We start from the raw sequence: 57,245 nt of genomic DNA, 5'->3' as shown, positions 1-57,245 counted from the left end.
AAGGTCGCCGTCTTGCTTACAACGATCGCGTCTATCGCGGGAACAACGGCAATTATTATTGCAAGCGCGATGACGGCACCACCGGCCTGATCATCGGCGCCGCGGGCGGTGCGCTGCTCGGCCGGATGCTCGATAGCAATGGCGATCGCATGCTCGGTACGTTGCTGGGCGGCGGTGCGGGCGCTTTGCTCGGCCGCGAGATCGACCGCGGCGACGTGCGCTGCCGTTAAGGGGAGGGGGCTTCGGCCCCCTTTTCAATTCCTCCCATCCCGTTTGTGTCGAGCGAAGTCGAGACACGGCCCCAGGCAAACCCTTGCGGCAAGCATGTCTCGACTACGCTCGACACCAACCGATTGGCGGCGGGAAGCACCGGGCAGCCGGTCTACATATCCTCCCCGTCCGCCCCGAATTCCACCAGTTTCCACCCCGTCGCGGTCTTCCCGAAATAATAGCCATATGGCCCACAGAATACGGTGAAGCGGTTCTCCTCCTTCGCTGGCCTGGCGCTCGCCAGGCACGGCCGCTGCATCACTGAAAAGATGCTCATCCACAGGCTGTCGAACTCGTCGGCGCCCAGATCATGCCCACCGAACTGGAAGGGGAACTGGGTCAGCGCCTTCACTGTCGCCTGATCTTCCTTGGCGATCGCATCGGCAAAGGCGATCCAGAATGCCGCGAAATCGGGCGGCAGCCCATCCACCTTGGGCGGCCCGGCGGGTGCTGCGGCCAGCATCATCCCACCGGGGGCACCCGGCCGCGGCGGCCCCAGTTCCAGCCGGGTGATGCGCCGTTCGCTGTCATACCAGTCGTCGATGAAATAGCTCGCCTTCGCCCACATCCCGTCTTTGATCTCCACCGGCGGATCGACCGCGTTGGTGAAGCTTGCCTGGCTCGGATAAGCGCCGGCGATGAAGGTGAAGGGCGTCTGCCCCACATAGAAATATTCGTAGGTGGTCGTGTCATAGCGGTCATAACTGCCGACACCCGCGCCGCGCGACGACCCCACCCATCGTCTCTCGGTCCAGCGCTTGTGGCCGCTGATGGGTCCCTCGACGGTGGTGACGTCACCGCTAAGCGCGCGGGCCTGCACACGGTTGTGGTCGGCGATCGGCAGCGCGACCATCAGTAGCGCCAGGAACACCGCCAGCCCCGCCGCGAGCTTCCAGTAGAGCCGCCGCTTGCTTGTCTTCCACAGCCACAATGTCAACGCGACGGCCGCCAGCGGGAACAGCAGGAACAGCCACTGGTCGAACGCAATCGCCGTCGCATCATGCACCACCCGCATCGCCGTCTCCGCCCGATCGTTGCCGCTGCGCAACTATCGCCCATGTGCGGGCGACGGGGAAGGGGGGCTTCTGCCTTGCCCTTCCCCCAAAATTAACGTCATCCCAGCGCCGGCTGGGATCTCCTTGTTCTAGGGGAGGCGCTAGAAGGCTAGAGATTCCAGCCTGCGCTGGAATGACGTGTCAGGGAATTTAAGGCGTTTCAGCAGGCCTCATATTTCCAGTTGCGCTTCTTGCCCTCGGCGATCCATTCCACCGCCTGCGCCAGTCGCTTCGCCCGCGTCTCCGGCCGTTTTGCCTCGACGATCCATTCCACATATTCGCGGCGCTGGCCGGGCGCGAAGCCGTCGAACACCGTCTGCGCCGCGGGGTTGGCGGCAAGTGCTGCCACCAGATCCTCCGGCGGCTCGACGGGCGGTTTGGGATGCTTGAGCACGCGCGGCGATTTCGTGCCCGTGTCGATCAGCGCCATCGCCTTGCCGATCAGCTCGGCCAGCGTGGCATCGTCGGGCAGGTCGGCGAGGCTGGCGATCTTGCCGAACTGGCCCATCGCGCTCTTTTCTTCGGGCGTTCCCGTCACTTCGGCCCCGCGCCAGAAGCCGAAGGCGGCATGTTCCTTGAACGCGGCCATGCTGCACAGGATCTGGCCCTTGTACATGAAGGCCGGGCTCGACCATTTGATCGCTTCCTCCGCCTCCGGGCAGGCTGCGTGAACACGGTTGCGCAGATGGGCCATGATCGGCCGGGCGAACGCGGCCTTCCGCTCGATATAGGCATCCACCCGCGGATCGCGTGTCATCGGCCCAGCCCCTTCCTCACCTGCGGCAGGATGCCCCGGACGATCACGTCCACACCACGGGCATTGGGATGCATCCCGTCCTTCAGCAGCAAAGCGCGGTTGGTCGCCACGCCCGCCAGGAAGAAGGGATATAGCGGAACAGCGTGCTTGCGGGCCAGCGCGGGATAGATGGCGTTGAACTCCCGCGTATAGGCCGCGCCCATATTTGGCGACGCTTGCATCCCCGCCAGCAGGATCGGGATCTTCCGCCGTTTGAGCTCGGTCAGGATCGCGTCGAGATTGGTCCGCGTCTGCGCATTGGGCAGGCCGCGCAGCATGTCGTTGGCGCCGAGTTCGACGATCACCAGGTCCGGCTTCGCCTTCAGCGCATTCAGCACCCAGCCGAGCCGCGCCTTGCCCTGCGCCGTGGTGTCGCCAGAAACGCCGGCATTGTGGACGCGCGCGGGCACGCCGCTCTTGCGCAGCGCCGCCTCCAGCTTCGGCGCGAACCCCTCGCTGGGTTTCAACTGATACCCCGCCATCAGGCTGTCGCCGAACGCCACGACCAGCTTGTCGGCAGCATAAGCGGGCAGGGTAACGAACAATGTCAGCAAGGCGGCGGCATGGACAATCAGCCGGCGCACGCCATATGCGGAACGATCTGGCCTCAAAGGGAAACCTTTCACCACTATGTCAGCCGACAATATTGCGATCCAGGCCCGGAATGTCACGCTGGCGCTGGGCAAGGGGGAAGGGCGTGTCGAAATCCTGCGCGGGATCGACCTCGATATCGCCAGTGGAGAGACCGTAGCGCTGCTCGGCCCCTCGGGATCGGGCAAATCCTCGCTGATGGCGGTGCTCTCCGGGCTGGAGCGCGCGGATGGCGGCGAAATCCATGTCGCCGGCGCCGATTTCGGTATGATGGATGAAGATGCGCTGGCCAAGGCGCGGCGCGGCCGGATCGGCATCATCCTCCAGGCTTTCCATCTGCTGCCGACGATGACGGCGCTTGAAAATGTCGCCGTGCCGCTGGAATTGGCGGGGGACGGTGACGCCTTCGTCCGCGCCCGCACCGAACTGGAAGCGGTCGGCCTCGGCCACCGCACCGGCCATTATCCCGCCCAGCTTTCGGGCGGCGAGCAGCAGCGCGTCGCCATCGCCCGCGCCGTGGCGCCGTCGCCCGCGATCCTCTTCGCCGACGAGCCGACCGGCAATCTCGACGCGAAGACGGGGGCGTCGATCATGGACCTCTTGTTCGATCGCCAGCGTGCCAGCGGCGAGACCTTGCTCGTCATCACCCACGATCCCGCGCTCGCCGCCCGCTGCGGCCGGGTGATCGAGATGCTCGACGGGCGGATCGTGCGGGATAGCCGGGGGTGATGATGACCCCAAAAACCCCCGTCATTCCCGCGAAGGCGGGAATCCATAAACGCAACCTCGCGGCTGGAAGCGCGACGTCCGAGAATATGGATCCCCGCCTGCGCGGGGATGACGGAGAAGGCGAGGCATGAAGCTCGCCTGGACGCTGGCGCTGCGCGATCTGCGCGGCGGCTTCGCGGGCCTCCGGTTGCTCGCCGTCTGCCTGTTCCTCGGTGTCGCCGCGCTCGCCGGCGTCGGCAGCCTGTCCTCCGCCATCACCTCTGAGCTCGCGCTGCAGGGCCAGTCTATCCTAGGCGGCGATGTCGAGATGGAGATCGTCCAGCGCACCGCCGACGATAAGGAACGCGCCGCCTTCGCCGCAGCCGGCCGTGTCTCCGAAACCATCCGCATGCGCGCCATGGCGTCCAGCGTGGATGGCGCGCAATCGCTGCTCGCCGAACTGAAGGGCGTCGATGCGCCTTACCCGCTCTACGGCCAGTTCCGCCTCGCCCCCGGCGCTTTGTCGCCCCGGCCGAAAGGCCGCGAGGTCGCGGTCGCGCCCGCGCTCGCCGAACGGCTGGGCGTAAAACCCGGCGACGCCATCCGCATGGGCGATGCCGAACTCCGCGTCATCGGCCTGATCGCCGAGGAGCCTGATCGGGTAGGGGAGGGCTTCACCCTCGGCCCCGTGGCAATGGTCGATATGGATGGCCTCGCCGCCACCGGCCTTGTCCAGCCGGGCAGCCTCTACACCACCCGCTATCGCATCCGGCTGCCGCAAGGGCAGGATGCCGGCGAAGCCGCCAAGCGTCTTGCCGATCTCTTCCCCAGCGCCGGCTGGGAGGTGCAGGACCGCACCAATGCCGCGCCCGGCACGCGCCGCTTTATCGGCCGGCTCGGCCAGTTCCTGATGCTCGTCGGCCTGACGGCGCTGGCAGTGGCCGGCATCGGCGTCGGTAATGGCGTGACCTCCTATCTCGACGGCAAGCGCGGCGCGATCGCGACCCTGAAGGCGCTTGGCGCGTCGTCGCGCACCATCTTCCTCTCCTATCTGATCCAGATCGGTCTGGTCGCCGGGATTGGCATTGTCGCGGGTCTGGCGGTGGGAAGCCTCGTGCCGCTCGTCGTCGTCACGCTCGCGGGTGATGCTCTCCCGGTGCAGCCGCATTTCGCCCTCCATCCCGCGCCGCTGGCATTGGCAGCGCTCTACGGTCTGCTGATCGCCTTGCTGTTCGTCCTCGCCCCACTCGCCCGCGCCCGCGCGGTCACCGCCGCCTCGCTGTTCCGCGGCGGCGTCGAAACACCGGCGCGGCCCACCAAGGGCGTCCTTGCCGCGATCATCCTCACCCTCGCCGCGATCGTCGCACTGGCGATCGGCACCGCGCGCGATCCGGGTTTCGCCGCCATGTTCGTCGGCGCCGTCGCCGGCCTGATGCTGTTGCTGACCGTGCTCGGATGGGCCGTCCGCACCGGCGCGTCGCGCCTGCCGCGCTCGCGTCGTCCGCTGCTCCGCCTCGCTATCGCCAATCTGCACCGGCCCGGCGCGCAGACCAGCCGGCTTGTGGTTGCCCTCGGCCTCGGCCTCACCTTGTTCGCGACGCTCGCGGTGATCGAAACCAACCTGTCGGGCCAGATCGACAGCAGCGTCCCCGCCAAGGCGCCCAGCTTCTTCGCGCTCGACATTCCGGTCGAGGATATCGACCGCTTCCGCACCCTCGTCACCACCCGCGTCCCCGGTGCCGAACTGCGCACCGTGCCGTCGCTGCGCGGCCCGGTCGTCTCCTTCGGCGGCAAGCGCGTTGCCGATCTCAAGGAACTGCCCGAGGGCGCCTGGATCCTGCGCGGCGATCGCGGCCTCACTTATGCCGCCACCCCGCCCGAAGGCAGCCGCGTCGTCGAAGGCAAATGGTGGCCGGCCGATTACAAAGGCCCGCCGCTCGTCTCGCTCGATGTCGAGGCGGCCCGCATCCTCGGCCTGAAAATCGGTGACGAAATCACCGTCTCGGTCCTCGGCGTTGAAGTGCCCGCCACCATCGCCTCGCTGCGCGAGATCAAGTGGGACACGATGGGGTTCAACTTCGTCCTGGTCTATTCGCCCGGCGTGCTGGAAGGCGCGCCGCACAGTTACATGGCGACGATCGCCATGCCCGCAGAGGGCGAAGTCGCGCTCAATCGGGAGATTGCCCGGCAGTTCCCATCGGTGTCGCTGATCCGGGTGAAGGAAGTGATCGGTCAGGTCGCTGGCGTACTGGGCCAGCTTTCGACGGCGGTCCGCTCCGCCGCCTCGGTCGCGCTCGCAGCCGGGATCGCGGTGCTGGTCGGTGCCATTGCCGCCTCGCGGCGCGCACGCATCTATGATTCGGTGCTGCTCAAGCTGCTCGGCGCGACGCGGGGCCAGGTGCTGGCGGCACAGGCGATCGAATATGCGGCGCTGGCGCTGATCCTCTCGCTGCTGGCGGCTCTGCTCGGCGCGGGGGCCGGCTGGTATGTCGTCACCCGCGTGTTCGAGCTCGACTGGGCGACCGACTGGTGGGTGGTCGGTGCTACCCTGGCGATCGGCGGCTTCGGCACGCTCGCGCTCGGCCTGCTCGGCTCGCTCCCCGCGCTGGCGGCAAGGCCGGCGCGGGCGCTGCGCGAACTATAGACCGATCAGCGAGATCTGCCGGCCATAGCCCGGCTCGCCGCGATGCGTGGCACGGCGGAAGCTGTAGAAGCGGTCCTCGTTGGCATAGGTGTCGAGCCCCAGCGCCTCGACCCGCGCGACGCCCGCCGCCGCGATCCGCGCGGTAACATAGGCTTCGATGTCGAACTGATGATGCCCCGCGCGCACGCCATCCGTGAAGAAACGCTCATTCTCCGGGGCCGCCTCGGCAAATCTCCGGAAGAACCCCTCGTCGACCTCATAGGAGGCGCGGGCGATGCACGGTCCGATGGCAGCCGTGATCCGCTCGCGCTGTGCCCCCAATTTCTCCATCGCCGCAATCGTCGCGTCGGTGACGCCGTGGATTGCGCCCTTCCACCCGGCATGGGCCGCGCCAACGACGCCGGCCGCTTTGTCCGCAAACAACACCGGCACGCAATCGGCAGTGAGAATGCCGAGCAGCAGCCGCGGCCGGTCGGTGACGAGCGCGTCGGCATGGGGCCGCGCATCATCGGGGAAAGGCGCCGTCACCGCCACCGCATCGGGCGAATGGACCTGATGCAGCGTCACGAGCGCCGCGCCCGGTGCCACTGCCGTCACCGCCCGCCGGCGATTCTCGCGGATCGCCTCGCGATCATCATCCGATCCCAATCCGACATTCAGCCCGGCATGGATACCGGTCGAAACGCCACCCTGGCGCCCGAGAAAGCCGTGGATGGTATCGCCCAGAGCGGCGGAGCGGATCGGTGTGATCGTGTCGGTCATGCCGGTTCCTTACACGACCCCATCTATCTCCCAACAGCCATCCGTTCGTGTCGAGCGAAGTCGAGACACGTTGGCGTACCGCCTGCGGCACGTCCCTCGACTGCGCTCGGGACGAACGGTTTGAGGTGAGGGTGGCTGCTTACCCGTCGAACCCCGCCGGCTCCGGCCATTCGGGGGCGGTGAGGGCCATCACCTTGAACAGGTCGCCCATCTCCTCGACATGGGTCAGCCGGCGCCGTGCCGCCTCGATCTCGTCGGCCCGTGCGGGCGCGCCCTGGGTGAGCGCCGCCGCCCGCGCGCCGATGCCCAGCAGCTCTAGCCATTCGCCCTGCGTCACCGGGCCGTGGACATGCAGCCCTTCGGCCCGCGCCGCATGGTCGAGCGCTGTGAAGTCGACATGCGCGGTCAGATCCCGCGTGCCCGGCCGCGCGAAGGGATCGGCATAGGCATGGGCGTGGACGGCCTGCAGCGTGTCCCCCGCCGCATAGCCGGCATAGCCATAATCGACGATGAGCGCCGCGCCGCCCTGATCGGCGATCCGCCCGGCGAGATCGCGCGCGATCGCCGCCGAAGCCGGTGAGCTTTCGATGATGCTGCCCGGTGGTGCATCATGCAGCCGCGGCGGCACCAGCGCGTCCACCGGCACGTCGCCCGCCACGGGGGCGAAACCGTCGGGGCCGAACGCGATCATCCGCTCGCGCCAGCCATTCACCGCGCGGATCAACTGGCGGATCGGCAGCGCGTCAAAAAACTCATTGGCGACCACCAGCAGCGGCTTGTTGGTCGGCAAGGTCGAAAGATCGTCATGCCACGCCGCATTGGGGAAGCGTTCCGCCTGGATGGCGCGCAGCGCGGGGCTCGTCTCGACGAAGTGGATCGCCGGCGTCAGGCCCACGGCGCGCATCGCGCGGGTCGCGTCCTCGGCCAAGGTGCCGCGTCCCGGCCCCAGTTCGACATAGGCGACCGGCTCGCGCTCGCTTTGCTGCCACAGATCGGCCAGCCACAGGCCGATCAGTTCGCCGAACATCTGGCTGATCTCGGGGGCAGTTATGAAGTCTCCCGTCGCGCCCAGCGGGTCTTTCGCTGCGTAATAGGCGGCGTTCGCCTCGGCCATGAATTGCGAAATCGGAATAGGGCCCATCGCCTCTATAAGGCGGCTCAGGCGATCTTCGCAGGAAGACGGGGCGATCATATCCACCCCGTCTCCCGCTTTTTGTTCAAATAGGCAAGATCAAGCGTGCGACATCTTGGTCACGTTAAGCTTGTTCCTGCGTCGCAATGATCCACCGACCAGGCCGAAGCCCGCAATCATCTGCGCCCAGGTGGCCGGCTCGGGCACGAAGAAGCCCAGCGCGCCCGCTTCTGCCTGCGACAGCTTGAAGCTGTAGATATAGGTCGGAATCAGCGATGTTCCCGCGCCGCAGGCGGTGCCGAGGGTCTGAAGCACGCCCGGCGTGCCCTGACCGGCGCTGCAATATTCATATTGCACCGCGCTGCCTTCGAGCTGCGTCACCGAAAAATCATTGTCGCTGATGACGAACACTGTCCGGCCGCCGTCGGCCAGCAATTCGCTGAAGGTCAGGCCCTCCATCTTCTCGACGATCGGAATGCCCGCCGCCGCCAGATGTGCCTGGATGTCGATGAACAGCGACTTGGAAACCGGCGTCACGCCGGCGGGCAGGGTGGCGAGCCCTTCGAGCGAGATGTCGCTGACGTCGGTCGCGCCGGCAAGGTCGATCACATAAGCGCGCTTGGAGCCGACGGGCAGGGTGTTGACCGTGTCGTCCACGCCCCAGCCGCGATTGTCGCGCTCGATCACGACGAAGCGGCCGTCGGGAAGCTGGGTGATCGAAGACACGCCGATCGATCGGCCCTGCTGCGTCGCCGAGAAATCATTATCGCCGCCGCCCGGCGTGCGGTTGTTGATGTCGGCACGGTCCTCCAACTGGTACAGGAACTGGCCGCTCGCCTCGCCGGTCGCCACGTCAAACTCGACGATGCGCAGGTTGCGTCCGCGCCGGCCCTGCGCCTCGCCGCCATTGACGGGGCCTTCGTCGACCAGCGGGTCCTGCAGGATCGCATAGGCCTTGGTGCCGTCGTTGGAGAGCGTCAGCCCCTCGAAGCCGCGATTGTCCTGGCGGCCATCGACGATGGTCGGGCGGCCGTCGACATAATTGGGGGTGCCGTCGGCCTGCTTGGGGATCAGGTTGGCGGGCGTCTCGAACTTGCGGAGCAGCGATCCGGCCGACGAGAATTCATAGACGGACGGGCCATATTCGTCGGCGACCAGGAAGTTGCCGTTCGGCATGATCGTCAGCCCCTCGGGGTCGAACGACACGCCCAGATTGCTCTTGTCGCCGGTCAGCAGGCCGGGATTCTGGCCGTTGAAGGTGGTGACGCCGTCCGCCAGCGTGAACTTGCGCGTATCGACCAGCTGGAAATTGGAAGCCGCGCCCGTTGCGGTGATGTCGAGCGAAAAGACCTGCAGCCGCGGCGCATAGCTCAGCAGGCCGCCGCCGGGGCCGCGATCCGTCATCCCGTAATAGAGACCGTCCTTGGCGTTGTAGACGAGGTCGGACCCGAAGCCGCCGAAGCGCTGGTCGTCGGTCGACGAGATATGGTCGTTGGCAACGGTCAGCGCGCCGACGAACTGGACGGCATGGGCCGGTGCGGCGAGGCAGGTCGCGGCAAGCGCCGCGGCTAGGTATTTGCGCATGAAAGGACTCCCCTGGTTGAGGGGGCTTCACCTTTCAGTGCGCTGTTACCGATGCGTGACGATTCCGTTTCCGGCCGGGGACTCTTTGGGGCTGTCCCGTTATGCGACGCTCTGGTCGCCCGCGATCGGCTCCACCCGCTGGCGGCGGCCCTTCGCGGTCGCGATCAGATAGAGGCCGCCCAGGATCATCGGCACGGTCAGCCACTGGCCCATGCTGAGATGGGTGCGGTAGGCGAATTCCATCAACTGCGAATCCGGCTCGCGGAAATATTCGACCGTGAAACGGCTGAGGCCGTAACCGAGCAGGAAGGTGCCGACCAGCTTGCCCGGCTGGTAGCGCGCGTCGGTCTTCCAGAACAGGAACCACAGCACGGCGAACAGCAGCACGCCTTCCAGCCCCGCCTCGTAGAGCTGGCTCGGGTGGCGCACCACATCGCCGCCGCGCGGGAAGATCATGCCCCATGGCACGTCGGTCGCGCGGCCCCACAGCTCGCCATTCACGAAATTGGCGATCCGGCCGAAGAACAGGCCGAACGGCACACAGCAGGCGACATAATCGTGGATGCGCAGCCATTGCAGCTTGTTCTTCCACGCGAGGTAAATGATCCCCAGCGAAACGCCGATCACCCCGCCATGGAAGGACATGCCGCCTTCCCACAGCTTCAGCACGTCGACCGGGTTCTGCCAGATGTCCGGCTGGTAGAAGGTGACGTAAGCGAGCCTGCCGCCGAGCAGAATGCCGAGCGTCGCGTAGAAGACCATATCGTCGGCATGGCGCCGCGCCATCGGTGCGCCGGGCTGGGCGAGCAGCTTTAAGAGATACCACCAGCCGATCAGGATGCCGGCGATATAGGCCAGCGAATACCAGCGGAGCTGGAAGAAGCCGAGGTCGAGCGCGACAGGCGACAGGCCGAGGCTTTCGAACCGCAAGGCTGCCGTAGCGTCAGCGAGAAAGGTCAGGATCAAGGCTTTTCCCCGAGGATTTTGGCCCTCATAAAGGGGGTAACAAGATAACGCAAAGCACTGGAGAGAGCGGTCGATGCCCAGTGAGCAGGACAACCGCATGAAGGCGGTCATGGACGTCATCACCGGGCCGGATGGCCTGATCGAGGTGACGGCCGACGCACAAGGTCGCGCGGTCGCCGCGAAGCTGCCGGGCACGCTGGGCGGACTGTTCCGCCACTGCGCCACCGAGTATGGCGATGCGATCGCGGTCGTCGCCGGCGACGAGCGGTTGACCTATACGGATCTGGAAGACTGGTCGGATCGGCTGGCGCGGGCGCTGGCGGGTGGCCATGGCATCCGCAAGGGCGATCGCGTCGCCATCGCCATGCGCAACGCGCCGACCTGGATGATCGCTTATATCGCGGTGGTGAAGGCGGGCGGCATCGCCACCCTCATCAATGGCTGGTGGACGCCGGACGAGCTGGCTTACGGCTTGAACCTTGCCGAACCGGCGTTGGTGATCGCTGACGTTCAGCGCGCCCGCCGCATCGCCGAGACCGGCTTTGCCGGCCCGGTCGCCGCATTGGCGATCGAACGCCCGATCGCCGAGGCGCTGGCCCCGCTGATTGACGGCGTGGTGGAAGGCGAACTGCCCGAAGTGCTGCCCGAAGATGATGCGACGCTCCTCTTCACCTCGGGCTCGACCGGTAATTGCAAGGGCGCGGTTTCCACCCATCACGCGGTCGTCACCGCCACCTATTGCTTCGTCGCGCTCACCGCGATGCTGCTCGGCGCCTTCCATGGCGGCGATCGCAAGAATCTCGCTTTCCCGCCATCCGCGCTCGTCACCGTGCCGCTATTCCATGTCACCGGCGAGATCCCGGTGTTCATCGCCAGCATGGTCATCGCCCGCAAACTGGTGCTGATGCCGAAATGGGATGTGGCGGAAGCGATGCGGCTGATCGAGGCGGAGCGCGTCACCTATTTCGTCGGCGTGCCGACGATGAGCCTCGAACTGATGCAGCATCCCGATCGCGACAGGTTCGATCTGTCGAGCCTGCTCGATATCGCCGCGGGCGGCGCGCCGCGCCCGGCCGCGCATGTCGCGCGCCTGCATTCCACCTTCGCCGGCGGCCATCCGATGTTGGGCTATGGCCTCACCGAAACCAATGCGGTCGGCTGCACCAACTGCCGCGAAAATTATCTCGCCAAGCCCGCCTCGACCGGCCCGGCGCAGAAGCCGTTCGTCGACGTCGCGATCTATGACGATGACGGCGCCCTGCTGCCGCAGGGGGAAATCGGCAATATCGGCATCGCCAGCGCCGCCAACATCCGCGGCTATTGGCGCAACCCGGAAGCGACCGCCGCCGCCTTCACCGCCGACGGCCATTTCCTGACCGGCGATCTCGGCTATCTGGACGAGGACGGCTATCTCTTCATCGTCGATCGCGCCAAGGACATCATCATCCGCGGCGGCGAGAATATCTCCTGCATCGAGGTGGAAGCCGCGCTCTACGCCCACCCCGACGTGGCGGAAGCCAGCGTGTTCGGCCTGCCGGACGAGCGGCTGGGCGAAGTCGTCGGCGCGGTCGTCCACCTGCGCGAAGGGGGCGCGGTCGATGGCACTGCGCTCACCGATTTCCTTGCCGCGCGGCTCGCCCGTTTCAAGCTGCCCGCCCGGTTATGGTTCAACGCCGATCCGCTGCCGCGCCTGGGCACCGGCAAAATCGACAAGGTCTCGCTCCGCAAGGGCTTCCGCGCGCAGGTGGCAGGGGAAACGCAGGCGGCTTGAGGTCGGGCAGGACGCGAACCATGACCTCCACCGTCACCCTGAACTTGTTTCAGGGTCCATCTCTCCACGGGCGATGCGGTTCTTGTGGCGCGGTGGATGCTGAAACAAGTTCAGCATGACGGGTAGTTGGGCTGGCGTTCCCATGCTCCCCTCCCTATTCACCATCGCAATGACCGGACACGCTACCCGCTTATGAACCTCAACCGCCGCACCCTTCTCGTCGGCGGCGGTGCCGGCGTCGGCCTGTTGCTTGCCTGGGGGCTTTGGCCGCGCAGCTACCGCCCCAATCTCGTCGCCAATCCGGGCGAGACGATCTTCAACGCCTTCCTCAAGATCGCCGAGGACGGCCATGTCACCGTCGTCGTGCCGCAGGCGGAAATGGGGCAGGGGGTGTGGACATCGCTGCCCCAGGCGCTCGCCGACGAGCTTGGCGCCGACTGGCGCACCATCGGGGTCGAGCCCGCGCCGATCAGCCCGCTCTACGCCAATGATTTCCTGATCGGCGAAGCGGCGGAAGGAATGATGCCCGATCTGCTGAAGGGCGTCGGCGGCTGGGCCGCGCGTCAGTTCGCCATCCGATCGGCCTTGATGGTGACAGGCGGGTCCAGCTCGATCCGCGGCTTCGAACAGCGCTTCCGCGAAGCCGGCGCCATCGCCCGCGCGTTGCTCTGCTCCGCTGCCGGCGAACGCTGGGGCGCGGACTGGACGGCGTGCGACACCGCCGCCGGCTTCGTCACCCGTGGCGACGATCGCCTCCGCTTCGGCGAACTGGCGGCGGAGGCCGCGAAGCTTGATGCGCCCAGTGGCGTCACGCTGCGCGCGGTCGGTGCCGGTGGCCTTTCGGGCAAGTCGGTGCCGCGCATCGATCTGCCGGCCAAGGTCGATGGCTCGGCCATGTATGCCGCCGACGTGCGCCTGCCCGACATGGTTCACGCCGCCGTCCGCCATGGCCCGCATGGCGACACGCAGTTGGTCGGCGTCGACAAGGCCGCAGCCGAAAAGGTCGCGGGCGTCCTCGCCGTCGTCGAAAATCCCGGTTGGGTGGCGGCGGTTGCGGTCAATGGCTGGGCGGCGGAACGCGCGCTCGATGCGATGCGACCGCGCTTCCGCACCAATGGTCCCTTTCCCGACAGCGCCTCGATCGACGCCGCGTTGAAAGCCGCGCTCGATGGCGATGATGCCACCCGCTTCGTCGAGATCGGCGATGTCGACGCCGCCTTCGAAGGCAAGAAAAGCCTCAAGGTCGATTATGCCGTGCCGCTCGCGCTCCATGCCGCGATCGAGCCTTTGGTCGCGACCGCGCGGATCACCGGGGACAGGCTGGAAGTGTGGATGCCCACCCAGGCGCCCGGCCTCGCGCGCAGTGCCGTCGCACGCGCGATGGGCATAAGTGAGGGGCAGGTGACGATCTACCCGATGCTCGTCGGCGGCGGTTTCGGCCGCAAGATAGAGAATGACGCCGCCGTCCAGGCTGCGATCATCGCGCGGGAGGTCAAGCGTCCCGTCCAGCTCACCTGGTCCCGCCGTGACGATATCCAGCAGGATCGGCCTCGCCCGCCGGCGCGTGCGCGCATGTCCGCGGCGCTGGGCGCGCGCGGCGAACTGCTTGGCTGGCAGGCGCGGATCGCGGCGCCTGCGGCGATGGCGTCGATGGGTGCGCGGCTGATGGGCGGCGCGGACGAAACCAAGGCGGAGGCGGCGGCGATCGAAGGCGCCAATCCACCTTATGCCATCCCCGCCGTCGCAATCGATCATCTCCCCGCCGACATCGGCATTCCCACCGGCATCTGGCGATCGGTGGCGCACAGCTACACCGCTTTCTTCACCGAAAGCTTCGTCGACGAACTCGCCCGCACCGCAGGCATCGAGCCCTTGTCCTTCCGCATGCAGATGCTCGGTAGCAATACCCGCCTGGCGCATTGCCTGACGACGGTGACGGCGATGGGCGGTTGGGACGGCGGCGTCGCCGGCGGCAATCAGGGGCTGGCCGCGCATTCCAGCTTCGGCAGCCATGTCGCCTTGCTGGTTGAGGCGCAGATCGATGCCTCCCAGCAGATCCGCGTCGACCGCGTGTTCGCCGCGGTCGATTGCGGGCGGATCGTTCACCCCGATATCGTCCTCCAGCAGATCGAAGGCGGCATCATCTGGGGCATCGCCGCGGCACTGGGCGCGACCACCGGCTTCACCCGCGGCATGGCGGACGCGCATAATTTCGACGCGCTCAACCTGCCGACCCTGGCGACAACGCCCGACATTCGCATCGAACTGATCCCCAGCAAGGAAGCGCCCGGCGGCGTCGGCGAGATCGCGGTGCCGCCCGTCGCGCCCGCCATCGCCAACGCCATCTTCGCCGCCACCGGCCAGCGCCTGCGCGGCCTGCCGCTTAAGGTCGGTGGATGAACCGTCCGCCCGATCATCCGCCGGTGCAGCCGCCGCGGATCGGCGTGCTGCTGATCAATCTCGGCACGCCTGACGCGCCCGATGCGCCTTCGGTGCGGCGCTACCTCAAGCAATTCCTGTCCGATCGTCGCGTCGTCGAAATCCCGTCGATCGCCTGGCAGCCGATCCTGCGTGGCCTGGTGCTGACGACCCGCCCGAAGAAATCGGCCCATGCCTATGCCCAGGTCTGGCGCGAAGACGGCTCGCCGCTTGCGGCACTCACACGCGCTCAAACAACCGCGCTGCAAGGCGCCTTCGGCCCGGATGTCATCGTCGATCATGCCATGCGCTATGGCCGTCCGGCGATCGCCGATCGCATCCGCGCGCTCAAGGAGCAGGGGTGTGATCGCGTCCTGCTGGCGCCGCTCTACCCGCAATATTGCGCAGCGACGACGGCCACCGCCAATGACGATGCCTTTGCCGCGCTGGCGGCGATGCGCTGGCAGCCGGCGGTGCGCACCTTGCCGCCTTATCATGACGATCCCGCCTATATCGCCGCGCTCGAAACAAGCGTCACCGCCGAACTCGCCGCGCTGGATTTCGAGCCGCAGGCGATCCTTGCCAGCTTCCATGGCATGCCGCAGCGGACCCTCGATCTCGGCGATCCCTATCATTGCCAGTGCGTCAAGACTGCGCGGCTGCTGGGCGATGCGCTTGGCCGCGATCTCATCCTGTCCTTCCAGTCGCGATTCGGCCGCGCCAAATGGCTGGAGCCCTCGACGGAGGCGACGCTCGCCGCGCTCCCCGGTCGCGGCATCACCCGCGTCGCCGTCGTCGCGCCCGGTTTCTCGGTCGACTGCCTTGAAACATTGGAGGAAATCGCAATACGCGGCCGCGATACATTCCTGCGGGCAGGGGGATCCCACTTCGCCTATCTGCCCTGCTTGAATGACAGTATTGCGGGCGTTGAAATGCTGAAAAAACTCTTGGGCCGCGAACTTGAAGGGTGGCTGCCATCACTCTAGTCTTTGCGGCGAACTTCCGTGGGAGACTGATGTGGCCAGAGTTGCGATCGTAACCGGGGGAACGCGCGGCATCGGGGAGGCGATCAGCCTCGCCTTGAAGGCGAAGGGGATCACCGTCGCCGCCAATTATGCTGGCAATGTCGAACGCGCCAAGGAATTCTCCGACCGCACCGGCATAACCGCCTACCAATGGGACGTCGCCGATCATGAAGCGTGTCTCGCCGGCGTGAAGCAGGTGGAAGCCGAACTTGGCCCCGTCGACATCCTCGTCAACAATGCCGGCATCACGCGCGATGGCACGCTGCTCAAGATGGATTGGCAGGCGTGGAAGGACGTGATCGACACAAACCTGGGCGGCTGCTTCAACATGGCGAAGGCCACGTTCCCCGGTATGCGCGAACGGGGCTGGGGTCGCATCGTCAATATCGGCTCGATCAACGGCCAGGCCGGCCAGTACGGCCAGGTCAACTATGCCGCCGCCAAGTCCGGCATCCATGGCTTCACCAAGGCGCTGGCGCAGGAAGGCGCCAAGTTCGGCGTCACCGTGAACGCGATCGCGCCGGGTTATATCGACACCGACATGGTGGCCGCGGTGCCGCAGGACGTGCTCGCCAAGATCGTCGCCAAGGTGCCGGTCGGCCGCCTGGGCCATGCCGAGGAAATCGCCCGCGGCGTCACCTTCCTCACCGGTGAGGAGGCGGGCTTCGTCACCGGATCGACCCTGTCGATCAACGGCGGCCAGCACATGTATTGAGCCAACGCCCCTCCCGCTCGCGGGAGGGGTTGGGGGTGGGCCCTTCTAGCCCTCTCCCGTCTGCACGGGAGAGGGTTGAGTGAGGGTCTTCTTCATTCTCGGCTGCACGCTTTTTGAGGGCGTGGCGTGCCCTCACCCCATCCCTCTCCCACAAGTGGGAGAGGGGGCAAGGTAATGCCCGGCCCCGTCAAACGCTCGGTGATGATCGCCGGCCATTCCACCTCGATCAGCCTGGAACCCATTTTCTGGGATGCGCTTGGTGCGGCCGCGCGGGAAGAAGCCGTGCCATTGAATGCACTTGTGGCCCGCATCGATGCGGAGCGCGTTGCCGATCCCGATCCGCCCAACCTCGCCAGCGCGATCCGCGTATGGCTTTTTGAACGTGCAAATCGATCTCAGTGATCGACGGTTGACAATATTGAGAATGACTAGCAATAGCCTCCCCGCATTCCGGGGCCGTAGCGACACGGCCGTATCGAAGGGGGAGCCATCGTGGCCAATTCCGATTTTCGTAGTTCCGCAAGCCTGCCCGCGTTTCTCGCGCTCGGCTGCGTCGGTTTCATCGCCTCCGCGCCGGCGATGGCGCAGTCCGAAACGCAGGGCGGCAAGCTCGGTGGCGTGACGGTCGAGGCGAGCGCGATCGAGGACGAGATCAAGGTCGAACGCGTCGAATCCCCCAAGGCGACCGCGCCGCTGCTCGATACGCCGCAGACGATCACCGTCATCAGCAACCAGACGCTGCAGAAGCAGAACCTGCTCACCTTGCGTGACGCGCTGTCCACGATTCCCGGCATCACCTTTGGTGCGGGCGAAGGCGGCGGCGGTTTCGGCGACAGCATCAACCTGCGCGGCTATTCGGCGAACAACGACATCACTCAGGATGGCGTTCGCGATAGCGCGCAATATAGCCGCTCGGAAACCTTCAACCTGCAGCAGATCGAAGTCTATAACGGCGCCAACACCGTGTTCAGCGGTTCCGGTTCGGTCGGCGGCACGATCAATCTCGTCAGCAAGACTCCGCAAGCGGAAGATCTGACGGTGGTTTCGGCCGGCATCGGCACCGACAATTATTATCGCGCCACCGTCGACAGCAATGTCCGGGCGAGCGATCTCGTGGCGTTCCGCCTGAATGGCGTGTTCCACCGCAATGACGTGCCCGGCCGCGACGTTGAGAAGAACAAGCGCTGGGGCATCGCCCCGTCGGTGACGATCGGCATCGACGGCCCGACCCGGTTCACTTTGTCCTACCTCCACCAGGAGGACAACAATGTGCCCATCTACGGCGTACCTTACTATCAGACGCTGGTGAATGACGGTCCGCTGCCGGGCGTCAGCGACAGCGATTATTTCGGCATCGCCAACCTCGACGATCAGGATATCAAGGTCAATCAGGCCACGGCCCGCTTCGACCATGATTTCAGCGACAATGTCTCGATCCGCAACCTCACCCGCTATCAGCGCGTGACGCAGGACAGCGTTACCAGCGCGCCGCAGGGCACCTATTGCCTGCCTAGCTCGACCAGCGCCACCGGCGTCACCCCCGCCGGCGTGCCGTGTGCGGCGGCGATCGGCGGCTTCGCTGGCGCGCCGGGCTTCTATTATCCCAGCGGCCCGCGCGGTTCGGTTCGCAACCAGACCAATAATCTGTTCTACAATCAGACCGATCTCAAGGCGACGTTCAACACCGGCGGTCTCGAACATAACTTCGTGATCGGTGCATCCTTGTCGTGGGAGGATTACGCGCTGGTCAGCGGCAACCTGCTGCGTAATGCCGACGGTTCCACCGTCGCGCAGCCGCCGATCGATTTCACCGACCCTGATACCACCTACACCGGCCCGGTGAACTTCATCCTCAGCGGCAAATCCTACGGCAACAACAGCTCCAAGGCGATCTACGCGTTCGATACGATCAAGATCATCGAACAGCTCGAATTCAATGCCGGCGTCCGGTACGAGGATTATCACGCCAAATTCCGCGCTGACACCTTCTCCACCACGGTCGGCCCTAACCTCGGCGCCTATACCCGCGGCAGCGAACAGGTCAGCAACGAGAATCTGTTCTCCTATCGTGTCGGTCTGAACTACAAGCCGGTCGAAAACGTCAGCATTTATGCGGCCTACGCCAATTCCCGCACGCCGGGTTCGGCGACGGTGCGGCTGGGCTGCGGTTCGTTGATTACGGCGCCGGGCGGCGTTCAGGATCCCTGCGATGTCGGCCCGGAAAAGGCCGAGAATTTCGAATTCGGCGTGAAGGCGGATTTGTTCGAACGCCGTTTGCAGCTTACCGCTGCGGCCTTCCGCAACGATCGCACCAACTATCGCGTCGCCACCAACGATCCGATCGTCACCACCCTGCCGGTTCTCGATGGCCGCGCCCGCGTTGACGGTATCGCGCTCGGTGCTTCGGGCAATGTCACCGATGCCTGGGCGATCTTCGCCAACTATACCTACCTCGACAGCAAGGTCCGCCAGTCGGTTTCGGATTACTGCCTTGCCAATCCGGGGCCGATCGCCGGCACCCCTGTGACTAACCCCTGCGGCAACAACAGCCTCGTGCTCGATCCGCAGGCGGGTCAGGATCTGACGCAGACGCCGAAGCATTCCGGCAGCCTGTTCACCACCTACACGCTGCCGTTCGGCCTGCAGATCGGTTACGGCTTCACCTATCAGGGCAGCTTTGCGCTCAACAACAGCGCGTTGGTGACCCCGCTGGCGACCACACCGAGTGCCGCGCTGACGCCGATCTTCAAGTCCAAGGACTATCTTACCCACCGTGCGTTCGTGTCCTATGAGGTGATGGAAGGGCTGACCGCGCAGCTCAACATCCAGAACTTCACCAACGAGCGCTACTTCACCGGCATCCGCAACAATGGCTGGGCCACCCCCGGCGAGGATCGTTCGGCCCGGTTGAGCCTCTACTACAGCTTCTGAGGCCCGGATGGATCGTAGCCGGCGGGAGCATCGCTCCTGCCGGTTACGATCCAGACCAACAAAAACTCAATCCAGCATCGCGGCGAGGGCGGGGGAGAAGGCTTCCCCGCCCTCGTTCGTTATGAAGCGCGCGGCGACGCCCTGTTCGGTCGCCAGCGTCATGCCCGCTTCCATGCCGAGCACGGCCAGCGCGGTGGCCCACGCATCGGCGTCCATGCAGCGGCGGTAGACCACCGATACCGCCGCCACGCCATTTTCCACTGGCTGTCCGGTGCGTGGGTCGATGCTGTGGGCGTAACGCCGTCCGGCATGATCGAAGAAACGGCGATAATCCCCGGTTGTCGCTACCGCGAGGCCATGGAGCGCGATCCGCGCCGGCGCCACGCGCAGGCCCGGCGGCGCCTCCAGGTCGACCCACCAGGGCTGGCCGTCGGGCAGAATGCCGTCCCCAACCAGCTCCCCGCCCACTTCGACCAGAAAGTGCCGATGGCCCCGCTCACGCAGGAAATCCGCCAGCAGGTCGACCGCATAGCCCTTGGCGATGCCTGATAGGTCCAGCGAGACGCCGCCCGGCTGGCGCGCCCGCCTCGCATGTACGTCCAACTCGATCCGCCGATATCCCGTCGCCGCCAGCGCGGTCGCGATCTCCGCATCCGCCGGCGGTTCCAGCCGCGCCGGTGCAGGGCCGAAACCCCACATATCGACCAGCGCACCCGCTGTCGGATCGAAGGCGCCGTGGCTTGCGGCGGCGATCTCCAGCCCCCGGCGCAGCACTGTGAAAAAGTCCGGCGGCAACGTCTGCCACTGCCCGGCTGCCAGCCGGTTGAAGCGGCTGACGTTGCTCGCCGCCTCCCAATTGCTCATCTCGTCAACGACCCGGTCGAGCAGCGCCTGCAACGCCGCCTCGACGCCCGGCAATTCGCCCTTCGCGACGATCTTCGCCGACCATGTCGTCCCCATCGTCCGCCCGCCGATCGCCACGATCCGCCCGTCCGCAAGGCGGCTCGCAATGGCGTTCGGCGACAGGTTCTGCGGGATCAGGATGCGGGGTTCGGCGGGATCGCTAGGCATGTCCTTCCCGTAGCTGCGCCGCGCTTTCGGGCAACCGATAAAAAGCTCCCTTCGCCCCTAAACATCCGCGCTTTCGCGCCGTTCTTCCCGATGTGAGCGAAGGGGATTGCTGGTGACGTCGATTGCAGCGAGTTTGGGTATCGGATCGGGCATCGACACCTCGTCGTTGATCGATCAGCTCGCGGCCGCCTCCAAGACGCCGAAGGACAATGCCCTCAAGGCGCGCGAGGAAACCAACACCGCCAAGATTTCCGCGCTCGGCGGCATCGTCGGCGGCATCGACGGCTTCGCCACCGCGCTCGGTTCGCTGATCTCCGGCGGCACCCTCTTCACCCAGGCCACCTCTTCGGACAGCAGCATCGTCGCCACCACTGCGATCGCCGGCGCCCGCATCGGCAGCCTGTCCGCCTCGCTCGAAGTGAAGCAGCTCGCCGCCGCCCAGTCGCTGGTCTCGGCCAATGTCTCGGGCACCAACAGCCCGATCGGCCAGGGCAAGATCACGCTCACCACCGCGAACGGCAGCTTCGACATCACCATCAATTCCGCCAATGACTCGCTGCTGGGCCTTGCCCGCGCGATCAACGCGGCGCAGTCGGGCGTCACCGCCTCGATCCTCGAAGACACCAACGGTTCGCGCATCGTGCTCAAGGGCGCGACCGGAGAGGCCCAGTCGTTCAAGCTGGTGGTCGATCCAGCGGCCGATGTCGGCCTGCAGAAATTCGCCTTCGATCCCGCGACCTACGATCCCGCCAACGTCACCGGCATGACGCTGGCCCAGAAGGCGCAGGATGCGATCGTCAAGCTCGACGGTGTCGAGGTCCGCCGCGTCTCCAACACCTTCTCCGATCTCATCCCCGGCGTGAAGGTGGAGCTGAAGAAGGAAGCGGTCGGCACCACCGTCGCGATCGGTTCGGCCCGTCAGACGGACGCGATCTCCCAGGCGGTCAGCGATTTCGTCGCCGCCTATAACGAGCTCAAGAGCATGCTCGATGAAGCGACCGCGCCCACCACCGGCGTGCTGCGCGGCGATGTCGGCATCCGCGAGATGCAGCGCCAGCTTTCGCGTCTTACCTCGACCGTGCTGTCCAGCGCCGGCGGCCCCTCCACCCTCGCCGAAATCGGTGTCCGCACCGAACGCAACGGCACGCTCAGCGTCGACAGCGAGCGGCTGGCCAAGGTTCTGGCCGAAGATCCGGACGGCGTCGAAGCCATGTTCAACCCCGGCCAGACGGCATCGTCGCCGCTGATCAAGATCGTCAGCGGCTATGGCCGCGCCAAGCCCGGCACCTACACCGTCACCGATCTCGTCGCCGGCGATCTCACCAACCCCGCCTCGGGCAAGATCGGCGGCGTCGCCGCGATCGCGGCCGGTGGCCAGCTCATCTCGTCCATCTCGGCCTCGTCCAAGGGCCTGATCATCGAACCGCTCGGCAACCTCGCCTCGGGCACGGTCACCGTCGATCTCGGCGTCGGCGGCGCGTTGCAGGCGATCCGCGATGCGCTGCGCGCCGCCGGTGGCCCGCTCGCCAGCTCACAGAACCGGCTGACCACCGAAACCAAGACGATCACCACCGATCGCGAGAAGATGGAAACCCGCGAGGCCAGCTATCGCGATCGCCTCGTCAAGCAGTTCACGACGATGGACAGCCGCGTCTCCGCCTACAAGGCGACGCAGTCCTATCTCGATCAGCAGATCAAGATGTGGACCAACGACGACGGCTGATCGACTTAGCCAATCCGTTCCCGATTGCAGATTTTACGCGGCCGTCGCTGTCGCCACAGGAGAGTTTTGATGTTCGGTTCCGCCGCCCGCCGTTATGCCCCCGCCGGCGCCCGCTATCACAGCGTCGACGTGACGACGCGGATCGAAGGTGCCTCGCCGCACCGGCTGGTGGCGATCCTCTATGAAGAACTGCTGACGCGGCTGACGATGCTGAAGACCGCGGTCGCCGGCAATGATGCGCCCAAGCGCACCGATAGCCAGACCCGCGTCCTCGCGATCATCGCCGCACTCGACGCCGGGCTCGATCACGAAAAGGGCGGGGACGTCGCCCCGCTGCTCGCCACGATCTTCGCCGAGGCCAACCGCCTCGTTTCGATTGGTGTGCGCGACCATGATGTCGCGGCGCTGGATAGCTGCCGCAGCATGATCGCCGATATTGCGACCGCCTGGGACCAGATCCGCTAATCTATATGCCTGGTCATGCTGAACTTGTTTCAGCATCCATATGGGCGCTAGCGTCTGTTCGAACGGCTCGTATGGACCCTGAAACAAGTTCAGGGTGACGGTGATGAACGCATCCCACGTCCCTTCCGCCAAACCCGGCCCGATCGCGATTCTGGCCGTTCTCCCCGCGATCCGCTAACCCGCTCCCCGACCCGAAAGATCAAGACGAGGAGCCGGCACCCATGCGTTTCCACCACGCCGAATCGATGACGCCGTTCGAAAATCTGGTGCCGTTGGCGATCGATGCCGAAGCGCATGGCTATGCGGGCTATATGATCCCAGACAGCCTGATCTATCCGCAGGAAACCGACAGCAAATATACCTACACCGCCGATGGCGGGCGTGAGTTTCTGGAAAACAAGCCCTTCATCGAAAGCTTCATCCTCGCCACCGCGATGGGCGCGTCGACAACGAAGCTCGAACTCACCACCAACGTCGTGAAGCTGCCCGTCCGCCCGCCGCTTTATTCGGCCAAGCTTGCCGCCTCGGTTGCGGCGATCACCAACAACCGCTTCAACTTCGGCGTCGGTCTTTCGGTGTGGGAAGAAGACTATGCCGTTATGGGGGTCGATTTCGCCAAGCGCGGCAAGCGCTTCGACGAATGCCTCGAAATCGTCCGCGGCCTCACCAATGGCGGCTATTACGGCTTCAAGGGCGAGTTCTACGATATCGCCCCGGTCAAGCTGAACCCGGTGCCCACCAAGCCGCTGCCGATCCTGATCGGCGGCCATTCGGATGCGGCGCTGAAGCGCGCGGCCCGCTTCGACGGCTGGCTCTGCGCCGGCGGCAGCTATGAACAGACCAAACCGCTGCTCGACACGCTCGCCGCCTATCGCGCCGAACTCGGCACCGCGGACAAGCCCTATCGCATCTTCACCACGGCGCACGGTTCGATGGTCACGCTCGACGAAGTGAAGCGCCTGCGCGACGCCGGCGTCACCGACATCGCCGTTGCCTTCCGCAACCTCTACGCGGTCGAGGCGGATGCCCAGCCGCTCGACGAGAAGAAAGCCGACCTCCGCCGCTTCGCCGACGAGGTGATCGCGAAGGCGGGTTGAACCGCGTTTAGCCCTCTCCCGTTTACGGGAGAGGGTTGGGTGAGGGTCTTCTTCTTCCTTCGGCTGCCCGCTTGTGCCTTCGGCGTCAGCCGTCGGCCTTCCACCCATAGCGCTTGTCCAGCTTGGTAAGCTGGCTGGTGAAGCCCTCGATCTGCATCTGCGTGAATTCGGGGCTGTGCATCCCGGTTAGCGTCACGACCATCCGCACCTGCCCGTCAGCGGCAGGAAAGAACTGCACGACGATCCTGTTCTCATACGGCTCCACGCCGGGCAGGAAATCGATGATGTGGGTCAGGACCAGCCGCTTACAGGGTTCGAACTCGGTGAAGGTGCCGCGCGTCTCGTGCGATACGGCCTCGCCCATATCCTGCATCGCCTTGATCGCCGCCGGCGTATCCGCAACCATGTCATAGTGCAGCGCGCCGCCCAACCGCCCCTCGAGCATGTGGACATCGGCACGAAATTCCTGCGGTCCCCACCAGGAAGCGAAGCCCTCCTTGGTCGTCCACAGATCCCACAATTCCTCGACCGACGCCTTGTAGGTCCGTTCGACGACCAGGCTCGCCTCGATCATGTCGCTCATCCTTCACGCTCCTCTTTACTGTTCTTGAGATTCTGGCGGGCCTCCAGCGCGGCGCCGAAGCGGTCGAGCCGCGCTTCCCAGAGCTGGCGATATTTGGCCAGCCAGTCGTCCAGCTCGCGGAACGGCTCGGGCTTCAGCGAATAGAGCCGTCGCTGGCCATCCGGCCGCACGGTAACGAAGCCGGCCTCGTGCAGGATACGCAGATGGCGGGATACGCCCGATTGATGGATGCCCACTTCGTCGACGATGTCGTTCACCTGTCGCTCGCCCCGGCACAATGCGTCCATCACGCGGCGCCGGGTCGGGTCGGCCAATGTCTGGAATCGATCAATATGCATAATGGTATATATGCAATTATGCGCATATAAAGTCAACGCCCCCTCGACTTCGCCCTGCGCCCCCGGCAAACAGGCGATACAACCGGGGGGAGGGGCCGCAATTCCATGATCGTCGCTGATGAACCGATCGTTGGGGAGCCGCCGCGCCGCCGCCGTCTCTGGACGCAGCTTTATTTCCAGGTGCTCGTCGCGATCGCGGCCGGCATCACGATCGGCCATTTCTGGCCTGAATTCGGCGCCTCGCTGAAGCCGCTTGGCGATGCCTTCATCAAGCTGGTGAAGATGGTCATCGCGCCCGTCATCTTCCTCACCATCGTCACCGGCATTGCCGGCATGAAGGAATTGGGCACGGTCGGCCGCGTCGCGCTCAAGGCCTTCGCTTATTTCCTCACCTTCTCCACGCTCGCTTTGATCGTCGGGCTGATCGTCGCAAATGTCGTCCAGCCGGGCGCGGGCATGAACATCGATCCGGCGACGCTCGAAGCCGGCAAGGTCGCCGAATATGCGCAGAAGGCACATGAACAGTCGCTCGTCGGCTTCCTCATGCACATCATCCCGAACACCTTCCTGAGTGCGCTGGCGGAAGGCGAGATCCTGCAGGTGCTGTTCGTCGCGATCCTGTTCGGCATCTCGCTCACCATGCTTGGCGGCCGGGCCCAGCCGGTCGTCGATCTCCTCGAAACCGTGGCGCATGCCGTGTTCAAGATGGTCGGCATCCTGATGCGCGCAGCCCCCATCGGCGCGTTCGGGGCGATGGCCTTCACCATCGGCAAATATGGGCTGGCGAGCCTCGTCAATCTCGTCGCTTTGGTCGCGACCTTCTACCTCACCTCTTTGATCTTCGTGCTCGGCGTGCTGGGGGCGGTCGCCTGGTATAACGGCTTCTCGATCCTGCGGTTGATCGCTTACCTCAAGGCGGAACTGTTGCTGGTGCTCGGCACCTCCTCCTCCGAAAGCGCGCTCCCTGCATTGATCCAGAAGATGGAGATTGCCGGCTGCCCCAAGGCGGTCGTCGGCCTTGTCGTTCCCACCGGCTATTCGTTCAATCTGGACGGCACCAACATCTATATGACGCTGGCGGCGCTGTTCATCGCGCAGGCGACCGGCATCCATCTGTCATTGGAGGAACAGGTGTTGCTGCTCCTCGTCGCGATGCTTTCGTCCAAGGGCGCGGCAGGCGTCACCGGATCGGGCTTCATCACGCTGGCTGCGACGCTCTCGGTGGTGCCTTCGGTGCCGGTCGCCGGCATGGCGCTGATCCTTGGCGTCGACCGTTTCATGAGCGAGTGCCGCAGCCTTACCAACTTCATCGGCAATGCCGTCGCCACCGTCGTCGTCTCGCGCTGGGAAGGCGGGTTGGACAAGGCCGCGCTCGATGCCGCACTCCACGGCCATCCGCGTCAGGATTGAAGACGAGTTTTCAACCTCATTCGGGAACCAGAAAGCGTCTGAAGCGCTGTCCTAACTGCATGGCGGCCGGTTGCGTATTTCGTCGCTAGGCCAAAGGGTGTCCGTCGGCAGGTTCCAGGCCTGTTGGCGGGCATCTATAGGCATATTTTTTAATATTTTAACGCGAAAATAAGGACTTAAGGTGGAACAACGATGCCGTGCCATCGTTCAACGTGCACGCTCGATTACGATTGCGACTCGTACATCGGGCAAAACTTAAGCGCCGGCGGACCCTTTGATTCCCCCCTGTCCGCCGGCGATTTTTTCAATTCTACCGCGCCCATTCCGCCACCGCTAGGTCGCGCTCCGCCTGCGCCAGGTGCAGCCGCTCGACCATCTTGCCATCGACCCGGATCGCGCCCTTGGCGGCATTTTCGGGCGCTGCAAACGCCGCGACGATCGTCCGCGCCCATTCCACGGCGGCTGCATCGGGGGTGAAGGCGGCGTTGCACGTGGCGATTTGCTTGGGATGGATCAAAGTCTTGCCATCGAAGCCGAATTCCATGCCCTGCGCGCATTGCTCGGCAAGTCCCGCTTCATCGTCGATCGCATTATACACTCCGTCCAGGATCGCATGGCCATTGGCCCGCGCCGCCGCCACCGCGAGCCCCAGCATCCCCTGGAACGGCGCGCGCAACACGCCGGGCCGCGCGCCCATTTCCTTGGCGAGGTCGTTGGTTCCAAGCACGAAGGCACCGCTGCCGGCCTTGGCCAGTGCCGCGCCGATCTCGTCGAGCCGGAACACCGATCGCGTCGTTTCGATCATCAGCCACAGCGGCACCCCGCCGGTCGCCGCGGCGTAGCGGCCGACATCCGCACCATCATCCACCTTGGGCACCAGGATCGCATCGGGCCGCGCCGCGGCGGCCGCCGCCAGATCGTCCGCGCCCCATGGCGTGTCGATCCCGTTAGTGCGGATCACCAGCTCGCGCCGGCCGAAGCCGCCGTCGCGCACCGCCGCCACCGCCGCCGCGCGCGCCTCCGCCTTCAGCTCGGGCGCGACCGCATCTTCAAGGTCGAGGATCACCACATCGCAGTCGAGCATCCGCGCCTTCTCGATCGCCTTGGCGTTGGATGCGGGCATATAGAGCGCGCTGCGGCGCGGGCGGATCGTCATCGGGGCCTCCTCATTATCGCTGCCGCTCCTAATCCTTTCCCGCAGGCCCGTCATCCTCCGCCCCAACTGCCGGTAAATCTTACATTAACCATATCGTGCAAAGCATGGGGTGTAACGAATCCGGCCGGGAATGCGGGGTGTGGGATGTTGGCATCGCACTTGCTAACCGGCAGGCAAGTCGCTCGCAGGGGGCGGCGATCGAGGAGTTTTCATGCGTAATATCGGCTTTATTGTTGCTGCTGCCTCGGCGCTGGTTGCGGCCCCCGCTTCGGCTGCCGTCACCTTCAATCTCGGTGGCGCCGCGCAAAAGACTCAGACGAGCTACACCTACACGGTCGGCGGCACCACGCTCGTCACCAGTGGTTACAGCTATGCCGATTCCGCTTATTCGCCTGCGGCCTTCACCGCGCTCGCCAATGGCAGCAATGTCGCAACCATCCAGCCGCTCCTGACTACCGCGATCATCGGCCGCGACAGCTTTGGCCTGGGCGTCTGCCCCGGCGGCACCGAAACTGCCGGCGAATGCAACCAGATCGACACCAACGGCCTGAACGAACTGCTGTCGGTCAAGGTTACGCCGGGCGATCATGCGCTGGCCTCCGCCATCTTCTCGCAGATCGACAGCGATGACACGCTCAACCTGTTCGGCATCAAGTCCGACGGTCAGATCGTTCGCATCGGCTTTTCGGGCAAGTTCGATGGTCCGGGCAGCGGCACCGGCTTTGGCGGCGGCGCCACCGGCACGGGTTCGGGCAGCACCTACACCGTCAACTTCAACACAGGCGGTTTTTCGGAATTCTGGTTCGCTACCAACAACGCCTCCAACGATGGCTTCCGCCTCAATTCGGTAACGGTCGCGGCCGTGCCGGAACCGGCTGCCTGGGCGATGATGATAACGGGCTTCGGCCTCGTCGGCGGCGCGATGCGCCAGCGCCGGACGAAGATCGTCTTCGCCTGACGACCGCTCCATCGCTTTCGGGGGGAAGCGATGGAAACGGGCGTGTGGGACGCCGTCGCATCGGGGGGTGCGGCGGCGTCTTTTCATATGCTCGTGGATCGGCCACGATAGTGGGGCAGGGGGAGTGCGCCGATGATCCATCCCAATCGCCCGCAGGCCGCGGCCGACGTTGCCGATCATTATGACGAACTCGATCCCGTCTATCGCGCCTTGTGGGGCGAACATGTCCATCACGGCTATTGGATGCGCGGCGACGAAAGCCCAGTCCAGGCGGTGGAGGCGCTGTCCGATCTCGTCGCCGCCTGCCTCGTCCTGGTACCCGGACAGCGGGCGGTGGATATCGGCTGTGGTTACGGCGCCACCGCCCGCCGCTTCGCCGCGCGCCACGGTGTCCATGTCACCGGCTTCACCCTTTCGGCCGAGCAGGCGGCCCACGCCCCGCCGGCGGACGGTGTGGATCTGCGCGTCGCCGACTGGCTGAACAATGATCTTCCCGACGCCGCCTTCGACCGCGCTTATGCGATCGAAAGTTCGGAGCATATGGAAGACAAGGCCCGCTTCTTCGCCGAGGCGTTCCGCGTGCTCAAGCCCGGTGGCCGCCTCACCGTCTGCGCCTGGCTGGCGGAGGAGCAGCCGTCGCGCTGGCGCGTCCGCCACCTGCTCGAACCGATCTGCCGCGAAGGTCGCCTGCCGTCGATGGGCAGCCGCAGCGATTATCAGGCGCTCGCTGCCGAAGCCGGCTTCAGCCAACTCTTCTACCGCGACATCAGCCGCGACGTCGCCCGCACCTGGACCATCTGCGCCCGGCGTTTCGCCCGCAGCCTCGTCAGCGATCCGGCGACGCTGCGCCTCGCGCTCGGCGGCCGCAACCGCCTGTTCGCGCTCAGCCTGCCGCGCCTGATCCTCGCCTACCGCACCGGCGCGATGCGCTACGGCATATTCACCTGGGAACGGCCGGCCGGCTGACCGCGCCGCCGGCTCAAGGCAGGTCGAGCGCCCGCTTCACGTCAGCCCAGCTCACCAGCTTGAAATTCTGCGCCTTGGGGGCGTTGATGCCGTCCTGCGCGACCATCAGCCCCGCCGGGTAATCCGCCCCGAAATCGCCCGCCACGATGTCGATGCCGTCGGTTTCCTCGGTCGCGCCGATCGCGCCTTGGGCGATGCGGAAGCGGCCGACATAGCCCTCATCCGCCAGCCGATAGACCGCATAGGCATTGTCGCCCTGGCTGGAAACGACCAGATAGCCGCCCGCGTCGCCCTCCGGAGCGATCGCCACGCCTTCGGCATCGGCGACGATCTGCTGCCCGTCCGCCGCGGCGATCTTCACCGGTGCGGTGGCGCCATCGGCCGCCGCGTCGAACCGCCACAGGCCGACATCTTCCTCCGCGACATAGAGCCGCCCCGTCCGGTCATCGACCGCGCACCCTTCGGATTGGGTGCCGAGCTTCATGCTGCGCACGATCCGTCCGCTGAACGCGGCGCCGCCCAGGTCGATCGCGATCTGATTGATGGTGCCGTCCTTCAGCACCATGAAGGCGTGAAGCGCATCCCCCGCCTGGTAGAGGCAGACGCCATAGGCTTCGCCCGCGCCCGATGCGATCATCCCCCGCGGCGTCAGCCTGGCGGTCGCGGGGTCGAGTGTGAACAGGGCCAGCTTGGAATTCGCCCGGTCGTTGCGGTCGCTCGCGACCACCACGATTCCCTTCGCCCCCATGTCGCGCAGGTCGACATTGTTCACCTGGCCCGCGTCGATGAAGGATCGGTCCACGCCCTTCAAATCATAGACGTGCAGGCCGGCTTTCTTGTCGGTGCCGACGATCAGGCTGGCGGCCGGGTCGGCGACATTGCGCCAGATCGCGGGGTCGTCCGCCGCGTCGGCATTGGCGGTGGCGACCGCCGCCGTCTCGCCGCGCGCCGTCACCTGCGCGGTGGGCAGCGGGCTCGGCAGTGGAGCGCGCTCCACTTTGGCGGTCGCGCATCCGGCCAGCATCGCAAAGGCCAGGCAAGTTGTCATGGAAATGAAACAATATTGGCGCGAAGATGTCACATCAAGTTCCTGACAAAATGTTCGATCGGCGCCATACACGATCATCTTTTGTCGTCAATATTCTTCATATCCCTGAAAGATATAGTTCGATCGATCCATTTGCCGTCGAATATTGTGGGCGCAGATCGCGGAGCCGCGCGTCTGTCAGCCGATCAGCTCGGCCAGCCGCTCCACCTCGTCATAATGGGCGGTCGCCGGGCAGATCAGCAGTTCGTCCGCCCCCGCCGCGCGGACATTCTCGATGGCTTCGCGGATCGCTTGCGGAGTGAAGCGCGTCGCCGCGGCCGCCATGCCGCGCCCCACATCCTCGCCGATATATTTCATATAATCATAGATATAGGTGCGCAGATCCTGCTCCGCATCGGGCGAAAGCGAGCACCAGAAGCTGCCGATCAGATAGGGCTTGTCCGCGCGGCCGCGCTCCTTCCACGCGGCCTTCGCCATGTCATAGATCGCCTGATGCCCCGCGCGGTCGCCCAGCATCGACGTGCCATAGACGCCGTCCGCCCAGGCGGATGCCCGCGCGATCGCCTTCGGCCCCATCGCCCCGGCATAGATCGGGATGTTCGGCCCCTGCGGCGGATTGGGGCCGATCTCGTCCATGCCCTCATGCAATATCTCGCCACGCCATACCCGCTTCATCTCGGCGACCTGATCGTCGAGGCGCTGGTGGCGGTGGCTGAACGGCGCGCCGACCGCCTGATAATCCTTCTCGCGCCCGCCGACGCCGACGGTGATGCCCACGCGCCCGCCCGAAATCGCGTCGAGCGTCGCCACCTCCTTCGCCGTCATCACGGCAGACCGCATCGGCAGCACATAGAGCGAAGGCATGATCCGCACCCGCTCCGTCACCGCGGCGGCCGCGCACAGGATCGAATGCATTTCGTAGGAATAGCCCGTGATCCGCTCCCCGCAGGAAAGGCTGTCGAACGGCCCCTCATCGATCTGCCGCGCCCAGCCAAGGATACGATCGCGATCATAATCGCGGGCCATATAGGGCATGCAGACGCCGATCTTCATTTCCGCCTCGCGCGTAGGATGAGGTGCCGAGCTAAGGGGCGGGGGCGGGCGGCGTCAAATGTCAGTCGGGCTTGCCGTCATTGGCCTGGCAATGTGAGGCCCGATCCAACAAGTCCGGCCTTTGCAGCAAAGAGGCCTCACGCCACCTTGCGCAATCGATATCCGTCACCTTCGGCGCTGACATGGCCCAGCCGCACCAGCGCCTCCAGCGTCGCGGTGATCCGCCCCTCCACCTTGCGGCCCTGGGTGTAGCGGCGGGCGATCGCTTCGGCCGTCAGCACGCCGCCGCGGCGCAGATCGGCCAGCACTGCCGCCGTCTGGCCAATGGCCTCGCGCGGGAAGGCCGGCTTTTTCGCCGCGGTTTCGGGTAGCGCGGCTTCGATCTGCTGGCCCTTCGGCGCGGTTGGCAGCACGGTGATGCCGGCTTTGGGGATCTGGTAATCGGGCCGCAGCCAGCGGACCTTGCCGGCCTTCTCCTCGGCATGGCGCTCGGCATTGAGCGCGACCAGCCGGGCGACGATCTCCTCGTCGGAAAGATCCGCCGGCCAGCCATAGGCGTCGGCGACGGCGGCATCGATCCGGTCATGCAGTTCGGCGATGATATCCACCCGACCGCGCCGGCGCTGGTCCTGTTCGACCATGTCGAACGCCGCGCCGGCCTTCAACTTCTCGCGCAGATTATAGAGGCCGGTCAGCGTCAGATCGTTATGCTCGGCCAGCACCTCCTTGCGCGTGGCATCAAGCTCCTCGGCGAGATCGCCGATGATCTGGCGCTGCCCGGGCGTGGCATCGGGGAATGGGTAGGGATCGAATATTTTGCTTTTTGAGTATCGAGGGTCGTTCCCCACGCCAAGCCATCCTCCGACGCGAAGAGCCCATTCTGTATGAAACCTGCTCATCAGTATGCCCAACTCATAAGCACAGTCGAATGCGAAGCAGACGATCATATGGTCGGGAACGACATTGGAATCGATGAATTGGAAAATTCTATGTTTCGACGTTTCGGTTGTACCGATGTACCGGTGCAGTCCACTCAATGCGGGCCGAAAAGTTCTTCGAGGCTCGCCGAAAATCCACCAGCGCGTTCTAAAGGACTCTCGTCGGTTCGCAGCTCGGACCGGCTTAACTGTGGTGAGCAGGTGCTGATAAATGGCGGAAAATGTCGTCCGCAGCGTGGCATCATCTAGTCCAAAGGCATCTATCACCCAACGCTTCGGTGTCCGCCGCACCAAGTCAGCCCCTCCAAGGTAGGGCTTAACGATCGCGCCTGCTTTATCGCCGGATTGCAATAGATATTGGGCCTCGGTTTCGCTCAGCACGAAACCGCGGGCGGCGAGCATCATGCCATTGCAGCACAATCCGTCGTTCGACCTAAGATCGAAAGCAGATGCCGCGTCTGCGCCGATGGTCAAGTCAGGGTTTATTTGACCGTTCTGCAAACGGAAATGGATTTCGGGAGCGTCCGTTTCGAGCCTGCTTTCGTGCGTCACCTCTAGTAGCGTGCCGTCGCGCCTGCCGGCTTCAGCCACCGCCATAGCGATCCGCACAGCGGCGGCGTCGCGGGTCGCCTTGGTCCAAGGGTGATCGGGGATTGCCATCAGCAGGCTGATTGGCGGCCGTCCGTCCAGATACTTAGCGATCGTCCGACGGCTGAATTCCTGGGTGATCGAATTGGTGGTGACAAAGCCGAAGCGCTTCAGCCGCGTTCCCTTAGCAGTCAGTTGCCCGGCCGCCCGGTCCCACCAATACATCACGAAATCTGCGGATTTATTCAGCTTTGGATTCGCCTTCCAAAGCGCCTCGACGTAGTGATCGCCCAACGCGGAGCGAAGTGCCGCACCCTTGCCGATAAACGGCGGATTGCCGACGATATAATCCGCCTGCGGCCATTCCGGCCGGCGCGGATTGGGCAGTTCGGTGCCAGTCCCATCCGCTTTGGTCCGCTCTGGATCATGTTTCAGCACCGCATCCATGGCAGTGATGTTGCTCAGTTTTTCCAGCACGGGATCGCTGATGCTGGTGCCGTTGCGCATCTGCCATTGCAGATAGCCCAGCCACAGCACCAGTTCGGCAATGGCGGCCGCGCGCGGGTTCAGTTCCATGCCCAGGAAGTTGCGGGGGTGGACGGTCTCGGTCTCCATCGCCAGCGCTTCCTGCCCGCCAAGATCGGCCAGCACCTCCAGCACATCGCCTTCCAGCCGCTTCATCAGTTCCAGCGCGACATACAGGAAATTGCCGGTGCCGCAGGCCGGGTCCAAAACCTTGGTCTGCGCCAGCTTCACATGGAAATCATGCACGGCCCGGATCGCCGCCTGCGGATCGGCAACGCGTTCGCGCTCCACCGTGCCCAGCACATCACCTTCCCATTCGCGCTGCAACGGCTCGATGATCGTCGCCACCACCAGTCGTTCGACATAAGCGCGCGGCGTGTAATGCGCGCCAAGCCGCTTGCGCTCCTCCTTGTCGAGTGCCTGTTCCAGCAAGGTGCCGAAGATAGCCGGCTCCACCTCGGTCCAGACATGTTTCGCCGCCTCGTAAAGCTCGCCTATTTCCTCCTTGTGCAGCGGGATGGCGGTCTTTTCGGCAAACAGCCCACCGTTGAACTTGCGGATCGTTCTGCGCATCAGCGGGGAAAAACCGCCGCTGTCCATGGTACGCCACAGATCCTCCAGCATCGGCGCAAAGCTTTCCGGATTGCGCCGGGCATCGTCCAATACTTCGGTGAAGCTGCCAGTTTCCAGCAGCCCGGTATCCTCAGCAAACATCGTAAACAGGCAGCGCATCAGGAAATGCGCCACCGGCTCGGCCTGATATCCCCGGTCTTCCAGCAGCTTGCTGACATGCGCCAGCCGCTTCGCGATATCGCGGGTCACGACAGCGGCTCGTTTTGCCGGGTCCAGGCTGTGCGGGTCCAGCCAGATCGCCTTGATCCGCGCCTGCACGTCCGGATCGCGCAGATCGTCCAGATAGATGCGGAATCCGCCGCGATCGGGGAATGCCGGTAATTCTTTCCCTGGCCGGAAAAGTCGGCGAACACCTCGATCGCGTGGCCGACGTCGCACACCAGGATGAAGGGCGGCCAGCCATGTTCGGGCGGCAGGGCGCGGGCACATTGCTCGGCCTGTTCGCGCGCGTTGCGCATCAGCACGTCCCAGTTGCGGTGCGCGCTGCGCCGACCGCGCACCGGCTCGGCAGCAAAGCCGGGCAAAGCGGCCTGCTCGGGCGACATCGCCACTTCCTTGGCGCCGCCCTTCTGCCGGCTCTGCTTGGCTTCCAGCACGAAACAGCCGCGCTTGTAGAGGTCGATGCGGCCATGGCCACTCTTGCCCGCCTCGTCATGGAATGTAACCGCGCGTTCGAACACATAATCATTGTGATCATGGGTCGCGTCGGCCGGGTCGGGCTGGGGTAGGCCCAATATCTGCGCCAATTCGGTCAGGAACAGCGGAAAGTTGGCACGCTCCGCGCCGCCCTCATTGTTGCGCCAGCGCTCGATGAATTGTTCGATATCCATGTCTTGGCAGTGGTGGCCGGGAAGCCGGTGTAACTTCAAGCGCAATTGTTGGCGAAACGATTATCCCAACGCCGCCACCCTCCGCGCCCAACTCTCCTTTGGCCACAACTCCCGCGGCTCATAATAAGCCTCCACCGCCGGCACGCCCTCCGGCAACCGCACCCAGGGCAGTTTCGATCGCGTGTAGATGTGGATGTCGGGCGTCAGCCGGCCCGGTTCGTCCAGCGTGCCCACCCGCACGAAGCGGATGGCGGTGCGGCCGCCATAGCTGCTCCACAGCGCGGTCCAGCATAGGGGGCAGCGCCAGATCTCGTGGGGGCGGCCGCTTTCCGTCGGCGTCATCACGCTTTCGGGGGCGCCGGACAGCACTTCCACCCGGTCGGCCTCGATCAGCGCGTTGATCACGAAGGCGCTGCCCGTCTCCGTCTGGCATTTGGTGCAGTGGCAGCAATGGACGAACATCGGGGCCCCGTGCATCCGGTATCGCACCGCGCCGCAGGTGCAGCCGCCAGGCATTGCGTCCATGCCATCCTCCACGGGTTGCGCGACTCAGCTAGGCCGCCCATCTCACCCCAGAATAGCGCCTTGCCGCGTGCGAACAAATATGGAACATTCGCCCTTATGCTGACTCATCTCTCTGTTCGTGGCGCGCGTGAGCACAACCTCAAGAGCGTGGATGTCGATATCCCGCGCGAGACGCTGACCGTCATCACCGGCCTCTCGGGCTCGGGCAAATCCAGCCTCGCCTTCGACACCATCTATGCCGAGGGGCAGCGGCGCTATGTGGAGTCGCTGTCGGCCTATGCGCGCCAGTTCCTCGAGCTGATGCAGAAGCCCGACGTCGATCATATCGAGGGGCTCTCGCCCGCGATCTCGATCGAGCAGAAGACGACCAGCCGCAACCCGCGCTCCACCGTGGCGACCGTCACCGAGATCTACGATTATATGCGCCTGCTGTGGGCGCGGGTCGGCGTGCCTTATTCGCCCGTCACCGGCTTGCCCATCGCGGCGCAGACCGTGTCGCAGATGGTCGATCGCGTGCAGCAATTGCCGGAGGGGACGCGCTTCTACCTGCTCGCCCCCGTCGTCCGCGGCCGCAAGGGGGAGTATCGCAAGGAACTGGCCGAATGGCAGCGTCAGGGCTTCACCCGCGTCCGCATCGACGGCGAGTTTTACGAGATCGAGGAAGCCCCCGCGCTCGACAAGAAATACAAGCATGACATCGAGGTCGTGGTCGATCGCCTCGTCGTCCGCGAAGGGCAGGAGACGCGGCTGGCGCAGAGCTTCGAAACTGCGCTCAAGCTGGCGGAAGGCCTCGCTTATGTCGATCTCGCCGACGGCGTCGTGCCGGGGCGCGAGGCGGAGGATGCCGGTGGCCAGATGAAGGGCGCGGGCGTGCCCGCCAACCGCATCACCTTTTCCGAGAAGTTCGCCTGCCCGGTCTCCGGCTTCACCATCGCCGAAATCGAGCCGCGGCTCTTCTCGTTCAACGCGCCGCAGGGTGCGTGCCCGGCCTGCGACGGCCTCGGCGAAAAACTGATCTTCTCGGAGGAACTGGTCGTCCCCAACGAGAGCCTGTCGATCAAGAAGGGCGCGGTCGTCCCCTGGGCCAAGTCCAACCCGCCCAGCCCCTATTACATGCAGGTGCTGGGCAGCCTCGCGCGCGAATTCGGCTTCAGCCTCGATACGCCGTGGAACGAGCTGCCGGGCGAGGTGCGCCTGATCATCCTCCACGGCACCGGCGGCAAGCCCGTCACGCTCACCTTCGTCGACGGCAAGAAATCATACGACGTGAAGAAGCCGTTCGAGGGCGTGATCGGCAACCTCAACCGCCGGATGCTTTCCACTGAAAGCGCGTGGATGCGCGAGGAGCTGGCCAAGTATCAGTCCTCCCAACCCTGCGAGACGTGCGGCGGCGCGCGCCTGAAGCCTGAGGCGCTGGCGGTGAAGATCGCCGGCGAGGACATCAGCATGTCCACCCGCCGCGCGGTCGGCCCCGCGCTCGCTTTCTTCCGCGACATGCCCAACCATCTGAACGATCAGCAGAAGGCGATCGCCGAACGCATCCTGAAGGAGATCGTCGAGCGGCTGGGCTTCCTCGACAATGTCGGGCTCGATTATCTCAACTTGGATCGCACGTCGGGCACGCTTTCCGGCGGCGAGAGCCAGCGCATCCGCCTGGCCTCACAGATCGGCTCGGGCCTGTCGGGCGTGCTCTACGTCCTCGACGAGCCGTCGATCGGCCTCCACCAGCGCGACAATGATCGGCTGCTCGTCACGCTGCGCCGTCTCCGCGATCTCGGCAACACCGTCATCGTCGTCGAGCATGACGAGGACGCCATCCGCACCGCGGACCATATCATCGATATGGGGCCGGGCGCCGGCGTCCATGGCGGCGCGATCGTCGCGCAGGGGAGCCTCGCGGACATCCTCGGCACCGAAGGCTCGCTCACCGGCGATTATCTCTCCGGCCGCCGCGCCGTCCCCGTGCCGGCCACGCGCCGCAAGGGTTCGGGCAAGAAGCTCACCGTCCGCGGCGCGCGGGCCAACAACCTCAAGGACGTGTCGGCCTCGATCCCGCTCGGCACCTTTACCTGCATCACCGGCGTGTCGGGATCGGGCAAGTCCACCTTCACCATCGACACGCTCTACGCCACCGCCGCGCGGGTGCTGAACGGCGCGCGGATGCTCGCCGGCCATCATGAAAAGATCGAGGGGCTCCAGCATCTCGACAAGGTGATCGACATCGATCAGTCGCCGATCGGCCGCACCCCGCGCTCCAACCCGGCCACCTATACCGGCGCCTTCACCAACATCCGGGACTGGTTCGCCAACCTCCCCGAAAGCCAGGCCCGCGGCTACAAGCCCGGCCGCTTCAGCTTCAATGTGAAGGGCGGCCGGTGCGAGGCGTGCCAGGGCGATGGCGTGCTGAAGATCGAGATGCACTTCCTGCCCGACGTGTACGTCACCTGCGATGTCTGCCACGGCAAAAGATACAACCGCGAAACGCTGGAAGTGACGTTCAAGGGCAAGTCGATCGCCGACGTGCTGGACATGACGGTCGAGGATGCGGTGGAATTCTTCAAGGCCGTGCCGCCGATCCGCGACAAGATGGCGATGCTGGCCGAAGTGGGGCTGGGCTATGTGAAGGTCGGCCAGCAGGCGACGACGCTATCGGGCGGCGAGGCGCAGCGCGTGAAGCTCGCCAAGGAACTCAGCCGCCGCGCGACCGGCAACACGCTCTACATCCTCGATGAACCCACCACCGGCCTGCATTTCGAGGATGTCCGCAAGCTGCTGGAAGTGCTCCACGCGCTGGTGGAACAGGGCAACAGCGTGGTGGTGATCGAACATAATCTGGAAGTCATCAAGACGGCCGACTGGATCATCGATCTCGGCCCCGAAGGCGGCGACAAAGGCGGCGAGATCGTCGCCACCGGCACGCCGGAACAGGTCGCCAAGGAGAAGCGCAGCTACACGGCACGCTATCTGGCGCCGTTGCTGGAGCAGGGCGAACGGGTGGCGGCGGAGTGAGGGGCGTTAACACTCTGTAGGTTGAATGCCTGAGGTCATCGATCCGTTTGGGGGAGGCGGCAAGTCGGTGGTTGAGCGCCGCCAATGGCTTATTGCGCTCATCGTTGAGGTGTCGTAACAAATCCGGAACAGCGGGCCGGAGGGGATAAGTGGCATACTCATATACCACTGGTGATGAATTGCGTCAGTGGGGTGATGACCTTGGTCCACTCCGTAAAACTATCGTGGAAAAGGCTGCTGCCAGGTTACCGCAGTATGCGACATTCTTGTCACATTCGTCTCGGGATGCAGACATTCTTCCAGGTGCTATAAGAATTTTGGAAAATCATGGGGCTAGAGTATATTTAGATAAAAAAGACCCATCCCTTCCACCTTATACATCCCGCGATACCGCGGATATTCTTCGTAAACGGATAAATGAGAGCAAAAAATTTATTCTACTTGCGAGCAATAATAGCAAGGACAGCCGATGGGTTCCTTGGGAGCTTGGTCTAGCTGATGGATATAAGAATCCACGAAATGCTGCCATTTTTCCATCAGTAGACAAGCAGACTGAAATCGCGTGGACAGAGCAAGAATATCTCGGAATATACGATAGGATCGTATTCGGGGATCTTAATGGAAAGCCAAAGAAAGTTTGGATGGTGCTCAATCAGAAAAAAAATACTGCTACTGAGCTTAGCGATTGGTTGGCGGCGTAAATATGAGCAACTCTTTCGGAATTTCCAGCCTAAAGATCCCTGTAAAACCACGGGTTTTTGTGAGCTATCACCATCGGCTTGATCAGGGATTATATAACTCTCTGGCTGTTCAAATGCAGATGTCGTATGAATTAGTTCAAGATAATTCTCTCGATCGTCAGATCGATAGCGACAATGCTGAATACGTTATGAGAAAGATACGTGAAGAATATTTAACAGGTACATCTTGTACCGTAGTACTTTGTGGGGCTGATACTCCAGATCGCAAGTTCGTTGATTGGGAAATCATGGCGACGCTTCAAAAGGAGCACGCTTTAGTTGGATTGAGGTTGCCCACTCTCCAGATTCAGCAAAATGGTGGAACTCACAAGCCTGCTAGATTGCAGGATAATATAGATTCAGGATACGCAGTGTGGGGTCAATATTCCGACGTTTTGTATAATCCCGGTAAATTAGCTGAACTTGTTCATGAGGCTCGATCTCGATCCAAGCGCTTGATAGACAATACTCGGCAGCGGCGTATTAGAAATGGCTGAAATTTCTAATGTCACGGATGATGGCTTAGACCTCGTAAGTCTGAGTGTGGCATCAGACGGGAAGTTCACCTTGGATGTATCGATATGGATTGTATTCATATCCTTATTGGTTTGCGCGATCGTAATTTTTGCAAGATGGTACTTAAAAGGTTCAATTTTTGCACGAGGTTACGAAGTTGATTCGGCGGAACTTGGAATAGGCGATTCAAAAGTTACGTTTAAGCCGAATATGAACGATAAAAATGTCGCGTATAGAGTGTGGGTTGAGCTTAGTACGAGGAAAATTGGTATACCCATAGATTACGATAACGATGTTATCGTCGAAATATATGATTCTTGGCACACTTTTTTTTCAGTCACACGCGAGCTTATCAAGGATATTCCAGTAAATAAGGTCAGAAATAAATCGACAAAACAAATAATATCTATGTCAATTGATGTTCTGAATATAGGATTGAGGCCGCATCTTACAAAATGGCAGGCCAGATTCAGGCGTTGGTATGATTACAAGCTCTCGACAGACCCGGAAGCGAGATTTCATCCGCAAGATATACAAAAGGAATTTCCGGGTTACGACGAGTTGGTGGCTGATATGAAATTAGTGAACGATAAATTGATTCTATATAGAGACAAGATGAACGATCTTGTTTACACATAGAATTGGAGAAATCGCAGATTTTTCTGCTGATAGCCTACCAACTCGCCCCATCCACAGCCCGTACCTCCACCGCGGCCGGATCGAAGCCGTCCAGCAGCCGCGCATTCATCCCCATCTTGCCAAAGTCTTCTCCCAGCGTGCGCCAGTGGGTCAGGCAGCCGCAGACCGGGCAATGGTGGATGCCGATCATCCGGTCGCCCCACACATAGGCACGGGTCTCGCCCGTCACCTCCACCGCGCCATCGGGATAATAAGCCATCAGCGCGCCCGTCCGGCGGCATAAAGAGCAGTTGCAGCTATTCACCCACTCAGGGGCGTGGGGAACGGTAAGCGTCACCGCGCCGCAGTGGCAGCTTCCGTGGGCGGGGGTGGGGGTGTCGGTCATGGGGGGGAGTGTGGCCCATTTTCCATCGTCATCCCAGTGGAGGCTGGGATCCATGGCTATTTCGGCAAAGGCCGGTCTTGCGAGTGGAGAGAGCCATGGACCCCAGCCTTCGCTGGGGTGACGAATAAGGGGAAAGGGGAAGGGAAGAAGCGGGATCCCGGCCTGCGCCGGGATGACGGGGGGTGGGTGGGGCGCGGGGCCGGGGAACCGCGCCCTGTCCTACATATAACCAAATAGGTTATATTCGTGGCATGACCGAACCAGCCATCCCCTCCGCCCCGGCCGCCACGGCGGTCGCAATCCCCACCAAGCGCCTCGACGGCTGGACGGCCGATCGGCAGCGCGATTTCCTTGCCGCCGTGGCGGAGGGTCATACGGTCGAGGCCGCGTGCCGGATCGTCGGGCTGTCCGTCGCCTCCGCTTATGCCTTTCGCCGCCGCGCATCCGGCGCGGCCTTTGCGCTCGGCTGGCAGGCGGCATGCCTGCAAGCGCGGGAGAAGCTGGCCGATATCCTCCTGTCCCGCGCGATCGACGGGCAGACGGAAACCATCACGCGGGCGAACGGCGACGTGATCGAGCGGCACCGCTACGACAACCGCCTCGCCACCGCGATGCTCACCCGTATGGACCGGCTGGCCGACAGCGCCGTCGCCGATGGCACGCACCACGCCGCGCGGCTGATCGCGCAGGAATGGGATCAGTATCTCGACATCATCGGCCGCGATGGCGGGCCGGCCCGCGCCGGGCTGTTCCTCGGCGTCCGCGTGGGCAGTGCCGGGGCCGGTGCGGGGGATGGGGCAGGGGAGGCGCAAGCCGATCTCGCCCCCGTCATCGCGCTCGCCCGCGCCGATCGCTGGCTGCGGTCGGGTGTGTCCCTCGCGGGCGATGTCGATGTCCGCGATCTCGATGTGGATGCGCGCTCCACCTGGACGGGCGAGCAATGGGCGCGGGCGGAGGCCGCCGGCCTCGTCCACATCGCCCCGCCGCAAGCCGAAGTGGAGGACGCGAATGGCAATCCTCAACTTCCTCAACTTGAGGAGGATGAGGAGGATTATGAAGACAGGGACGTCTGGCCCGACAAGCTGGCCGGCGGGCAGGTCCATTATTGTTTCAAGAGTGAGCGCTGGCGCACCTATTTCCCGCCGCCGCCCGGCTTTTGCGGCACGGAGACGGGCGAGTATGGCGACGATCTCTACGAACGGACGCTTTCCCGTGCCGAGCTTGATGCGCTGCTGGCGATGCGGGCGGAGGACGTGGCCGCGCGCTGCGCCGCCGAAAGCGCCGAGCGCGACGGCTTCTTCGGCTTCGTGCCCGACGCGGACGCGGTGGACGAGCCGCTGCCGGCGTCGCAGGGGCGGCCTGCGGGTCCGCGTCCGTCCGCGGAGTGGGAGGAAGCCAAAGAGGCTCAGCGGCAACTGATGGCAGCGCTGGAACGCATCCGCGCCGAACAGGAAGAGGCGGAGGAGGATGGCGATCCGCCGGCTTCTTCTTCTTCTTCGTCATCCTGAACTCGTTTCAGGATCCACCGTGCGACAGGCGAGGACTGTGCAGGTGGATAGGTGGACCCCGGCCTTCGCCGGGGTGACGAGAAGGGGAACGGAGGGGGCAACCCTTGCCACCGCCATCCGCTTGCGTCACTTTCTCCCCAAGGGCGCGATCTGGTTCATTTCGGGGGAGAGCAGACATGCGCGTCACCGCATCCATAATGTTCGCCATCGCCGCGTGCGGCCTCGTCGCCGGCTGCGACGGCAAGGGCACCGAGGAGGGCGGCTTCTCCGCCTCCTTCAAGAAGAGTTTTCACGAGAAGTTCGTGTCGAGCTGCGTCGAAGGCGCCGTGAAGGCCGCGCCCGCGGGCACCGCGGTGGATTTCAAGCCGCTCTGTACCTGCACCGCGGACAAGCTCACCCAGGATGCCGGCGTCACCGATCTCGTCTCCATCCCCGACGAGAAGATGGACGCGGTGATGAAACAATGCGTGGCGCAGCTCTACCCCAAGGGCATACCGGGCGCCCCCGGCGGCCCGCCGGCGGAAGGGACTGCGCCTTAATACTCCCCTCCCTGGAAGGGAGGGAGCAGCAGGCCGATCGTCCGCCGGACGATCTGAAACAGCCGGGGGCTGTTTCACCTGATGCTGGGTGGGTAGCGAGCGGAGCGAGCCTCCCGAACAAATATCCACGTCACCCCAGCGCAGGCTGGGGCCATGGCTCTCTCGATTTGAGTGCCGCTGCGTGGGGCAGGCAGCCATGGACCCCGGCCTACGCCGGGGTGACGGTGAAAAAGGAGGAAAAGCGCGGATCACGACCCGCAAAAAAACCGCAGCCCCAGGCCCAAAAGGTCAACGGGGGCTGGCGTTGCCGCCAACCCCCGCTGTGCCGGACTATTGGCTCCTGCCTGTCGTCCCCGGGGGTCCGACTTGCGGCGGTCCCGGTTTCGGCGGCGTGGTGCCGGCCCTGGCGTTTTGGCGGCGCATGGCTGGACCGCGAGGGTCACCTGCCGCTTCCGCCGGAGGCTCTGCTTCGGCGCACCGCTTTCCGCGCTCGTGGATGCCATATGGCATTCCGTGCGGACGGGTTTCGCCTTGCCGGGCCCGCTTTGCCTTGCTGCCTCAACCTCCTCCTGCGAGTCGGGTTTGGTTGCTTGGCTCAGCTAGTGATCTACTTGAAAAGTCTGCCGTTTCCGGCCGGCCTCTCTTTCGGCCACAAGTGAAGGCTCTCACCTTTGGGTGAGTCGTCCAAGCGAAATCTTTCATATTTGTGGCTGTGGATAACGGGGATTGCGGGGATGGATCTTAACCATGTCCGCTTGCCGCCGGACCGGGCCGTCTCTATCGTCGCCGCGACCGCGTGGGAGCCGTTGTAAATGCTGCAGATGATCAAGCATGCGCTGTTTGCGGGCACGCTCAGCGCGGTCGGCGTGGCGATCTTCTATCTGCTCCTTTCCCCCGCGGTGCGCCGCGAATTCGGCTATCGGCCGGGCATCGCCGCAGTGATCATCCCGCTCGTCGCCTTCATGGCACCGCATCTCGCCGTGCTGCAGGTGCTGATGCTGCTGCTCGTCCCCGCGCTGGCGCGGACGCGGGACGATATCCTGCCGATCTTCATCGTCGGCCTGATCATGATGCCGATGCTGGGCAAGCCGATCATCATCGGCTCGCTCTATCTCTTCCCGCTCAGCACCGTCTTGATGCTCTCATTGGGCGCGATCGCGACGATGTGGATGAAGCCCGGCCGCTCGTCGCCGCACCGCATCTGGACCGATATCCCCTTCTGGATCGTGTTCCTGTTGCTCTTCTTCATCGCCGCCCGCGATCAGAGTGCCACCAGCGTGATGCGGCAATTCCTGATCGTCGGCTTTGCGGTCATCCCGCCATATTATCTCGTCAGTCGTCTCGTCCGTTCGGTGGAGGATGCCCGCCGGCCGATGCTGGGGCTGGTGCTGGTCGGCTCGATCTGTTCGGTGATTCTCGCTTTCGAGGCCGTCCGCTTTTGGCCGATGTATGTGGAACTGGTCACGCGTTTCGACGTCGAAGGCGCGGTCGCGTCGCACGTGAGCATGCGTGCCGGGCTGCTGCGCGCCTCCGGCCCGATGCTGCAGTCGACCGCGATGGCTTTCGTGATGAGCCTGTGCCTCCTCTCCGGCTATGCGCTGCGGCGGGCATTCCCCACCAAATTCCACTGGTTCGCCATGCTGGCCGTGCTCGCGGTGGGCATGATCGCACCGCAATCACGCAACGCATGGCTGGGTGTTGCCACCGGCCTCGTGATGGTCGAGATGTTCCGCGGTCATGTGATGCGGATGGGCGCCGTCCTGGCCTTTTTTGGCGCGCTCGGCGGGATAGTGTACGTGGCCGTGGCCGACAATGACCGCGTTGCCGAAAGTGTGGGTGCCAGCGGTACTGCCACCGGCACCGCGGAATATCGTCAGCAACTCCTTCGCCGTGGCCTGGAGGAATATCACAAGGCCCCGCTGCTGGGCGCTCCGGCGGAGGTTGTGAACAGCCGGCTGCAGGATCTTGTCCAGGGCGAAGGCATCATCGACTATGTGAACACCTATCTCTACCTCGCCCTCTTCTCGGGCGCGGTCGGTCTGGGCGCGTTCCTCCTTGCGCTGGTTATCGAACTTGCCACCCTGGGCCTGCAACGGCCGCGATGGCGGAAGTTCCCGGCAGAGCTCGATATTGCCGCCTACGCCTTTGGCAGCATCGTGATGGTTGCGCAGATGCTGATCTTCACGTCTTTCGGCGACAAGGCCGTGACCCTCTATTTGATGAGCTTCGCCATCGCCGCAGGGCTGATCTCCGGCCGGCGTAAGGGAGGCGGCGTTGCTTCGGTGTCGCCGAAGCGCATCGTGCATCCCGGCATGGTCGTGGCCGGCAACCTGCCGTCCTTGCAGCAGGCGGACGGAGAGGACGGGCATCGGCAACCCGCTTAGCGGGTCGTGGCGTCCTTATATTCGATCAGTTTGACGCCGCCGCCCGTCAGCCGGCGTCGGTGATAGGCTATCAGGCCCTGAAGTTCGGCGAATTTTCCCACCACCAGCAACGCAGCGCGGGCGAAGGCAAAGCCGGATGATGCGCCATCCCGCCGCTCCCGCCGCGCGATGCGGAGGATTTGGACCGGGTAGAGCAGGAGCAACGCAATCGCCGCTATCCAGCCGAATCCAGTTAGCGTGGCGCCGATAATTACAGCGGAAAATATGAGAGCGGGTATCGCCACGGCCCAGATCAGAATGCTCCGCGCCTGTCGCTCCCACAGCGGATCGGGTGCGCCGTGCGCCCGCCAAGCCAGTTCGCTGCAAGCGTGGCCATTGCGCTTTGTCCGCCGCCAATATTGGCCGAAGCGCGTCATTGCCGCGTCGTGGAGCGCCATTTCTGCCGGTATGCGGCGGATGAGCCACCCACGCTCCCGCATCCGCGCGCAAAGGTCCGGTTCCTCACCGGCGATCAGGGTGGCGTCATAGCCGTCCACGTCGGCCAGCCGATCCGCGCGGATCAGAGCGATGCCGCCGCAGGCCATGACGTCACCCACCGGAACGTCCCATTCCCGGTCACAGAGCCTGTTGTAGAGGCTGCGTTCGGGATATCGCTCCCGCAGTCGGCCAAACACGGCCGCCAACCGGTTATCGGCAGACAGAGCCGCAATGCCCGCCCCGAGCCAGGCCGGATCGATAACGCAGTCGCCGTCAATCATCTGCACGAAAACCAGATCAGGCTTGAGTCTGAGCAAGGCGGCGAAGCCCGCGTTGCGAGCTCGCGCAGCGGTGAAGGGAATGGACATGTCGAGCTCGACGACCGTCACACCCATCGACTGGGCAAAAGTGACGCTGCCGTCGGTCGATCCGGAATCCACGTAAACGATCGGGCAATCCGCCGGCAACGAATGCAGGCAGGCCTTAAGCCGTTCGCCTTCGTTGCGGCCTATAGCGACGATGCCGACATCACGCATGGTCACGCGCCCGTCTCCATCCAGGCGGGCCGGGCTCCAGGCGGCGTCGTCCAGGTCGGTGCGGCGCTATACTGGTCTTCGGGATGCAGGCGCAGGCTGACCTCGAAATGGTCGATAGCTTCCGGTGAGTCTGCGGGGCGCCCTCTGGCGAGCCCTGACCATTGCCGCAGCTTCCAGATCGATCGGCCAGCCATCCACGCGAGCGTCGCCATTATCGCGTACCCTCGTCCTCGTGTGCGCACGAACATACGGCGGCGCGAATTGTACCAATAGGCTGGCCGCCGCTGCGCCTTGGTGACGCGTACACCGGTCGCGGCGCCGCCGACGTGGAAGACGCGACTGCGTGCTTCGTGGGCAATTGTCCAGTGATGCTGTCGAAGCCGCCACTGCAGTTCGACCTCCTCGAAATAGAGGAAGAAACCATCGTCGAACAGGCCGGCTTCGCGCAATGCCCGGGCACGGAACATCACGCTGGCGCCGGTCACCCAATCCGGGATCTCATCCGGCCCTTCGGCAAGGGTGGGCTTGATGCCGAGCAGTTGTCCGAGCGCAGGGGTGGCGCAACCGCGGACAAATTCGCGGCCGATGGAAGGGAAACGGAAGGCGCTGCCCGAAGGCGTGCCGTCAGGGTCGAGCAAAAGACTGCCGACGGCGCCGCAACGGGGATGACCTGCCAGGTGACTGGCAAGCAAAGCAATGGCTCCCGGCTCGATTTCGGTATCCGGGTTTAGGATATGGATGAAGTCAGGTGGCCGCTCCTCCTGCAACAGCCGAAGCATCGCCTGGTTGTTCGCCCAGCCGAAACCGCCATTGATTGGCAGAGCAAGAAGGCTGACCCATGTCGCGAATTCCGGCGTGGCGAGGGACTCGCCCAATATCTCGGCAGAATCGTCGCCCGAACCGCCATCTACCACCACTACGCGCAAGCCAGGCAGCTTGGTCCGTTCCGCCGCGATCGATCGCACGCAGCGGATGGCCAGATCCGGCGTTCGATAGTTGACGATCACAACCGCCACATCATGTGCTGCTGCTTCAGCGGCGGACATATCGTCCCAGGCCAAGCGGCGTCGTGATGTTCAGCCGCCCTGCAATTTCATAGACCAGCAACGGCGCAAACAGACTGATGAGACTGGAGGCGACCAGCATCACGTTCGGATCGATCTCCAGGCCGGATTTCCTTGCCGCGATGCGGAGCCCGGCAGCAAAGAAGGTATGGGTGACATAGATTGCCATTGATGCCTGGCCCATGCGTTGCAGCCATCGGGCACGATCGCCGATCAGGACCGAAAGGCCGATGACGCCGGCAATTCCTGCCGCGGCGCCGGCGTAGAAGATAATGATCGGATCGGACGCACCATTCGGTGCCACATCCACGGACAAGCGTGACATGGCCAGGCAGAGCCAGCCGACAAGCATGATGATCCCGGCCGTCAGGGGAGGGATATCGTCCACCTGCTTGATCAGACGCGATCCCCCCAGCGCACCGATCGCGAAGAATGGGAACATCTGCATTGCGTGCAACACCACATTGCCGATACCCAAAAACGCCTGGATCAGCACGAACAACATCGCGAGGCCGATAAGCGATGTCCGGTTCGGCCAGACTGCCAATGCCACCAGGTGGCAGAGGAACAATGCGTAGAGGAACCAGAACTGTGCCACCGGAATCCAGGGAAGCGTCAACATGTCGGCAACGCCCAGAGGCTGATTGACGCTGCCGACCATCATCACCGTGCAGATGTGCAGCAGCGACCACAACGCATAGGGCCAGACGATCGTCACCAGCTTATCCGTAAAATAGGCGGTGCGGCCGGCCTTTAGCCCATTGCCGACATGCAGGCCCGCCAGCAGGAAGAACAAGGGCATGTGAAAGGCGTAGATAGTGGCGTCTGCGGCGAAATGGCTCGGGGCGGGCGTCAGTATATCAGCCTTGATCAGGCCGCGCTGCGCGTGGGCGACGACCACCAGAATGATGCCGATGCCACGAGCAGTGTCGAGCCACGGAATCCGTCGCGCCTGCCGCTGAGGTGCGACAGAACTGGCCTCCTCCATGTTGATTCTGCTGTCGCTCCCCATTCAGCTCTGAGCGCTCCGGAAAATGTCGGTCCCGTTGACTATGGGGAACAAGTTGAGGTTCGGAAAGGCTTCTCTAGTCCCTGACCGGCTTGGCGCGACCCTGGATCGCGCGCCACCAACTCTCATTCTCCAGGTACCACCTCAATGTGTCCTGGAAATGTTGGTCGAAGCCGTGCGCCGCCGCATAGCCCAGTTCCGTCTTTGCCTTGGTTTCATCGATCGCGTAGCGGCGATCATGTCCCGGCCGATCGATGACATGCGTCTTGAGCGATGCCGTGGGCTTGCCCTTGGCGGCCGGTGCATCGGGAAATCGTTCGGCGAGCCGGCCATCTTTTGCAAAGGCGTCGTCGACCGCCGCGCAGAGTGTTTCGATGACCTGTAGATTCGGCAGTTCCTGTCCGCCCCCGATGCAATAGGTTTCGCCGGTCTTGCCGTTCTGCAGCGCCAGTTCGATGCCACGGACATGATCGCCGACATACAGCCAGTCGCGAACCTGCATACCATCGCCATAGATGGGCAAATTTCGACCATGGAGCGCGTTGAGGATGAACAGCGGAATGAGCTTTTCGGGAAACTGGTACGGCCCGTAATTATTCGAGCAGTTGGTCGTCACCACATCCAGCCCGAAGCTGTGATGATAGGCGCGAACCAGATGGTCGGATGCGGCCTTGCTGGCCGAATATGGGGAATTCGGTGCGTAGGCCGTCGTTTCGCGGAAGGGCGGGTCGTTGGGGCCAAGCGTGCCGAACACCTCGTCGGTCGAGATATGGTGGAACCGGTGCGGCTGGCCGCTTCCCTTGTTCAGCCACGCTGCCTTGGCGGCATCGAGCAGGGTCAGCGTGCCACGGACATTGGTGTCGACGAAGGCGGCAGGACCGGTGAGTGAGCGATCGACGTGGCTTTCCGCTGCGAAGTGAACGATGCGGTCGATGGCATGATCGCCGAGCAACCGGCTTACCAGATCGGCATCGCGAATATCGCCCTCGACGAAGACCAGGCCCTCAATATCGTCGATGCTGGCGCGATTGCCGGCATAAGTGAGGGCGTCGAGCACCACGATCAGATCGTTGGGATGGGCGGTACGCCAATGACGCACGAAGTTGGCACCAATGAAGCCGGCGCCGCCGGTGACAAGCAGATTGTTCATTTCACTTCCCTCTGGCGGCGATCGCGGCGCGCAATTCCTCGCGCCAGTGCCGGGCCGTGCCGGTGATCGCCCAGGCCTCGCTCTTGTCGAGCAACGAATAGGATGGTCGACGCGCCGGCGTCGGATAGTCGGCGGTTCGAATTGGCAGCACTTCGGTAGCGCGGATCGGAATGCCGGCTGCCAAGGCCTCTTCCCGAATGGCGACGGCGAAGTCGTACCAACTGGCGGCGCCCGCATCGGTCCAGTGCAGGATGCCGCGCGCGTCAGCACCCGCCAGCGTCCACAGCGCGGCCGCAAGCGAGGAGGCATGCGTCGGAGAACCGATCTGATCCGCAACCACGGTCAGCCTATCGCGCTCGCCCATGAGCCGGAGCATGGTCTCCATGAAATTCTTGCCATCGGCGGCATAGACCCAGGCAGTGCGGACGATGAGCACATTGTCATGCGCGGCGAGCGCCGCCTTTTCGCCATCCAGCTTCGTGCTGCCATAGACGGACAGGGGGTGCGGGGGGGTATCGGCCCGATAAGGCTCGGACCCGGCCCCATCGAACACGAAATCGGTCGAGATGTGGATAAGCCGCGCGCTGATCTCTGCTGCCGCGCGAGCGAGATGGCCGGGGCCATGGGCATTGATGCGGACGGCCGCGTCTGTATCCGTTTCCGCACGATCCACCGCAGTATAAGCGGCTGCATTGATGATCAGGTTTGGGCCGTGCGTTCGCACCGCACGCAGAACCGCCGTCTCGTCACCGATGTCCAGCCCCGCGCGGTCGAGACCGACCACTTCCCAGCCCGAGGGCGCTGCCGCCAGCAGGGCGCGGCCGACTTGCCCGCCCGCGCCGGTAATCAGCGCCTTCATGCGTAGGTGGCGGCTTGGGCCAGCGGTACGCCCGCGGCGTCCTTGGCGGAGAGGGAAGGGGGGCCGTCCAGCGGCCATTCGATGCCGATTTCCGGATCGTTCCACAGCAGGCTGTGTTCGTCGGAAGGGTCGTAAGAGGTGGTGACCTTATATTGAAACTCGGTCCTATCTTCGAGCGCGACAAAGCCGTGGGCGAAGCCGGGCGGCACCCAGAGCAAGGTTGGCTCGTCTTCGGACAGCATCACGCCTTGCCAGCGCCCGAAGGTCGGCGAAGACCGACGCAGATCCACCACCGCGTCGAATGCGCGGCCACGGGTCACGCGGACCAGCTTCCCCTGCGGGTTCTGGAGCTGATAATGCAGTCCGCGCAGCACGCCCTTTGCCGATCGGCTGTGATTGTCCTGCACAAAGGCTTCGGCGAACCCCGTATCGGCGAAGCGCTGCTGATTCCAGCTTTCGACGAAGAAACCGCGATCGTCGCCGAAGCGATTGAGCGTGAACAGTTTCAGGCCGGGCAGATCGAATTCCTTGATGATCATAGCGGCGCTTGATCCAGCAGGCGAAGCAGATATCGTCCATAACCGCTCTTCTCGAGCGGTCGGGCGATCGTCCGCAGCGCGTCATCGTCGATGAAGCCCTGCCGCCAGGCGATCTCCTCCGGACAACTGATCTTCAGGCCCTGCCGCTCCTCGATGATCCGGACATAGTTGGCGGCGTCCAGCAGTGCGGCATGGGTGCCGGTGTCGAGCCACGCGAAACCACGGCCGAGCTGGGTGACGTGGAGCTTGCCCGCTTCCAGATAGAGGCGATTGAGGTCGGTGATCTCCAGCTCGCCGCGCGCAGACGGCTTCAGGCCTGCCGCAAGTGCCGGTGCGTTGCCATCGTAGAAATAGAGGCCGGTCACGGCCTGGTTCGACCGCGGCTTGGTCGGCTTTTCCTCGATCGTCTCGGCGCGCCCGGCCGCGTCGAACGATACGACGCCATAGGCCGTCGGATCGCTTACGGTCGTCGAGAAGACAGTGGCGCCGTCGGTTCGTGCGTCCGCCGTCTGCAACAGTTCGGGAAAACCGTGTCCATAGAAAAGATTGTCGCCCAGGATCAGGGCGGATGGCCCACTGGCCACAAACTCCGCGCCGATATGATAGGCTTGCGCCAGCCCCTCCGGCTTCGGCTGGACGGCATATTGAATGCTCAGCCCCCATTGGCTGCCGTCTCCCAGCAACGTCTGGAAACCGGCCGTCTGGTCAGGTGCGGTAATGATCAATATCTCGCGGATGCCGGCCAGCATCAGCACGGTCAGCGGATAATAGATCATCGGCTTGTCATACACCGGCATCAACTGCTTGCTGACCGAGTGGGTCAGTGGATGAAGCCGTGTTCCCGATCCGCCCGCCAGAATGATACCGCGCCGCGTGCTGCCTGCCATGCTGATCCTAGCTGTAATATTCGGCGTATTTCTGGCTCTGGCCGTAGCCATAGCCATAGTCGTCACCGATCAGGCCGCCCTGATAGCGGTTGAGGACGGTGCCCAGGCACGGCGCTGGCGCCAGAAGCTGCAGCGTATCGCGCACCTGCTTGCGCGTTGTGACGCCTTCCTCGACGACCAGGATATAGGCATCGATCTTCTGCGCGATGATGACCGCATCGTCATTGGCGAAGACCGGCGGCAGATCGCAGATGCAGAAGCTGCCTTCGGGCAGGTGCCGCATCGCCTGGATCATCTGGTCCATCGGTGCCCCCGCCAGCAGTTCGGCCGAGTGGAGTTGGTTCGAAAAGCTCGGGAAGAGCGTCAGCCGCTCATTCTCCACGTCCCGCGCTACCGATGCCAGATCCGGGATCGAGCCTTCCAGAAATTCGGTGATTCCGGCGCCTTCCTCCAGCTTGAAATATTCTGCGATGGAGGAGCGGCGAAGATCGAGATCGAACAGATAGGTGTGCATGTCCGGCGTGCGCGCCAGCGATGCCGCAAGGTTCGAAGCGATGAAAGACTTGCCGACACGCGGCGTAGCCGATGTGACGCCGACCACCCGCCAGTTGCGCGCGCGCGATGTCTTCAGCACCTGGGAACGCAGCAGGTTGAACGGCCGCGAACGCTGGTCGCGGCTGTTGAAGCCATAGATATGATTGTCCAGCAGCCCTTCCGTGCCCACCGTCACGGTCGCCGTGCCCGGCGCCGGGATGATGGAGCGGGCAGGGGAGAGGCCCTGGCTTTCGATGCTTTCCACGCTCAAGACTGAACTTCCTTCGATTTGGCGTCTCGGTTGGCCACGGGATCGATCAGGCCGAGCGTGGCGTCTTCTTGCGACGCCAGAACAGATAGCGATGCCATGACGGCGTCCCGTCGCGGAAGGTGGGGACCACCACAAGCGGGCCTACGCCCAGCAGGTTCTGCAACGCACCCACACCACGGATCGGGCGCAGCACCAGTTCCATCAGCAGGGCTAGTGTCAGGCCGATCAAACCGCCCAGCAGGATGCCGCCGGCGATCAGCAGAGGACGATTGGGCGATGTCGGCTTGTCCGGCACCACGGGCGGATCGATCACCGTCAGCCGCTCGCCGCGCTGCTCATTCTCCATCTTGGCCGACGCCTGGGCCGCCATCAGGTTCGCGGAGACGCGCTCATAATTGGCGCGCAGGCCATCTGCCCGCGCTTGCAACTGGGCGACCTGTTCCAGCACCAGCGGTGCGGCCGACTGTGCCGACATGATGGCGTTGGATCGCGCCATTTCGCCCGCGCGCGTGGCCTGCAACTGCGCGATCGACGCATTGTTGGCGGCAATCTGTCCGGCAGCCGGGGAACTGCGACCGGATGCGGCGATCCGCGCTGCAGCGGCCTGCCGCGCCTCTTGCACGCGTTGTGCCGCAAAGCGCACGTCGGGGTGATTGTCGGAATAGACTGCCCGCGCGCTGGCCATAGCTTGCATGGCCGCGACGACGCCGGGGTCCGAATCGACCGAACCAGCCGCCTGCGCCATCGCCATCAATTGCGCGTTTTCGCGATTCAGCGCGGCGATCTGGGCTTCATAGGTGCCGCCGCTGGGCGCGCCGCCAGCCATACCGGCGCTCGAAAGCGCCATGCCGTTACGCGCCTTGATCGCTTCGACCTGCCCCTCAATGCTCCGCAGCTGATCCTGCAGGCTGACGGCCTGATCCTGGAGGAAGGTGACCGTATTGGCGGCCGCCTGCGCCGTTTCCGATGAATCGAGCTTCATCAACCGCTCGACGAAATCCTGGGCGACCAGTTGGGCGCGGATGGGATCGGAATAGTTGAACGCCAGCGAGAAGGCGATCGTCGTCGATGCGTTGCGGCCGTTGCGCTGGATATCGGCATTGACCGGCGCGATCTCGGTCGCGCCGCGCATGTCCTCGATGATTTCGGACAAAGGCTCGGACCGCCGCTCATCGGGATAGAGATTATTGTTCTGGATGAGCTCGATGAGATCGGGGCGGCTCAGAATCTGCTGGCGAATCTTGGCGATGCGCTGGTCAATCACGCTGTTGAGCGGGGAGTTCACCAGTTCCGGCGGCAGCTCCTGCGCCTCGACGAGCAGCACGGCGTTCGACCGGTATTTGGCGGGCATGAAGATGGCGGCGGCAACGCCGGCCATGGTGCATACCGCCAACGGGATCAACAGCAGCCAGCGCCGCTGCCACAGGATGATGGGAAGATGACTGAACAGGTTGTCCGAGGCCTGCTCGGTCTCCTGGGTTTGTGTCTCGACGGTCATCGGCGGTCACCCAACAAATACGCTACGCCCACTCTGCCCGAAATATCCGCGTCGGGCGAGAGCGAGCGCGAATAGGCGTCGCGATAGGAGACGCTGGCCGTCAGCCGGAGTTTTTCGTCCAGCTGACGCGCGTAATCGATCGTGCCGGTCAGATATTCCTGCTTTACGGAAATGATGCGATCCTGCGAGCTGTTTCGTGAATAGGATATCCGCGAGGAGAGCGTGTCCCGCTCCGTCAGCTTGTAGCTGTAGGATCCATAAATATTGGTTTCCTTGCGGATGTCGCCAAAGCCGGACGCATTGGTCTGCTGCGATCCGCCGATGCACAGGCCCGTGCGGGACGTTTCCTTGCAGAGGGCCAGGGTGCCGGAAAACGCATTGGTATTGCTGTTGCCGATCAGCAGCTTGGTTTCCGTGAAGGAGATACCGAGCGAGGCGTCGAGCGACCAGCCGCCGCGGAACCGCGTGGAATAGGTGATCTGCGGGCTGATGATCTGGGCGTCCCGCCCGAAGCCGTCATAATCGATCTTGGTGTAGCCAAGGGTGGCGCCGATCGACGAGTTTTCCGACAGCGCGTGGCTGTAGCCGAACCGCGCGCCGTAAGTGACGTAATCGGTCGTCTGGATATCATCGTTCGGATAGACCGTCTTGTTGGCGTCGAGATCGACCATCCACGCATCGCGGGCGTTGGGCCGTATCGTCATGCCCACCGAAGCATCCAACGCGTTGCGCCGCTGGCGCTGGCCGATCAGGCCGATATCCGGGTTCTGCGGGATTTCGCCGCCCAGTTCGCCGTCGGCTTCCGCCGTGCCGATGATCGAGCTGTCGAACGCCAGCAGCGCGCGGACGTCGATCTTCTCGCTCAGGCGGCGATCGCTGCTGGCCGACACGCCATAGGCGTCCGATGCACTGTAACGGCGAAAATATTCGGTTCGCCGGTAATAGGCGCCAAAGTTGGAACGTCCCTTGTCGTCGATGATCGCCAGGTTGGGACGGATGGAGCCTTCGACAAAGCCTGTATCGGTCTTGCTGTCGTCGTCCGGGGAATCGCCTTCCAGGAATGGATTGGTCGCGTAGCCGGCACTTGCCGACAGATCGATGCTGCCACTGATATCCTGGGCCTGGGCCATTCCCGCGGGAGCTGCGATTGCGAGCCCCATGAAAACGATACGAGATGTCTTGGACAAGAAAAAGCTCGCCTTGCGTGAGGTCATGGGACGATCACCGTGTCGCCGCTCTGCAGCTCCGGCAGGCCATTCGCACCCAGGTCGCGCTGGCTGGGCGAGCCCTTCAGGGCATCGGTCAGCCGCACCTTGAGCGGCACCAGGTGATCACCCTGCTTGCGGAGGATCGTGACGTTGGAAACGTCGGCGAACTCGGATGGCCCGCCCGCGATGCCGATGGCTTCTAGGACGTTGATATATTTTCCGGGGGTGAAGCTGCCGGGGTTCCTGACCTTGCCGATCACCGAAACCTGCATGCCCGAAGGCGAACGGACCGAGACCGTAACCTGCGGCACCTGGCCGCGATATTGCGCTTCCAGCCCCTTGGAGATCAGGCCCTCGATATCGGTGGGCAGCTTGTTCAGTGCCTCAATGCGGCCGACCAACGGGAAGCTGAAGGTGCCGTCGGGCAGCACGCGGATCACCCGCTGCAGGCGTTCCTCGCCCCAGACATAGACTTCCAACTCATCGCCGGGATTGATTCGATAGGGCCGCAATTCCCGCGATGGAGCGGGCGCGGCGCCGGTCGCGGGTGCATCCTGGGCCTGGGCCGGTGCGGTCGCCGACAGCATCACCAGTCCAGCAACCAGAATATTTCGATATGATTTCATGGTCTCGATGTCCCATCCCCAGTGGACTTCGTGGAAAGCCCATATCGCATCACCGTTTCGCACCGCCACATAAAAAAGGAAAGCTCCGCTTCGCCTTATATCCGCGCACGATGAGCCCCTCGGACCGGGTCATACGCCAGAAGGTATGAGCGATTTCCTAGCGCGATCCGGCATTTCGCTCTCTGTCCTGCGTCGAACTCTCGATTCCGGCGCGCATGCGCTGTATGGGCGTTGCTTGTTAGGTTAACATCGGTTCCGGGACGTCATCCAAAGCTTCTTAAAGTAAATCAACTTTCACCGGCCGGGTGCAGGCGATCAGATCGGGGACATGCTTTTCAAAATGGCGAATGGCATTCAGGGGGGATTGGCCGTGGCGCAGCGTTGGCGGGTGTGTGGAGTCGCCGCATGCGTCACCTTTGCATCGCCTGACAGCGCATCTCCCGACCGTTCTGTTTGATGGTCGCGATGCGAGGGAAGGGGCGATCGGTGCGCAAGGCGGCTGTCCTGCTTTCGGTCGCAATGGCGCTGATGCTGGGCGCTTGCGAATCGCGGGAAGAGCGCGCGGCGGAAGCGGCGGCGCGGGCGGATCAATTGCTTCAGCAGGGCAACCCCATCGCCGCGGGTATCGAGATCCGCAAGGCCATCGGTGAACGTGACGACATCGCCTCTTTCTGGATCATCCTCGCCCGTTCGGAAATGATGCAGCGTTCCTATGCGAACGCCTTCTCTTCTTATCTACGCGCCATCGAGCTTGAGCGCGGCAATCTGGAAGCGTTGCACGCTGTCGCCGAGCTGGCTTTTGCCGGCGGGCAACTCGACGACGCCGACAGATATGCGGATCAGCTGCTCGCGCTCAACACGCAGAATACGCGGGCCTTGCTGGTCAAGGGCTCGGTGGCACTGCGGCGGAACAAGTTCGCGGATGCCGACGATTTCGTCAGCAAGGTGCTGGCGATCGAGCCCGTCAACGAAGGCGCGATCCTGCTGCGCTCGCGTATCCTTTCCCAGCAGGGGAAGAATGCCGAAGGCGCCGCTTTGCTCGAAAAGGCGCTGGAGGAACGCGGCGACACGCCGATGACGCTGAGCGGACTGCTCGAAATCTATCAGAAGGCCAAGGACTCCCCGAACATCGCGCGGACTTATGCCCGGTTGTTCAAAATCGCGCCTGAAAACATGAAGTTGCAGCTCGATTATGCGCGGGAGCTGTATGCCAGTGGCGATATGCAGACGGGTTATGCCGTCATCAGCAAAGTTCAGCAGGCCCGGCCCGACGATCCGGTGCTGCAAGGCCTGATTGTCGATACTTGGCTCGCTGCCGGTGGCGAGGCAGTATCGCCGGAAGAGGTCAACCGTATCGCCAGCGACGGCAGCCCCACGATGAAGGTCGCGCTCGCGCGTTACGTTCTGGAAAAGGGACGCCCTGCGGAAGCGGAGCGGATCCTGCAACCCTTCGTCGCGGACGCCGCGATCGCTTCGGCCAATGTCGAAGCGCAGGTGATTTACGCGATGGCCAAAGCCGCGCTCGGCCAGCGTGGCGATGCGCTGCGGAGGGCCAATGCGATACTGGATTTCGACAATACCAATTCGCGGGC

50 protein-coding genes and 2 pseudogenes (2 of these 52 cut by a window edge) are annotated in these 57,245 nt (G+C 64.0%); 23 read left to right on the top strand and 29 right to left on the bottom strand.

Annotation, left to right across the window (positions count from 1 at the left end; genetic code table 11):
- Window positions 1-230, top strand: partial view of a glycine zipper 2TM domain-containing protein gene (locus tag ACFB49_RS10315; RefSeq protein WP_380879113.1) — the 3' portion only. The gene continues 226 nt to the left of window position 1, outside the view; the window shows 230 of its 456 coding nt (coding positions 227-456); the start codon falls outside the window, past its left edge; it ends in the stop codon at window positions 228-230.
- 152 nt (window positions 231-382) lie between these two features.
- Here ACFB49_RS10315 and ACFB49_RS10310 read toward each other — a convergent pair whose 3' ends face one another.
- From ACFB49_RS10310 to ACFB49_RS10300, 3 genes are all read right to left on the bottom strand, one after another.
- Complete coding sequence (locus tag ACFB49_RS10310) at window positions 383-1,318, bottom strand: hypothetical protein (protein WP_380879111.1); 936 nt, start codon at window positions 1,316-1,318, stop codon at window positions 383-385.
- A gap of 167 nt (window positions 1,319-1,485) precedes the next feature.
- A complete protein-coding gene (locus ACFB49_RS10305) occupies window positions 1,486-2,082 on the bottom strand; it encodes a YdeI family protein (RefSeq protein WP_380879109.1) in 597 nt (198 codons plus the stop codon).
- Window positions 2,079-2,705: an arylesterase gene (locus ACFB49_RS10300; RefSeq protein WP_380879108.1), complete on the bottom strand. Its 627-nt coding sequence runs from the start codon at window positions 2,703-2,705 to the stop codon at window positions 2,079-2,081. The genes ACFB49_RS10305 and ACFB49_RS10300 overlap by 4 nt, the downstream gene beginning before the upstream one ends.
- 46 nt (window positions 2,706-2,751) lie before the next feature.
- Between ACFB49_RS10300 and ACFB49_RS10295 the strand changes: the two genes are divergently transcribed.
- Together ACFB49_RS10295 and ACFB49_RS10290 are read left to right on the top strand one after the other, a co-directional pair.
- On the top strand, window positions 2,752-3,441 hold the full coding sequence (locus ACFB49_RS10295; protein WP_380879107.1) for an ABC transporter ATP-binding protein: 690 nt from the start codon (window positions 2,752-2,754) through the stop codon (window positions 3,439-3,441).
- A 127-nt stretch (window positions 3,442-3,568) separates the two neighbouring features.
- Complete coding sequence (locus ACFB49_RS10290; protein WP_380879106.1) at window positions 3,569-6,064, top strand: ABC transporter permease; 2,496 nt, start codon at window positions 3,569-3,571, stop codon at window positions 6,062-6,064.
- On the opposite strand, the gene pgeF is transcribed toward ACFB49_RS10290, so the two are convergent.
- From pgeF to lgt, 5 genes and pseudogenes are all read right to left on the bottom strand, one after another.
- Window positions 6,059-6,826 (bottom strand): peptidoglycan editing factor PgeF, encoded by a 768-nt coding sequence (gene pgeF / locus ACFB49_RS10285; RefSeq protein WP_380879105.1) that lies wholly within the window; start codon window positions 6,824-6,826, stop codon window positions 6,059-6,061. The two genes, ACFB49_RS10290 and pgeF, sit on opposite strands and share 6 nt — an antisense overlap.
- A gap of 139 nt (window positions 6,827-6,965) precedes the next feature.
- The gene (locus ACFB49_RS10280; protein ID WP_380879923.1) at window positions 6,966-8,018 is read right to left on the bottom strand and encodes a class I SAM-dependent methyltransferase; all 1,053 of its coding nucleotides are present in this window, start codon (window positions 8,016-8,018) and stop codon (window positions 6,966-6,968) included.
- Window positions 8,019-8,057: 39 nt separating this feature from the next.
- Window positions 8,058-8,165, bottom strand: a pseudogene (locus ACFB49_RS10275) (PEPxxWA-CTERM sorting domain-containing protein); the annotation flags it as partial.
- A gap of 189 nt (window positions 8,166-8,354) precedes the next feature.
- Window positions 8,355-9,542: pseudogene (locus tag ACFB49_RS10270) on the bottom strand (esterase-like activity of phytase family protein); the annotation flags it as partial.
- Window positions 9,543-9,641: 99 nt separating this feature from the next.
- Window positions 9,642-10,508, bottom strand: a complete 867-nt coding sequence (gene lgt / locus ACFB49_RS10265) for a prolipoprotein diacylglyceryl transferase (protein ID WP_380879104.1) — start codon at window positions 10,506-10,508, stop codon at window positions 9,642-9,644.
- A 73-nt stretch (window positions 10,509-10,581) separates the two neighbouring features.
- Between lgt and ACFB49_RS10260 the strand changes: the two genes are divergently transcribed.
- The 6 genes from ACFB49_RS10260 to ACFB49_RS10235 all read left to right on the top strand — a co-directional run bounded on the left by ACFB49_RS10260 (window position 10,582) and on the right by ACFB49_RS10235 (window position 19,368).
- On the top strand, window positions 10,582-12,279 hold the full coding sequence (locus ACFB49_RS10260; RefSeq protein ID WP_380879103.1) for a class I adenylate-forming enzyme family protein: 1,698 nt from the start codon (window positions 10,582-10,584) through the stop codon (window positions 12,277-12,279).
- A gap of 192 nt (window positions 12,280-12,471) precedes the next feature.
- Window positions 12,472-14,679, top strand: coding sequence for a molybdopterin cofactor-binding domain-containing protein (locus ACFB49_RS10255; protein WP_380879101.1), 2,208 nt, complete (start codon window positions 12,472-12,474; stop codon window positions 14,677-14,679).
- The gene (hemH, locus tag ACFB49_RS10250) at window positions 14,676-15,683 is read left to right on the top strand and encodes a ferrochelatase (RefSeq protein WP_380879099.1); all 1,008 of its coding nucleotides are present in this window, start codon (window positions 14,676-14,678) and stop codon (window positions 15,681-15,683) included. The genes ACFB49_RS10255 and hemH overlap by 4 nt, the downstream gene beginning before the upstream one ends.
- Before the next feature lie 31 nt (window positions 15,684-15,714).
- Window positions 15,715-16,437, top strand: a complete 723-nt coding sequence (phbB, locus tag ACFB49_RS10245) for an acetoacetyl-CoA reductase (protein WP_380879097.1) — start codon at window positions 15,715-15,717, stop codon at window positions 16,435-16,437.
- 174 nt (window positions 16,438-16,611) lie between these two features.
- The gene (locus tag ACFB49_RS10240) at window positions 16,612-16,839 is read left to right on the top strand and encodes a ribbon-helix-helix domain-containing protein (RefSeq protein WP_380879095.1); all 228 of its coding nucleotides are present in this window, start codon (window positions 16,612-16,614) and stop codon (window positions 16,837-16,839) included.
- Between the two features lie 90 nt (window positions 16,840-16,929).
- Entirely contained in the window at window positions 16,930-19,368 is a 2,439-nt protein-coding gene (locus ACFB49_RS10235; protein ID WP_380879093.1) for a TonB-dependent receptor, read from the top strand.
- 66 nt (window positions 19,369-19,434) lie between these two features.
- Here the strand turns inward: ACFB49_RS10235 and ACFB49_RS10230 are convergent, their stop codons facing one another.
- The gene (locus ACFB49_RS10230; RefSeq protein ID WP_380879092.1) at window positions 19,435-20,439 is read right to left on the bottom strand and encodes an FAD:protein FMN transferase; all 1,005 of its coding nucleotides are present in this window, start codon (window positions 20,437-20,439) and stop codon (window positions 19,435-19,437) included.
- Window positions 20,440-20,551: 112 nt separating this feature from the next.
- Between ACFB49_RS10230 and fliD the strand changes: the two genes are divergently transcribed.
- From fliD to ACFB49_RS10215, 3 genes are all read left to right on the top strand, one after another.
- A complete protein-coding gene (gene fliD, locus ACFB49_RS10225; RefSeq protein ID WP_380879090.1) occupies window positions 20,552-22,162 on the top strand; it encodes a flagellar filament capping protein FliD in 1,611 nt (536 codons plus the stop codon).
- Window positions 22,163-22,231: 69 nt separating this feature from the next.
- Window positions 22,232-22,627, top strand: a complete 396-nt coding sequence (gene fliS, locus ACFB49_RS10220) for a flagellar export chaperone FliS (protein WP_380879088.1) — start codon at window positions 22,232-22,234, stop codon at window positions 22,625-22,627.
- 221 nt (window positions 22,628-22,848) lie between these two features.
- A complete protein-coding gene (locus tag ACFB49_RS10215; protein ID WP_380879087.1) occupies window positions 22,849-23,724 on the top strand; it encodes an LLM class flavin-dependent oxidoreductase in 876 nt (291 codons plus the stop codon).
- 85 nt (window positions 23,725-23,809) lie between these two features.
- On the opposite strand, the gene ACFB49_RS10210 is transcribed toward ACFB49_RS10215, so the two are convergent.
- The gene (locus tag ACFB49_RS10210) at window positions 23,810-24,307 is read right to left on the bottom strand and encodes an SRPBCC domain-containing protein (protein ID WP_380879085.1); all 498 of its coding nucleotides are present in this window, start codon (window positions 24,305-24,307) and stop codon (window positions 23,810-23,812) included.
- Window positions 24,304-24,645, bottom strand: coding sequence for an ArsR/SmtB family transcription factor (locus tag ACFB49_RS10205; protein ID WP_380879084.1), 342 nt, complete (start codon window positions 24,643-24,645; stop codon window positions 24,304-24,306). Before ACFB49_RS10205 ends, ACFB49_RS10210 begins: the two co-directional genes overlap by 4 nt.
- Before the next feature lie 105 nt (window positions 24,646-24,750).
- Here ACFB49_RS10205 and ACFB49_RS10200 point away from each other — a divergent pair, with 105 nt between their 5' ends.
- On the top strand, window positions 24,751-26,055 hold the full coding sequence (locus tag ACFB49_RS10200; protein WP_380879082.1) for a dicarboxylate/amino acid:cation symporter: 1,305 nt from the start codon (window positions 24,751-24,753) through the stop codon (window positions 26,053-26,055).
- Window positions 26,056-26,365: 310 nt separating this feature from the next.
- Here the strand turns inward: ACFB49_RS10200 and ACFB49_RS10195 are convergent, their stop codons facing one another.
- A complete protein-coding gene (locus ACFB49_RS10195; RefSeq protein WP_380879081.1) occupies window positions 26,366-27,211 on the bottom strand; it encodes an HpcH/HpaI aldolase/citrate lyase family protein in 846 nt (281 codons plus the stop codon).
- 211 nt (window positions 27,212-27,422) lie between these two features.
- Here ACFB49_RS10195 and ACFB49_RS10190 point away from each other — a divergent pair, with 211 nt between their 5' ends.
- Complete coding sequence (locus tag ACFB49_RS10190) at window positions 27,423-28,169, top strand: PEPxxWA-CTERM sorting domain-containing protein (RefSeq protein ID WP_380879079.1); 747 nt, start codon at window positions 27,423-27,425, stop codon at window positions 28,167-28,169.
- A gap of 132 nt (window positions 28,170-28,301) precedes the next feature.
- Window positions 28,302-29,135 (top strand): class I SAM-dependent methyltransferase, encoded by an 834-nt coding sequence (locus ACFB49_RS10185; RefSeq protein ID WP_380879077.1) that lies wholly within the window; start codon window positions 28,302-28,304, stop codon window positions 29,133-29,135.
- Window positions 29,136-29,148: 13 nt separating this feature from the next.
- Here the strand turns inward: ACFB49_RS10185 and ACFB49_RS10180 are convergent, their stop codons facing one another.
- The 5 genes from ACFB49_RS10180 to ACFB49_RS10160 all read right to left on the bottom strand — a co-directional run bounded on the left by ACFB49_RS10180 (window position 29,149) and on the right by ACFB49_RS10160 (window position 35,275).
- Complete coding sequence (locus ACFB49_RS10180; RefSeq protein ID WP_380879075.1) at window positions 29,149-30,183, bottom strand: phytase; 1,035 nt, start codon at window positions 30,181-30,183, stop codon at window positions 29,149-29,151.
- 177 nt (window positions 30,184-30,360) lie between these two features.
- Complete coding sequence (locus ACFB49_RS10175; protein ID WP_380879073.1) at window positions 30,361-31,236, bottom strand: LLM class flavin-dependent oxidoreductase; 876 nt, start codon at window positions 31,234-31,236, stop codon at window positions 30,361-30,363.
- 137 nt (window positions 31,237-31,373) lie between these two features.
- Window positions 31,374-34,109: a class I SAM-dependent DNA methyltransferase gene (locus ACFB49_RS10170; protein WP_380879071.1), complete on the bottom strand. Its 2,736-nt coding sequence runs from the start codon at window positions 34,107-34,109 to the stop codon at window positions 31,374-31,376.
- Window positions 34,106-34,750 (bottom strand): type IIL restriction-modification enzyme MmeI, encoded by a 645-nt coding sequence (locus ACFB49_RS10165; protein ID WP_380879069.1) that lies wholly within the window; start codon window positions 34,748-34,750, stop codon window positions 34,106-34,108. Before ACFB49_RS10165 ends, ACFB49_RS10170 begins: the two co-directional genes overlap by 4 nt.
- Window positions 34,751-34,810: 60 nt before the next feature.
- Window positions 34,811-35,275 carry a GFA family protein gene (locus ACFB49_RS10160; protein WP_380879067.1) on the bottom strand — a complete coding sequence of 155 codons (465 nt, stop codon included), beginning with the start codon at window positions 35,273-35,275 and terminating at the stop codon, window positions 34,811-34,813.
- A gap of 96 nt (window positions 35,276-35,371) precedes the next feature.
- On the opposite strand from ACFB49_RS10160, the gene uvrA reads away from it, so the two are divergent.
- From uvrA to ACFB49_RS10140, 4 genes are all read left to right on the top strand, one after another.
- Window positions 35,372-38,284: an excinuclease ABC subunit UvrA gene (uvrA, locus tag ACFB49_RS10155; RefSeq protein WP_380879065.1), complete on the top strand. Its 2,913-nt coding sequence runs from the start codon at window positions 35,372-35,374 to the stop codon at window positions 38,282-38,284.
- A gap of 149 nt (window positions 38,285-38,433) precedes the next feature.
- Window positions 38,434-38,985, top strand: coding sequence for a toll/interleukin-1 receptor domain-containing protein (locus ACFB49_RS10150; RefSeq protein ID WP_380879063.1), 552 nt, complete (start codon window positions 38,434-38,436; stop codon window positions 38,983-38,985).
- Between the two features lie 2 nt (window positions 38,986-38,987).
- Window positions 38,988-39,521, top strand: coding sequence for a TIR domain-containing protein (locus tag ACFB49_RS10145; protein ID WP_380879061.1), 534 nt, complete (start codon window positions 38,988-38,990; stop codon window positions 39,519-39,521).
- Entirely contained in the window at window positions 39,514-40,179 is a 666-nt protein-coding gene (locus ACFB49_RS10140; protein WP_380879059.1) for a hypothetical protein, read from the top strand. Before ACFB49_RS10145 ends, ACFB49_RS10140 begins: the two co-directional genes overlap by 8 nt.
- Window positions 40,180-40,213: 34 nt before the next feature.
- On the opposite strand, the gene ACFB49_RS10135 is transcribed toward ACFB49_RS10140, so the two are convergent.
- Window positions 40,214-40,564 carry a GFA family protein gene (locus ACFB49_RS10135; RefSeq protein ID WP_380879057.1) on the bottom strand — a complete coding sequence of 117 codons (351 nt, stop codon included), beginning with the start codon at window positions 40,562-40,564 and terminating at the stop codon, window positions 40,214-40,216.
- Window positions 40,565-40,815: 251 nt separating this feature from the next.
- Between ACFB49_RS10135 and ACFB49_RS10130 the strand changes: the two genes are divergently transcribed.
- The 3 genes from ACFB49_RS10130 (at window position 40,816) to ACFB49_RS10120 (ending at window position 44,995) form a co-directional block, all read left to right on the top strand.
- A complete protein-coding gene (locus tag ACFB49_RS10130) occupies window positions 40,816-42,072 on the top strand; it encodes a hypothetical protein (protein WP_380879055.1) in 1,257 nt (418 codons plus the stop codon).
- A 176-nt stretch (window positions 42,073-42,248) separates the two neighbouring features.
- Entirely contained in the window at window positions 42,249-42,611 is a 363-nt protein-coding gene (locus ACFB49_RS10125; protein ID WP_380879053.1) for a hypothetical protein, read from the top strand.
- A gap of 812 nt (window positions 42,612-43,423) precedes the next feature.
- Window positions 43,424-44,995, top strand: a complete 1,572-nt coding sequence (locus tag ACFB49_RS10120) for an O-antigen ligase family protein (protein ID WP_380879051.1) — start codon at window positions 43,424-43,426, stop codon at window positions 44,993-44,995.
- On the opposite strand, the gene ACFB49_RS10115 is transcribed toward ACFB49_RS10120, so the two are convergent.
- The 11 genes from ACFB49_RS10115 to ACFB49_RS10065 form a co-directional block, all read right to left on the bottom strand.
- Window positions 44,992-46,008 carry a glycosyltransferase family 2 protein gene (locus ACFB49_RS10115; RefSeq protein ID WP_380879921.1) on the bottom strand — a complete coding sequence of 339 codons (1,017 nt, stop codon included), beginning with the start codon at window positions 46,006-46,008 and terminating at the stop codon, window positions 44,992-44,994. The genes ACFB49_RS10120 and ACFB49_RS10115 overlap by 4 nt on opposite strands.
- Before the next feature lie 2 nt (window positions 46,009-46,010).
- Window positions 46,011-47,054 carry a glycosyltransferase gene (locus tag ACFB49_RS10110; RefSeq protein ID WP_380879049.1) on the bottom strand — a complete coding sequence of 348 codons (1,044 nt, stop codon included), beginning with the start codon at window positions 47,052-47,054 and terminating at the stop codon, window positions 46,011-46,013.
- The gene (locus ACFB49_RS10105; protein ID WP_380879047.1) at window positions 47,041-48,060 is read right to left on the bottom strand and encodes an acyltransferase family protein; all 1,020 of its coding nucleotides are present in this window, start codon (window positions 48,058-48,060) and stop codon (window positions 47,041-47,043) included. The genes ACFB49_RS10110 and ACFB49_RS10105 overlap by 14 nt, the downstream gene beginning before the upstream one ends.
- 97 nt (window positions 48,061-48,157) lie before the next feature.
- Window positions 48,158-49,231 carry a dTDP-glucose 4,6-dehydratase gene (rfbB, locus tag ACFB49_RS10100; RefSeq protein WP_380879045.1) on the bottom strand — a complete coding sequence of 358 codons (1,074 nt, stop codon included), beginning with the start codon at window positions 49,229-49,231 and terminating at the stop codon, window positions 48,158-48,160.
- A 1-nt stretch (window position 49,232) separates the two neighbouring features.
- A complete protein-coding gene (gene rfbD, locus ACFB49_RS10095) occupies window positions 49,233-50,090 on the bottom strand; it encodes a dTDP-4-dehydrorhamnose reductase (protein ID WP_380879043.1) in 858 nt (285 codons plus the stop codon).
- On the bottom strand, window positions 50,087-50,629 hold the full coding sequence (rfbC, locus tag ACFB49_RS10090) for a dTDP-4-dehydrorhamnose 3,5-epimerase (protein ID WP_380879041.1): 543 nt from the start codon (window positions 50,627-50,629) through the stop codon (window positions 50,087-50,089). Before rfbC ends, rfbD begins: the two co-directional genes overlap by 4 nt.
- Window positions 50,626-51,516: a glucose-1-phosphate thymidylyltransferase RfbA gene (gene rfbA / locus ACFB49_RS10085; RefSeq protein ID WP_380879039.1), complete on the bottom strand. Its 891-nt coding sequence runs from the start codon at window positions 51,514-51,516 to the stop codon at window positions 50,626-50,628. Before rfbA ends, rfbC begins: the two co-directional genes overlap by 4 nt.
- 7 nt (window positions 51,517-51,523) lie before the next feature.
- Window positions 51,524-52,315 carry a CpsD/CapB family tyrosine-protein kinase gene (locus tag ACFB49_RS10080; RefSeq protein ID WP_380879919.1) on the bottom strand — a complete coding sequence of 264 codons (792 nt, stop codon included), beginning with the start codon at window positions 52,313-52,315 and terminating at the stop codon, window positions 51,524-51,526.
- Between the two features lie 52 nt (window positions 52,316-52,367).
- Window positions 52,368-53,819, bottom strand: coding sequence for a GumC family protein (locus ACFB49_RS10075; RefSeq protein WP_380879038.1), 1,452 nt, complete (start codon window positions 53,817-53,819; stop codon window positions 52,368-52,370).
- Window positions 53,816-55,006 carry a hypothetical protein gene (locus ACFB49_RS10070; RefSeq protein WP_380879036.1) on the bottom strand — a complete coding sequence of 397 codons (1,191 nt, stop codon included), beginning with the start codon at window positions 55,004-55,006 and terminating at the stop codon, window positions 53,816-53,818. The genes ACFB49_RS10075 and ACFB49_RS10070 overlap by 4 nt, the downstream gene beginning before the upstream one ends.
- Before the next feature lie 23 nt (window positions 55,007-55,029).
- Window positions 55,030-55,653 carry a polysaccharide biosynthesis/export family protein gene (locus ACFB49_RS10065; protein WP_380879034.1) on the bottom strand — a complete coding sequence of 208 codons (624 nt, stop codon included), beginning with the start codon at window positions 55,651-55,653 and terminating at the stop codon, window positions 55,030-55,032.
- A gap of 486 nt (window positions 55,654-56,139) precedes the next feature.
- Between ACFB49_RS10065 and ACFB49_RS10060 the strand changes: the two genes are divergently transcribed.
- Window positions 56,140-57,245 carry the 5' portion of a tetratricopeptide repeat protein gene (locus tag ACFB49_RS10060; RefSeq protein WP_380879032.1) on the top strand. 535 nt of this gene lie beyond the right edge of the window, so only the first 1,106 of its 1,641 coding nucleotides appear in the window; its start codon is at window positions 56,140-56,142; its stop codon lies beyond the right edge, outside the window.

This window comes from Sphingomonas sp. DBB INV C78, assembly GCF_042693015.1.
Classification (GTDB): Bacteria; Pseudomonadota; Alphaproteobacteria; order Sphingomonadales; family Sphingomonadaceae; genus Sphingomonas_E.
Note: the sequence above shows the minus strand (reverse complement) of the source record. Positions and strands in the feature narration are given on the sequence as shown.

Coding starts and splice junctions, on each gene's coding strand:
- ACFB49_RS10065 (WP_380879034.1), bottom strand. CDS start 55,653: ATGAAATCATATCGAAATATTCTGGTTGCTGGACTGGTGATGCTGTCG.
- ACFB49_RS10240 (WP_380879095.1), top strand. CDS start 16,612: ATGCCCGGCCCCGTCAAACGCTCGGTGATGATCGCCGGCCATTCCACC.
- ACFB49_RS10135 (WP_380879057.1), bottom strand. CDS start 40,564: ATGACCGACACCCCCACCCCCGCCCACGGAAGCTGCCACTGCGGCGCG.
- ACFB49_RS10215 (WP_380879087.1), top strand. CDS start 22,849: ATGCGTTTCCACCACGCCGAATCGATGACGCCGTTCGAAAATCTGGTG.
- ACFB49_RS10305 (WP_380879109.1), bottom strand. CDS start 2,082: ATGACACGCGATCCGCGGGTGGATGCCTATATCGAGCGGAAGGCCGCG.
- ACFB49_RS10260 (WP_380879103.1), top strand. CDS start 10,582: ATGCCCAGTGAGCAGGACAACCGCATGAAGGCGGTCATGGACGTCATC.
- ACFB49_RS10075 (WP_380879038.1), bottom strand. CDS start 53,819: ATGACCGTCGAGACACAAACCCAGGAGACCGAGCAGGCCTCGGACAAC.
- ACFB49_RS10130 (WP_380879055.1), top strand. CDS start 40,816: ATGACCGAACCAGCCATCCCCTCCGCCCCGGCCGCCACGGCGGTCGCA.
- ACFB49_RS10125 (WP_380879053.1), top strand. CDS start 42,249: ATGCGCGTCACCGCATCCATAATGTTCGCCATCGCCGCGTGCGGCCTC.
- ACFB49_RS10205 (WP_380879084.1), bottom strand. CDS start 24,645: ATGCATATTGATCGATTCCAGACATTGGCCGACCCGACCCGGCGCCGC.
- pgeF (WP_380879105.1), bottom strand. CDS start 6,826: ATGACCGACACGATCACACCGATCCGCTCCGCCGCTCTGGGCGATACC.
- ACFB49_RS10290 (WP_380879106.1), top strand. CDS start 3,569: ATGAAGCTCGCCTGGACGCTGGCGCTGCGCGATCTGCGCGGCGGCTTC.
- rfbB (WP_380879045.1), bottom strand. CDS start 49,231: ATGAACAATCTGCTTGTCACCGGCGGCGCCGGCTTCATTGGTGCCAAC.
- rfbA (WP_380879039.1), bottom strand. CDS start 51,516: ATGGCAGGCAGCACGCGGCGCGGTATCATTCTGGCGGGCGGATCGGGA.
- ACFB49_RS10115 (WP_380879921.1), bottom strand. CDS start 46,008: ATGCGTGATGTCGGCATCGTCGCTATAGGCCGCAACGAAGGCGAACGG.
- ACFB49_RS10140 (WP_380879059.1), top strand. CDS start 39,514: ATGGCTGAAATTTCTAATGTCACGGATGATGGCTTAGACCTCGTAAGT.
- uvrA (WP_380879065.1), top strand. CDS start 35,372: ATGCTGACTCATCTCTCTGTTCGTGGCGCGCGTGAGCACAACCTCAAG.
- rfbC (WP_380879041.1), bottom strand. CDS start 50,629: ATGATCATCAAGGAATTCGATCTGCCCGGCCTGAAACTGTTCACGCTC.
- ACFB49_RS10180 (WP_380879075.1), bottom strand. CDS start 30,183: ATGACAACTTGCCTGGCCTTTGCGATGCTGGCCGGATGCGCGACCGCC.
- ACFB49_RS10230 (WP_380879092.1), bottom strand. CDS start 20,439: ATGCCTAGCGATCCCGCCGAACCCCGCATCCTGATCCCGCAGAACCTG.
- ACFB49_RS10145 (WP_380879061.1), top strand. CDS start 38,988: ATGAGCAACTCTTTCGGAATTTCCAGCCTAAAGATCCCTGTAAAACCA.
- rfbD (WP_380879043.1), bottom strand. CDS start 50,090: ATGAAGGCGCTGATTACCGGCGCGGGCGGGCAAGTCGGCCGCGCCCTG.
- ACFB49_RS10175 (WP_380879073.1), bottom strand. CDS start 31,236: ATGAAGATCGGCGTCTGCATGCCCTATATGGCCCGCGATTATGATCGC.
- ACFB49_RS10210 (WP_380879085.1), bottom strand. CDS start 24,307: ATGAGCGACATGATCGAGGCGAGCCTGGTCGTCGAACGGACCTACAAG.
- ACFB49_RS10105 (WP_380879047.1), bottom strand. CDS start 48,060: ATGGAGGAGGCCAGTTCTGTCGCACCTCAGCGGCAGGCGCGACGGATT.
- ACFB49_RS10165 (WP_380879069.1), bottom strand. CDS start 34,750: ATGGATATCGAACAATTCATCGAGCGCTGGCGCAACAATGAGGGCGGC.
- hemH (WP_380879099.1), top strand. CDS start 14,676: ATGAACCGTCCGCCCGATCATCCGCCGGTGCAGCCGCCGCGGATCGGC.
- ACFB49_RS10160 (WP_380879067.1), bottom strand. CDS start 35,275: ATGGACGCAATGCCTGGCGGCTGCACCTGCGGCGCGGTGCGATACCGG.
- ACFB49_RS10280 (WP_380879923.1), bottom strand. CDS start 8,018: ATGATCGCCCCGTCTTCCTGCGAAGATCGCCTGAGCCGCCTTATAGAG.
- ACFB49_RS10295 (WP_380879107.1), top strand. CDS start 2,752: ATGTCAGCCGACAATATTGCGATCCAGGCCCGGAATGTCACGCTGGCG.
- ACFB49_RS10255 (WP_380879101.1), top strand. CDS start 12,472: ATGAACCTCAACCGCCGCACCCTTCTCGTCGGCGGCGGTGCCGGCGTC.
- ACFB49_RS10195 (WP_380879081.1), bottom strand. CDS start 27,211: ATGACGATCCGCCCGCGCCGCAGCGCGCTCTATATGCCCGCATCCAAC.
- ACFB49_RS10110 (WP_380879049.1), bottom strand. CDS start 47,054: ATGTCCGCCGCTGAAGCAGCAGCACATGATGTGGCGGTTGTGATCGTC.
- ACFB49_RS10190 (WP_380879079.1), top strand. CDS start 27,423: ATGCGTAATATCGGCTTTATTGTTGCTGCTGCCTCGGCGCTGGTTGCG.
- fliS (WP_380879088.1), top strand. CDS start 22,232: ATGTTCGGTTCCGCCGCCCGCCGTTATGCCCCCGCCGGCGCCCGCTAT.
- ACFB49_RS10120 (WP_380879051.1), top strand. CDS start 43,424: ATGCTGCAGATGATCAAGCATGCGCTGTTTGCGGGCACGCTCAGCGCG.
- ACFB49_RS10200 (WP_380879082.1), top strand. CDS start 24,751: ATGATCGTCGCTGATGAACCGATCGTTGGGGAGCCGCCGCGCCGCCGC.
- ACFB49_RS10185 (WP_380879077.1), top strand. CDS start 28,302: ATGATCCATCCCAATCGCCCGCAGGCCGCGGCCGACGTTGCCGATCAT.